The organism is Achromobacter dolens, from assembly GCF_902859745.1.
GTDB lineage: Bacteria > Pseudomonadota > Gammaproteobacteria > Burkholderiales > Burkholderiaceae_B > Achromobacter > Achromobacter dolens.
Map to the genome: position 1 here is coordinate 1 of NZ_CADIJW010000003.1, position 55,597 is coordinate 55,597.

A 55,597-nucleotide genomic window follows, 5' to 3' on the forward strand; every position below is an offset into this window, starting at 1 on the left:
AGCAGGCCCTGGCGGCCGCGCAGCGCGCCCTGGATGCCGACAGCGCCCGCGCCCAGTTGCTTGAAACCCAGGCCGCCGCGCGTGGCGCCGACCTGCAATCGCCCGAACGCGCGGCGCAGCGCCAGGCCCGCGCCGGCCGGCTGGCCGAGGCCCGCAGCGGCCACGACCTGCTCGAACAGCGCCTGCGTCAGGCGCAGGCCGCGCTGGAGGCGCTGCGTCCGGAACTGCTGGAGCAGGACGCGCAGCGCTACGAAAAGTCCGCCGCCATCGAACGCGACGCCCAGCACAAGCGCCACAGCGAGATCCAGCAGTTGCTGGGCAAGCTGGAGCAGGCCGGCGCGCAGGGCCTGGGCGAACGCCTGTCCGAAGCCGAGGCCGCCTGCGAACGCCTGCAGCGCCGCCGCGACGAATTCCAGCGCCGCGCCCAGGCGCTCGAATTGCTGTCCACCCTGCTGGCCGGCAAGCGCGACGCCGCCACCCAGCGCCTGCAGGCGCCGCTGGCGCGGCGCCTGGGCCACTACCTGGCGCTGCTGTTTCCCGAGTCCGCGCTGCGGCTGGACGAGGCGCTGTTGCCCGCGGCCCTGCAACGCGCGGGCGGCGAGGACCCGCTGGATGCGCTCAGCTTCGGTACGCGCGAGCAATTGGGCATCCTGGCGCGCTTCGCCTACGCCGACCTGCTGCGCGAGGCCGGACGGCCGACGCTGCTGTTGCTGGACGATGCGCTGGTGCACACCGACGACGAGCGGCGCGACCTGATGAAGCGTGCGCTGTTCGATGCCGCCACGCGCCACCAGATCCTGATGTTCACCTGCCACGGCGAGGCCTGGCGCGACCTGGGCGTCGAGCAGCGCCGCATCGGCGCCTGACGCCTTGGCGGTGGTGCGAGCCGCGTCCGCACGTGCAAACTGCCCCCGCACGTGCGGACCGGTGTGGTCAAGCGCGTCGCCGACTGCGTGCGGGCGCCCCGCAACTTGACGCTGGCGCGCGGCGCCGGTAGCCTACACGGGTTCATCACCGAACCCGACGCGCTTCACATGCCCGACTTCACGCCTTCCGCCGAATCCGCCTTCGCTGCCCGCGCAGCCGGCGCCGGCCTGCGCGCAAGCCGGCGGCAGGGCGTGTCGCCTCCCGTTGTTTCTCCTGTCGTCTCGACGGTCGTATCGCCGCCGTTGGCTTCGCCGCCGTGCGATGTCGTCGTCGGTGTCGCGGGCGCCTATCCGCCCGTGGCCGCCGTCGTCGGCTGACCGCCGCACACTTCCCGCTCCCGCCTTATCGCCTGGATCCGCCGCGCTGATGCGCCGACGCGTTTGCGTTCGCGCCCGCCCGCCGCGCGTCCACGCCTGATCCGTTCGCGCGCCGCAAGACGCGTGCACGCCGCGGGAGCCTGTTCCATACCCGACAGGTAGAAATCTTCATGTCTTTCAATCGCAATGCGTGGGCCGCCTACGGCTCCACTTCCTTGTTCGTGCTGCTGTGGAGCGGCGGCGCGATCTTCGCCAAATGGGGCCTGGCGCACGCCTCGGCCTTCGGTTTCCTGCTGTGGCGCTTCGTCCTGGCGCTGGTCGTCCTGCTGGCGCTCTGCGTTGGGCGCCGGCGCTGGCTGCCGGCGCCCGGCACGCGCGGCATCGTCGCGCTGACCGGGCTGCTGCTGATCGGCAGCTATTCCATCTGCTATCTGCTGGCGCTGGACCACGGCATCACGCCCGGCGTGCTGGCCACGCTGCTGGGGGCGCAACCCATCCTGACCCTGGCGCTGCTCGAGCGCCGCTTTCCGCCGCTGCGGCTGGCGGGGCTGCTGCTGGCCCTGTGCGGATTGGGCATGGTGATGTTCCAGAGCATCGGCATGGCGCGTTTCTCGCTCGCCGGCATGGCCTTCGCGTTCGCGGCGCTGCTCAGCATGACCGCCGGCTCCATCCTGCAAAAGCGCGTGCGCCAGGCGCCGACGGACGTGATGCCGCTGCAGTACGTGGCCAGCCTGGCGCTGTGCCTGCTGTTCGCGCCGTTCCAGCCGCTGCACGTGGATTGGAGCCCGGGATTCGTGCTGCCGCTGCTGTGGATGGGACTGGTGATCTCCGTCGGCGCGACGCTGCTGTTCTACCGCATGATCCAGTCCGGCAACCTGGTCAACGTCACCAGCCTGTTCTACCTGGTGCCGGCCGGCACCGCGGCGCTGGATTACCTGGTGCTGGGCAACCGCCTGTCGCTGCTGAGCCTGGGCGGCATGGCCGGGATCCTGCTGGGGCTGATGCTGGTGTTGCGCACGCCGGCGGCGCGCTCGGGGGGCTGATCGCGGTTTGCCGCCGCGTCGCGGGATGTTCGCCGCGCGGCGCACACCTCGGGGGCGCATCGCGCGCGCGCGGGCGGGGCGAGGGCGCGCTCCGGGACGTGGCCGTCCTGCCGCTTCGTCCGCGCTACGCGTGCGCGGCTTCTTCCTGGCCGGCCCAGTGGCCGCTGACCAGTTGCGCCGGGCGTTCGCGCGCCTGGACCCGGGCGCAGACCGCCCAGGCGTCCAGGCGCACGTTCAGGCCGGCATAGACGCCATGGCCGTCGCCCGCCTCGATCCGGCCGTCGGCCTGCACGCCTTCGCCGGCGCGGATCGAGCCGTCGGCGCGGATGTCTTCGCCCGCGATCAGTCCCCAGCCCGCGGCCAGGTGGCCGCCGCAGGCGATGCTGGCGCCGGCCTGGATGCCGCAGGCGGCATCGATGTCCTTGGCGGCCTGGACGCCGCCGCCGGCCTTGATGCCCTGGCCGCATTTGAGGGCGCCTTGCACCTGCACGTCCTGCCCGGCCCGCAAGTGGCCGGTCACGGCCAGGTCCTGGCCGGCGCAGATGTCCCACTTGGCGCGCAGGTTGCCGCGGCAGTCGAAGGCGGTGGCGACCTCGATGCCCCATTCGGCGGACACGTCGCCGCCCGCGCGCAGGTCGCCGGCGCTGGCGATGTTGGCGCCGGCCGTGATGTTTTCGCCGGCCACGATCGATTCCCCGGCGCGGATGCCGCCGCCGGTGATGATGCTGCGTCCGGCCCGCACCACGCTGTCGACGTTGATGCCCATGCGCACTTCCAGCGTGCCGGCGAAGACGATGGCGTGGGCGTCGAGCGTGTCCAGCTTCAACACCGCGTCGGTCGGCCCGAACTGGTCCAGCAGCCAGCAGGCGTCACCGACGCGCCCGTCGGCCACCAGGGCATCGAGGACCGCCTGATAGTCCCCCTGTCCGTTGTGGTCGCGCAGGAACCATTTGTAGCCGCCCGCGCAGGGGTTCTTGGCTTTGACGAATTTCTTGGTGAGTTGCATGGCGTTCGGTGGCAATCAAGGCGTGGCGCCGCCCGCCGGTCACAGTCGGCGCGCGGACGGAAAACGTGGCAAGACCGCCCGGCCATGCGGCAGGGCGGTCGCGCCGGCCGGCCTCGAACCGCGACGCGCGCGACAAGGGTACGGGCGTGCAGGCGGCCGGCGGCGGGCCGGTGACGGAAAGCGGGAAGGGGGATGCCGGCGATTAGCCGGGCTTGGAACGCGCGTAGGCGGAACGCGCGGCGACTTCCTGCGAGCTCAACAGGGTCGAGCGCAGGGCGCAAAGCACGCAAGCGGTGTCGGAAGGATGGGAGAAATCGATTCGCACGGGCGAAATGGTAGCAGAGCGCGGGCGCGTCATCTGCCCGGCGATCGCCGATGTGGCGTGGGACGGTCCGAATCTGGCGCCGCGCAGGGCGCGCATTGCGCCGGCGGCCTCGGAAAGGGCCCGCCGGCACGGCGTGGCGGCGGGCAGACGGACTGGCCGCCCGGGTCACGCGGCGATGCCGCGTGACAAGCCTCAGTTCGTCGACTGGATGTTGCGCTCCTTGGCGATGCGCTGGCGCAGCTCCAGTTCACGCTTGATCTGCGCGGCGTATTCGGCCGGCGTGTTGCCGTCGACCAGCGAGCCGCCGTCGGCCAGGCGCTGGATGATCTTCGGATCCTTCAGCGCCTTGACGGTGGCGTCGTGGATGCGGTCGATCACCGCCTGGGGCGTGCCGGCGGGCGCGACCAGGCCGTACCAGGCCATGTTGTCCATTTCCGGCAGGCCGCCTTCCGAGAAGGTCGGCACGTCCGGCAGGGCGGGCAGGCGCTTGGGCGCGGCCACGGCCAGGGCGCGCAGCTTGCCGGCCTGGATGTGCGGCATGGACGAGGGCAGGTTGTCGAACTGGGCGTTGACCTGGCCGGCGATCACGTCGTTGAGCGCCGGACCCGAGCCGCGGTACGGCACGTGCACCATGTCGGTCTTGGTCAGCGACTTGAACAGTTCGCCGTCCAGGTGGCCGATGCCGCCGGCGCCGGACGAGGCGTAGCTGTACTTGCCGGGGTTGGCCTTGAGCAGGGCGATGAACTCGGCCAGGTTCTTGGCCGGCACCGCCGGGTTCACCGTCAGCACATTGGGCACGTTCACCATATTGGTGATGGGCGCGAAGTCCTTGAGCGGGTTGTACGGGTTCTTGGGGTTGGTGGCCGGATTGGTGGCCATGGTGCTGACAGTGGCCACGCCCAGGGTATAGCCGTCCGGGGCGGAGCGGACCAGCGCGTCGGCGCCGATCGAGCCGCCGCCGCCGCCGCGGTTCTCCACCACCACCGCCTGGCCGAGTTCGCGGCCCAGGCCTTCGGCCACCACGCGGGCGACGATATCGGTGGTGCCGCCGGCCGCGAACGGCACGATCAGGCGGATGGGTTTGTTCGGGTAGGCGTCAGCGGCTTGCGCGGCGCCGCTGAGACAGAGGCCGGCGAGGGCGGTGGCCAGGACGGCCTTGGCTTGGGACAGCACGGTCAAGAGTCTTCTCCATATTATTGAATCCGAGCCGGCCGGCTACGATGGCCGGCGTCGGCGAAGCGCGCCGGGCTCGGATGCTGGCCTGGCCGACGCTTCGTGGGCGCCATTCCACACAGTTACGGGGAACCGGTCAATCCGTATTCCCCCTGCATCGCGTGTGGGTATTTTTACCCCGGAAGAAGCCCGCCAGAAGTGCGACGATGGCGCAAAAAATCGTATGCTGACAAGAACTTGAACGAAATCGGGGCCAGTCATCGATGCGTAATGATTGCGCAGCGATCATGTCGTCATCCCCCCGGTACGCGCATAAATCTCTGCATAACTTACAAGAATCTGATATTTTTCGGATGAGATTCTTGGCCGGTCTTGCAAGAAAACTATTGCGTTTGTTTCTGTCCGCGCCGTTCAATGGCGTAGGTTGACGTCCCCGCGGGGCAACGTGTAGTGCAGCGACGCACCGGGCCAGGGTTCCGTCCGTTTTTCAATCCCCGGTCTGTTTCGTCTCTCGCTGCTGCGCTGGCGGGAGGGGGCCCGGACATTCTCGGAACGCCATGTCGCTGATACTGATCCTCGCTCTGCCGTTCGCCGGCAGCCTGTGCGCCGCGCTGCTGCCTTCCAACGCCCGCAATGCCGAGGCCTGGTTGGCGGGCATCATCGCCCTGGCCTGCGCGGTTCTGGTCGCCAGTCTCTATCCGCAGGTCGCCGGCGGCGGCGTGGTCCGCGTCGACATTCCCTGGGCGCCCGCCCTGGGCCTGCAGTTCACCCTGCGCATGGACGGCTACGCCTGGCTGTTCGCCCTGATCGTCTCCGGCATGGGCGCGCTGGTGGTGCTGTACGCGCGCTACTACATGTCGCCGGAAGACCCGGTGCCGCGCTTCTTCTCCTTCTTCCAGGCCTTCATGGCCGCCATGCTGGGCGTGGTGCTGTCGGGCAACCTGATCCAGTTGGTCATGTTCTGGGAAATGACCAGCCTGGCCTCGTTCATGCTGATTGCGTACTGGCATCACCGCCTGGATGCCCGCCGCGGCGCCCGCATGGCGCTGACGGTGACCGGCGCCGGCGGGCTGTGCCTGCTGGCCGGGGTGCTGATCCTGGGCCACATCGTCGGCAGCTATGACATGGACCGTGTGCTGGCCGCCGGCGACCTGGTGCGCGCCGACCCGTGGTATCCCGCCGTGCTGGTGCTGGTGGCGCTGGGCGCGCTGACCAAGAGCGCCCAGTTTCCGTTCCATTTCTGGCTGCCCAACGCCATGGCCGCGCCCACGCCGGTGTCGGCCTATCTGCACTCGGCGACCATGGTGAAGGCCGGCGTGTTCCTGCTGGCGCGCTTCTGGCCGGTGCTGTCCGGCACCGACGAATGGTTCTGGATCATCGGCGGCGCCGGGCTGATCACGCTGGTGCTGGGCGGCTATGCGGCCATCTTCCAGCAGGACATGAAAGGGGTGCTGGCGTACTCGACCATCAGCCACCTCGGTCTGATCACCTTGCTGCTGGGGCTGAACAGCTCGCTGGCGCTGGTGGCGGCGGTGTTCCACATGGTCAACCACGCCACCTTCAAGGCCTCGCTGTTCATGGCGGCGGGCATTGTCGACCACGAGACCGGCACGCGCGACCTGAGCCGGCTGTCCGGACTGTACAAGGCCATGCCGATCACGGCCACGCTGGCCATGGTGGCGGCGGCCTCGATGGCCGGGGTGCCGCTGCTCAACGGCTTCATCTCCAAGGAAATGTTCTTCGCCGAGACCACCTTCGTCAGCGGCGACATGATCACGAAAGTGGGCCTGCCCCTGGCGGCCACGGTGGCGGGCGCCTTCAGCGTGGCCTATTCGCTGCGCTTCATCCTGCAGGTGTTCTTCGGCCCGCCGGCGACCGACCTGCCGCGCGCGCCGCACGAGCCGCCCGGCTGGATGCTGCTGCCCAGCGGCCTGCTGGTGCTGATGTGCCTGGTGGTGGGCATCCTGCCGGGCCTGACGCTCGGCCCGTTCCTGGCCACCGCCGCGCAGAGCATCCTGGGCGCCGACATGCCCGAATACAGCCTGGCCGTGTGGCACGGCGTCAACCTGCCGCTGGTGATGAGCTTCGTGGCCATGACCGCTGGCGTGATCCTCTACCTGGCGCTGCGCGCGCACCAGCGCGCCAATCCGGGCCGGGTGCCATTCATCTACCGCCTGGACGGCCGCCGTTCGTTCGAGGCGTTGCTGGACGGCTCCAGCGTGGCCGCCGCCTGGCTGCTGCGCTGGCTCGCGTCGTCACGCCTGCAGGTGCAGATGCTGCTGATCGTGCTGGGCACCTTGTTCGTGGCCTGGCTGCCGCTGCGCGCCGGCGGCTGGCTCGAGGGCACCGGCCGCGCGGCCGAGGTCGATCCGGCCTTCGCCCTGCTGTGGCTGGTGGGTTGCGTCTGCGCGGTGGCCGCGGCCTACCAGGCCAAGTATCACCGCCTGGCGTCGCTGGCGCTGGCCGGCGGCGCCGGCCTGGTGACCTGTCTCACGTTCGTCTGGTTCTCGGCGCCCGACCTGGCGCTGACGCAGTTGTCGGTCGAGGTGGTGACGCTGGTGCTGCTGCTTCTCGGCCTGCGCTGGCTGCCCCGCCGCATCGAGCAGGACGAGGACGAGGGGCTGGGGGCGACCCTGCGCGCCCGCGGCCGCCGCCTGCGCGACCTGCTGATGGCGACCGCCGCCGGCACCGGCATGGCGGCGCTGGCGTACGCGGTGCTGGTGCGGCCGCAGACCGACACGATCTCGTCATATTTCGTCGACCGCGCGCTGCCTGACGGCGGCGGCACCAACGTGGTCAACGTGATCCTGGTGGACTTCCGCGGCTTCGATACCTTTGGCGAAATCACGGTGTTGGGCATCGTGGCGCTGACGGTGTACGCGCTGCTGCGCCGCTTCCGCCCGGCCGCCGAAAGCGCCGACCTGCCGCGCCAGCAGATCGACCAGGACGGCCCGGTGCCGGCCACGCCGGACATCAAGACGATCGTGCCGACCGGCCCGATGATGGTGCCGACTGTGCTGGTGCGGCTGCTGCTGCCGACGGCGGCGCTGATCTCGGTGTATTTCCTGCTGCGCGGCCACAACCAGCCCGGCGGCGGTTTCGTCGGCGGGCTGATCTTCGCCACCGCGGTGATCCTGCAGTACATGGTGGGCGGCGTCTACTGGGTCGAATCGCGCAGCCGCCTGAACCCGCAGAACTGGATCGGCATCGGCCTGCTGTTCGCGGGCACGGCGGCGGTGTCGGCCTGGCTCGCCTACAAGCCGTTCCTGGCCGCGCTGGCCTGGGACATCGCCTTGCCGCTGGTGGGACACGTGCACCTGTCCAGCGTGCTGCTGTTCGACCTGGGCGTCTACATGCTGGTGGTCGGATCCACCGTGCTGGTGCTGGTGGCGCTGGCCCACCAATCGCTGCGCGCACAACGCAAGGCAGCCGCCGAAAGCCAGGCGGCCGCCGCACAAACGGGGGAAGCCTGATGGAATTGATTTATGCCGTCGCGATCGGCGTCCTGGCGGGCTCGGGGGTCTGGCTGCTGCTGCGGCCGCGCACCTTCCAGTTCATCATGGGCCTGTCGCTGGTCTCGTATGCGGTCAACCTGTTCATCTTCGGCATGGGCCGCCTGACCTCGGGCCGGCCGCCGGTGGTGGATCCGGCCATGGCCCATGATCCTTCCTGGTATGCCGATCCGCTGCCACAGGCCCTGGTGCTGACGGCCATCGTGATCGGCTTCGCCACCACCGCGCTGTTCCTGGTGGTGCTGCTGGCTTCGCGCGGCTTGACGGGCACCGACCACGTCGATGGACGGGAGTCCCAATCTTGAGTTTCTGGCTGCAACACCTTCCCGTCCTGCCCATCGTCACGCCGCTGCTGGCCGGCGCCGCGATGCTGCTGCTGGGCGACACCCGCCGCTACACGCGCGGCGCCATCGCCATGCTGTCGACCCTGGCCCAACTTGCCGCGGCCATCGCCTTGCTCGCGGTCGCCGGCGGCGCCGTGCCGGACGTCTGGCCGCATGGGGTCGGCGTCTACCTGGTGGGCGACTGGCCCGCGCCGTTCGGCATCGTGCTGGTGGTGGACCGCCTGGCGGCGGTCATGCTGACCCTGACCGCGGTACTGGGCCTGGCCTCGCTGACCTACGCGCTGGCCCGCTGGGACCGGGCCGGGGTGCATTTCCATTCCCTGTTCCAGTTCCTGCTGATGGGCCTGAACGGGGCTTTCCTGACCGGCGACCTGTTCAACCTGTTCGTGTTCTTCGAGGTGCTGCTGGCCGCTTCCTACGGCCTGCTGCTGCACGGCTCGGGCGTGGCGCGCGTCAGCGCCGGCCTGCAGTACATCGCGGTCAACCTGGTGGCCTCGTTCCTGCTGCTGATCAGCATCGCGCTGATCTACGGCGTGAGCGGCACGCTCAACATGGCCGACCTGGCGCTGCGCGCCGGCGACCTGACCGGTTCGGACCGCATGCTGTTCGAGGCCGGCGCCGCCATCCTGGGCGTGGCCTTCCTGGTGAAGGCGGGCGCCTGGCCGCTGAACTTCTGGCTGGTCAAGGGCTATGGCTCGGCCGGCGCGCCGATCGCCGCCATGTTCTCGATCATGACCAAGGTCGGCATCTACGCGCTGCTGCGCATCGGTTCGCTGCTGCTGCCGAGCGGCGCGCCCGCGGCGTTCAGCCTGGACTGGATGTTCGCGGCCGGCCTGGCCACGCTGCTGTTCGGCGGCCTGGGCCTGCTGGCCACGCAGCAGCTCGAGAAGATGGTGGGCTATTGCGTCATCGTCTCGGCCGGCACGCTGCTGACGGCGCTGGGCATGCCCGGCGTGACGCTGACCGGCCCAGCGCTGTTCTACCTAATCAGTTCGGTGCTGACCACGGGCGCGTTCTTCATGCTGGCCGAGCTCATCGAACGCACCCGCAGCTTCGGCGCCAACGTGCTGGCGGTGACGCTGGACGCTTTCGATCTGGACGACCCGACCTCGGTGAATCGTTCGGATGACGTGGTCGGCGTCGCCATTCCGGCGGCCATGGCCTTTCTTGGCCTGGCCTTCATCTGTTGCGCCTTGCTGGTGACCGGGTTGCCGCCGCTGTCGGGCTTCGTGGCCAAGTTTTCGCTGTTGTCGGCGGCGGTTTCAGCGGCCAACGAATCGGCGCCGCCGATGGACGCCTGGATCCTGGTGGCGGCCGTGCTGGTGTCCGGCCTGGCGGGCCTGATCGGCCTGGGCCGCACCGGCATCCGCGTGTTCTGGGCCAGCGACGACCGCAGCACGCCGCGCCTGCGGCTGATCGAAGCGGGGCCGGTGGCGGTTCTGCTGCTGCTGTGCGTGGGCCTGGCGGCGGGCGCGGGCCCGGTGTCGGCCTACCTGGACGACGCCGCGCGTTCGCTGGACCAGCCCAAGAGTTATATCGATGCCGTCATGTCCGCGCAGACGGTGCGCGCCACGCTGGGAGGAAACTGATGCGCCGCCTGTATTTCCTCTTCCTGCCGGTGTTCCTGTTCGTCCTGTGGCTGGTGCTCAATGAGAGCCTGTCGGCCGGCCAGATTGCGCTGGGCGTGGCGTTGGCCCTGTGGTTCACCTGGGCCGCTTCGCGCCTGCGGCCGCTGAAGGCGCGGCCGCGGCGCCTGTGGAAGGCGATTCCGCTGTTCCTGCACGTGACCGTGGACATCATCAAGTCCAACATCGCGGTGGCCAGGCTGATCCTGAATCCGCGGCGCAATGATTTCTCGCCCGGGTTCATCAAGATTCCGCTGACCATGCGCGATCCGCACGGCCTGGCGATGCTGGCCTGCATCGTCACCTACACGCCCGGCACTGTCTGGGTCGAACTGGGCGACGACCACCGCCTCAAGCTGCACGTGCTCGACCTGCAGAACGAGGAAGACTGGGTGCGCCTGGTGCAGGATCGCTACGAACGCCCCTTGATGGAGATCTTCGAATGAACGCCATACTTTACTGGGCGGCGTCCTTTGCCCTGGTGTGCTTCGCGCTGGGCATGGTGTTTGCCGCCATCCGCCTGCTGCGCGGCCCCACCGCGCAGGATCGCGTGCTGGCGCTGGACACGCTCTACATCAACGGCATGCTGACCATGCTGGTGTTCGGCATCCGCTCGGGCACATCGGTCTACTTCGATATCGCGCTGCTGATCGCGCTTTTCGGATTCGTGGGCTCGACAGCCATGGCCCGCTTCCTGCTGCGCGGCGAGGTGATCGAGCCATGATCGAGAACCTGCCCCTGTGGGCCAGCATCCCGGCCAGCGTGCTGCTGGTGCTGGGCGGCCTGCTGGCCCTGACCGGCTCGGCCGGCCTGCTGCGCTTTCGGACCTTCTACGCCCGCATCCATGCGCCGACGCTGGGCAACACGCTGGGTTGCGGCTGCGTGCTGGCGGCGTCGATCCTGGTGTTCTCGGCGCTATCGTCGCGGCCCGTGTTCCATGAGGTGATCATCACGCTGCTGCTGATCGTGTCGTCGCCGGTGACAGCGATGCTGCTGATGCGCGCGGCGGTTTACCGTAACCGTTTGACCAAGGCCGACGCCGATCTGGACGCGAGGTAGCGGGCAGGGCGGCGCCGGATACACGGGGACGTATCGGCGCTTTTTAGGGACGAATTGCGCCGGCGCAAGGAATATTGCGCCGCAGCAGCGGAAACTTCAGCTTACGATTGCACGTTGCTGGACATGTCCCCGTCGTGCCATCGTGGGATAGTTGTATCAAGCAGACGGTGCCGGCCCAGCCAGGCCCGCGCCGTTCGGGTTCAATCCTCTTTCTCCAAGGAGCTGGCCATGAATGTACGTCCCATGCACACCAAACGCCTTGCGGCATCCCTTTGCGCGGCTGGCCTGATGCTGGCCGCCGGAGCGGCGCAGGCGGCCGACCCGATCGGCCGCGCCGGCATCCAGGCGCAATACGAACAGGATGTGGCGGCTTGCAAGAACGGCAGCACCGGACAGGAGCGCTCCGCCTGCATGCGCGAGGCTGGCGCCGCCCGCCAGGAAGCCATGCGCAAGCAACTGAGCGATGGCACCACCGACCAGCACCAGCAGAACATGCTGGATCGCTGCAACCGCCTGCCCGCCGATTCGCGCCAGGACTGCATCACGCAGATGACCTCGCCGACCCAGGTGCGCGGCAGCGTCCAGGGTGGCGGCGTGCTGCGTGAAACCGTGATCCAGGTGCCGGCCGGCACCGCCGGCACGGTGCCGCCGCCTCCGCCGCCGGCCACCGCGCCCGGCATGGCGCCGGCTCCGGGCATGGCGCCGCCGCCGCCCGCGCCGATGCGCCAGTAACGACGCTGGGCGGGCCAGGGGAGGGCGCGGCGCGTCCTTTCCCCGCGGCCACGGGGCCCAGCCGCCGCCACAATCAGGCAAAATGGCGGCTGTCGCCCTTACTCACGCATATCCATGTCCGACGTCATCGCCCTGATTTTCGACTTCGACGACACGCTGGCCTCGGACAGCACGTCCGGTTTCCTGGACAGCATCGGGGTGGACACGGCGTCCTTCTGGAAAGACCAGGTCGATCCGCTGCTGTCCCACCAGGACTGGGACCCGGTCCCGGCCTATCTCTACCAGATGATCCAGCTCTCGCGCGAGGGCAAGCACGGCCTCATCACGCAGCAGCGGCTGCGCGACTGGGGCGCGCGCCTCGAACTGCACGACGGCGTGGCCACGCTGTTCCAGCGCCTGCGCGCCGCGGTGCGGGCGGCGCAGCCGCAGGTGCAGCTCGAGTTCTACCTGATCTCCAGCGGCATCGGCGACGTGGTGCGCTCCACGCCCATCGCGCACGAGTTCACCGAGATCTGGGCCTCCGAATTCACCTACGGCGCCGACGGCGGCATCGAGTTTCCGCGCCGCATCGTCAGCTTCACCGACAAGACGCGCTACCTGTTCCACATCCAGAAGGGCATCATCGGCCGCGATTTCCGCAACAAGCCGTTCGAGGTCAACCGCAAGGTGCCCGAGGACCGCCTGCGGGTGCCGTTCGACCAGATGGTGTTCGTCGGCGACGGCTACACCGACATCCCGTGCTTCTCGCTGATCCGGCGCGCCGGCGGCTACGCCTTCGGCGTCTGGGATCCGAAGCACCGCGACAAGCGCAGCCGCGCCTGGGGCTTCATCGAGGAAGGCCGGGTGTCGAACCTGAACCAGGCGCGCTACGACGAGAACGCCGAGCTCTACCAGTGGCTGGAAGAGGCCGTGACCAGCCTGGCCGGCCGCATCGCGCTCAAATCGCGGGTGTACCGTGGTTGAGCCGATCGCCATGGCGGCCGTGCCGCCCTGGACCGCGCAGGATGCCGAGTTCATGACGCTGGCGCTGGAACAGGCGCAGGCGGCCTATGACATCGGCGAGGTGCCGGTGGGCGCGCTGGTGGTCTCGGCCCAGGGCGACATCCTGGGGCGCGGCTACAACCGCACCATCATCGACCACGACCCCACCGCGCACGCCGAGATCGTCGCCTTGCGCGGCGCCGCGCGCGCGCTCGAAAACTACCGCCTGCCGGGCATCACCGTGTACGTCACGCTGGAGCCCTGCGTCATGTGCATCGGCGCCATGCTGCACGCGCGCCTGGCGCGGGTGGTGTTCGGCGCCTACGACCCCAAGACCGGCGCCTGCGGCAGCGTGCTGGACGTGGGCTCGGTGCCCAAACTCAATCATCACACTTCAGTCACCGGCGGCGTGCTGGCGGAACCCTGCGGCGAGCTGCTGCGCCGGTTCTTCCGCGAACGCCGCGCCAAGGAATCCATCGCATGAGCAACACCCGAGGCGCCAAGGCGCGCGCCGCCAAGGCGGCCGCCGCCCCGGCGCATGACCACGCCAGCCACGATCACGACCACGAATGCGACGAGGCCTGCGGCCACGATCACAGCCACGACCACGAGCCGGGCCACGTCCACGGCTTCCCGGACGCCCGCGGCATCTACCTGATCTCGCCGTCGTCGGCGGTGCGCGACCCGCAGACCGTCGAAGTGGCGCGCGAGCGCCTGGCCGCGCAGGGCTTCAAGACCGCGCTGGACCGCACCGCGCTGGCCGAGCATCAGCGCTTTGCCGGCACCGACGCGCAGCGCCTGGCCAGCCTGACGCGCGCCGCCAAGCAGAAACTGCCGATCGTCATGGTGACGCGCGGCGGCTATGGCATGGGCCGGCTGCTGCACGCGATCGACTGGAAGGCCATGGCCGACAGCGGCAAGCGCTTCGTCGGCATGAGCGACTTCACCGCGTTCAACCTGGCGCTGCTGGCGCAGACCGGCGCGGTCAGCTACACCGGCGCCACCGCCATCTACGACTTCGGCGGCAAGAAGGTCGACGACCTGACCGAAGCGCTGTTCGGCGAAGTGATGCGCGGCGAGCTGGAAATCCTCAGCTTCGAGACCCAGGACGCCGACCCGGTCGATTGCCGCGGCATCCTGTGGGGCGGCAACCTGGCGATGTTGACCTCGCTGGTGGGCACCCCCTACATGCCCAAGGTGCGCGGCGGCATCCTGTTCCTGGAAGACGTGGCCGAGCATCCGTACCGCATCGAGCGCATGCTGATCCAGTTGTGGCAGGCGGGCATCCTGGGCAGGCAGAAGGCCATCGTGCTGGGCCGCTTCTCGGACTACAAGCTGGCGCCGCACGACAAGGGCTACGACCTGCACGAAGTGGTGGCCTGGCTGCGCAAGACGGTCAAGGTGCCGGTGGTGACCGGCCTGCCGTACGGCCACGTGGCCACCAAGGCGACGCTGCCGATCGGCCAGAAGGTCGGCATCGCCACCGAAAAGGGCCTGGCCCACCTGGTGCTGGACGAACACCACCATTGAGGCCCCGGCCCGCCTGGTTTTTCCGACCGCCCGGCCCGCGCCGGGCGGTTTGCCATCCGGGCTTGGTACACTATCAGGTTTCGCCGCATGCCGGCGTTGTCGCGCCATCCTGGCGCCACATCCATTCTCCCGCTGCTAAAACACTGTGATATCCACCGCCAATCTCACCATCCAGTTCGGTCCCAAGCCCCTTTTCGAGAACGTCAGCGTCAAGTTCGGGGAAGGCAACCGCTACGGGCTGATCGGGGCCAACGGGTCCGGCAAGTCGACGTTCATGAAGATCATCGGCGGCGACCTGGAGTCGTCGGCCGGCAACGTCTCGCTGGAGCCGGGCGTGCGCCTGGGCAAGCTGCGCCAGGACCAGTTCGCTTTCGAGGACCTGCGCGTGCTGGACGTGGTGATGATGGGCCACACCGAGATGTGGGCCGCGATGTCCGAGCGCGACGCGATCTACGCCAATCCGGAAGCGTCGGAAGACGACTACATGCGCGCGGCCGACCTGGAGGCCAAGTTCGCCGAATATGACGGCTACACCGCCGAAGCCCGCGCCGGCGAGCTGCTGCTGGGCCTGGAAATCGCCGTGGACCAGCACAACCTGCCGATGCGCGAAGTGGCGCCGGGCTGGAAGCTGCGCGTGCTGCTGGCGCAGGCGCTGTTCTCGAACCCGGACGTGCTGCTGCTGGACGAACCGACCAACAACCTGGACATCAACACTATCCGCTGGCTGGAAAACGTGCTCAACAGCTACCAGAGCACGATGATCATCATCAGCCACGACCGCCACTTCCTGAACCAGGTCTGCACCCACATGGCCGACCTGGACTATGGCGAGATCCGCATCTACCCGGGCAACTACGACGACTACATGCTGGCCTCGACGCAGGCGCGCGAGCGCCTGGTGGCCAACAACGCCAAGGCCAAGGAACGCGTGGCCGAACTGCAGGACTTCGTGCGCCGCTTCGCCGCCAACAAGTCCAAGTCGCGCCAGGCCACCTCGCGCCTGAAGCAGATCGACCGCATCAAGGCCGAGCAGGTCGTGGTCAAGCCGTCGTCGCGCCAGAACCCGTACATCCGCTTCGAGCAGAACAAGGTCATGCACCGGCTGGCGGTCACGGTCGAGAATCTGTCCAAGTCCTACGACGCGCCCGTGATCCGCAACTTCTCGGCCATGGTCGACGCCGGCGAGAAGATCGCCATCATCGGCGCCAACGGCGTCGGCAAGACCACCTTGCTGCGTCTCTTGGCCACGGACCTGGCGCCCGACGCCGGCACGGTCAAGTGGTCGGATAACGCGGACCTCGGCTACATGGCCCAGGACGTGTCGGATCAGTTTCTGCAGACCGATATCAACCTGCTCGACTGGATGGGCGAGCATCGCCAGCCGGGCGACGACGACCAGTCGATCCGTTCGGTGCTGGGCCGCCTGCTGTTCTCGGCGGACGACCTGCCCAAGGCGCCCAAGGTGCTGTCCGGCGGCGAAAAGAACCGCATGACCTTCGGCCGCCTGATGCTGGGCCGTCACAACGTCATGCTGCTCGACGAGCCGACCAACCACCTGGACATGGAATCGATCGAATCGCTGCAGTTCGCGCTGGAAAAGTACGAAGGCACGCTGTTCTTCGTCTCGCACGACCGCGAATTCGTGTCGGGCCTGGCCACCCGCGTGATCGAAATCCTGCCCTCGGGCGAGATCGTCGACTACCGCGGCGGCTACGAAGACTACCTGTCCTCGCGCGGCATCGAAGCCTGACACCCGGGGCCTTGAGCCCCGCGCCCATGCGGCGGGCTGGCGTCCGTTCAGCCTGCCGCAATCCTGCTGGGCTATCATCTGGGTAAACCCTGGCCCGTTGCGCCAGGCTCCACCCCGTTCGACATGTCTCCCACACCGCATACCACGCCCGATGGCCAGCCCATCGGGACGGTCGCCTTGACCGCGCGCATCGTCGCGATCGCCTTTTTCACCTTCATCTGTTATCTCGCCATCGGCCTGCCGCTGGCGGTGTTGCCTGGCTACGTGCATGGCCAGCTCGGCTACGGCTCGGTGCTGGCGGGGCTGGCCATCAGCGTGCAGTACCTGGCGACGCTGCTGAGCCGCTCGCACGCCGGCCGCATGGCCGACACGGTCGGGCCCAAGCAGACCGTGGTCATCGGCATGGCGGCCTGCGCCGCCAGCGGCGTGTTCCTGCTGCTGGCCTATGCCTTTGAACGCAGCGCCTGGCTCAGCCTGGGCGCCATCATCGTCAGCCGGCTGGCGCTGGGCTTTGGCGAAAGCTGGGTCGGCACCGGTTCGGCCACCTGGGCGATTGCCCGGGTCGGTCCGCTGCACACGGCGCGGGTGATCTCCTGGAACGGCATCTGCACCTACGGCGGGCTGGCGCTGGGCGCGCCGCTGGGCGTCTACCTGGAAACCGAATGGAGCATGGGCGCGCTGGGCGGCGCGGTGCTGCTGCTGGGCCTGGCCGGCCTGGGGCTGGCGCTGGCGCGGGCCGCGGTGGCCATCGTCGGCGGGCATCGCATGGCCTTCAAGAGCGTGGTGCTGCGGGTGTTCCCGCACGGCATGGCGCTGGGGCTGGGCTCGGTCGGCTTCGGCACGCTGGCCGCCTTCGTGGCGCTGTACTACGCCAGCTTCTCGTGGGAGGGCGCGGCGCACGCGCTCAGCGCGTTCGGCTGCGCCTTTATCGGGGTGCGCCTGCTGTTCGCCGGCACCATCACGCGCTTTGGCGGCTTCAAGGTGGCGCAGGTGTCGTTCCTGGTGGAAGCGGCGGGCCTGGCGCTGCTGTGGCTGGCGCCCAATCCCGGCGCCGCGCTGGTGGGCGCGGCCCTGACCGGCTGCGGCTTCGCGCTGGTGTTCCCGGCCATCGGCGTCGAGGCCGTGGCGCGCGTGCCGGCCGGCAGCCGCGGCGCGGCATTGGGGGCCTATTCGGCCTTCCTGGACCTGGCGCTGGGCGCGACCGGTCCGGTGGCGGGTTATATCTCCGGCGGTTTCGGCTATCCGGCGATCTTCCTGTCGGCGGCGGTGGCGGTGCTGCTCGGCTTCCTGATCGCATTCGGACTGCAGCGCCACGCCAGCCGCGCGCAGGCGGCGGCCTGAGGTACTTTGTTCATAACCAAAAGTCTTAAGAACATGCGATATTGATCGTTTGGATTCATATAACGAATTGTTAGATTAGGCCCGTTCCCCACGCGCGCCACGATTCGTTCCATGAACCTGACTTTCGACCACGTCCACAAGCACTTCGGCGACCTGCCGGTCGTCGACGGCTTCACCAGCGAATTCAAGACCGGCGAGCTGGTCGCGCTGGTCGGCCCGTCGGGCTGCGGCAAGTCGACCCTGCTGCACCTGGCGGCCGGTCTGGAAAAGCCCACGCAAGGGCAGGTGCTGGCCGACGGCAAGGCCGTGACCGGCCCGCATCCCAGCCGCACGCTGGTGTTCCAGGAACATGCGCTGTATCCGTGGCTGACGCTGGAAGACAACGTGGCGCTGGCGCTGGAATTCCAGAAGACCCCGAAGAAGCGCGCCCGCGAGGCGGCGCGCGAATGGCTGGCGCGTGTCAGCCTGGCCGGCTTCGAGCACTATTACCCGCACCAGGTGTCCGGCGGCATGCGCCAGCGCGCGGCATTGGCCCGCGCCTTCATCGCGCAGCCGCAGACCATGCTGATGGACGAACCCTTCGGCGCGCTCGACGCGCTGACGCGCCTGGCGCTGCAGGACGTGCTGCGCCAGTTGATCGCGCAGGAAAAACCCACCGTGCTGCTGGTGACCCACGACGTCGATGAGGCGCTGTTCCTGGCCGACCGCATCGTGGTGTTCAGCCCGCGTCCGGCGCGCGTGCTGCGCGAATTCAACCTGGCGCACCGCGCCAAGAGCCACGACCTGTCCGACCTGGCCGCCGAGAAGCGCGAGATCCTGCGCCTGCTGGGCATCGCGGTCGACGGCGCGGCGGCGCATTCCGATCTGGCGTTGGCCGCCTGATCTCCTTCGATTTTCCGGTTCACGGGCGGCGCCAGCAGGCGTCGGCCATCCTCGATTCCCTGGAGCCTTTCCCATGAAATTCAAGCAATGGCTGTCCCTGCCGCTGGCCACGGCGCTCCTGGCCGCGGCGCCCGCCATGGCCGCCGAGAAATTCCGCGTCGGCTACCTGCGTGTGATGGACGACGCGCAGGCCATCGTGGCGCAGGAGGGCGGCTACTACAAGAAGGCCGGCCTGGATTCCGAGCTGATCGAGTTCAAGTCGGGCACCGACCTGATCAAGGCCATCGTCGGCGGCCAGTTGGACATCGGCGTGCTGGGCTTCACCAACGCCGTGGCCTGGGCCTCCAAGGGCGCGGACCTGAAAGTGGTGGGCGGCGCGCAGCAGGGCTACCACTCGCTGATCGTGCGCGACGATTCGGGCATCAAGGACATCGCCGGCCTGAAGGGCAAGACGCTGGCCTCGCAGGCCGAAGGCAGCACTGCCGACGTGGTGCTCAAGGGCGTGGTGCTCAAGCAGGGCAACCTGGGCGCGGACGACGTCAACGTGATGGGCGTGAGCCCGGCGGTGGCGGTGCAGTCGCTGGTGGGCAAGCGCGTCGACGCGGCCTTCCTGTTCGAACCCTACGACCGCATCGCGCAACTGGTGGCGCCGGTCAAGCAGATCTACGAAGTGGGCCAGGCCTGGCCGTTCCCGTGCATGGTGGTGATCACCTCGGGCGAGACGCTGGCCAAGCGCAAGGACGACGTCTGGAAGGCATTGGACGCGCAGAACCAGGCCATCGCGTTGCTGCAGAAGGAGCCGGCGCAGGCCTCCAAGCTGATCGCCTCCTACTTCATTGCCGAGCCGACGCTCAAGACGCTGACCCGTGGCGAGCTGCCGCGCGAGACGGTGATCGCCGAGGCCATCAGCACGCAGGTGTTCACGCCCAAGCTGACCGAGAAGGACACCAAGCGCATGCAGGAGATCGCCGACATCCTGCAGGCCCAGGGCTCGCTCAAGACGCGCGACGGCAAGCCGTATGACGTCTCCAGCATCGTCGACCTGTCCTGGCAAGAGGCTCGCAAGCTTTGAGCGCATCGACCCGTGTGACCGGCGCCCGCAAGCATCTGGCGGGCGTGCTGGGCGTCCTGTTCATCCTGGCGCTGTGGCAGGCGGCGGCGTTCGCCTTGCCCGATTTCCTGATGCCGGGCGTGCCGGCGGTGCTCGAACGCCTGTTCGAAGACCTCGGCAAGCAATCGTTCCACCAGAGCCTGATGGGCACGCTGGGCCGGCTGGGCGCGGGCTACGGCCTGGCGCTGGCGGCGGGCATCGGTTTCGGCCTGGTGGCGGCGGTGCTGTTCTTCTTTCGCGAAGTGCTGCGCAGCGCCATCGTCATCCTGCAGTCGATCCCGTCGATCGCCTGGGTGCCGCTGTTCCTGATCGTGATGGGTTTCGGCAGCACGCCGATCATCGTGGTGGTGGCGCTGTCGGCGTTCTTCCCGGCTGCCCTGAGCGTGATGAACGCCACCGAGTCGGTGCAGCGCGTGCACGTGTCGGCCGCCCGCGTCATGGGCGCCACGCCCTGGGGCCTGGTCAAGCGCGTGTACCTGCCGGCCGTCATGCCCGAGCTGATCACCGGCGCCCAACTGGCGTTCGGCAACGCGTGGCGCGCGCTGATATCGGCCGAGATGCTGATCGGCTTCGGCAAGGGCCTGGGCCGCTCGCTGGCCTATTCGGGCGAAATCGCCGACATGACCGGCGTCATGACCAACATTCTGGTCATCGCGGTGCTGGCCGCGCTGATCGACCAGTTCGTGCTCGAGAACCTCAAGCACCGGCTGCTGCGCTACCAGTACGTGTGAGACCCATGATGCGGCGCGGTCTGCGTTTCGTGGCCTGCCTGTTGGCCTTGCTGTCCGCCACCAGCGGCGCGGCGCCGCCCGACGGCCTGGCGGCCGCGCGCCAGCGTGGCGAACTGGTGGTGGGCGTGCCGTACCTGGCGCCCGCGCCGGCGGCCGGCGCCAAGATCCGCACGCCCGAAGGCCTGGATGTCGCCATGGCCGAGAAGCTGGCCCAGGACCTGGGCTTGCCGTTCAGCCTGCGGCAGGTGGCGGCGGCCGACGCGGCCCGGCTGCTGGCCGCGGGGGAAGTCGACGTGGTGCTGGCCGATCGCGTGTCGCCGGCCCAGGCGCTGCCCGGCGATCTGGCGGCGGTGGCCACCGGTTACGCCGCGCGTCCCAAGGCCGTGATCCGCAGCGATACCCGCATGCGCCAGGGCAGCGATGCCCGCGGCCGCAGCGTCTGCATGGCCGAAGCCGCCGTCGGCGCGCAGGCGCTGGCCCGCAGTTGGGGCGCGGTGGTGCGCACCTACCGCGTGCCGTCGGACGCACTGGTGGCGGTGCGCGAGGGCAGTTGCGACATCGGCCTGATCGATGACGCGGCGTGGGAGCCGCTGATGCGTTTCCCCGAATGGAAGAAGTTCTCGGCCACGCTCGGCGCCGAGGGGGCCAGCCAGGAGCGCGTGTGGCTGCTGCCGGCGGCCGACACGGCCACGCAGGCCTGGCTCGATGCGCGGATGCGCGAATGGGCGCGGGCCGGCGCCTGGAAGGCCCTGCCCGCCAAGTGGGCGCGCGACGTGGCCTTCGACGTCTACCTGGACCAGGAAGTCGCCGACTGCCACGGCTGAGGCCCGCGCGCCGGATCCGTCCGCCCTGGCCGTGCCAGCGCGGCGTGGGTCGCGCCCTTACAATGCCGGGCTATGACCACCACCTTGACCGCCGTCTGCTCGCACGAGGAAGACATCAAGAAAAGCCGCTTCGTCGCGCACGCCGCGCCCGTGTCCAGCATCGACGAGGCCATGGCGTTCTTCGCCGCGCACAGCGACCCTGAGGCCACCCACAATTGCTGGGCCTACCGCATCGGCCAGGAATACCGCTTCAATGACGATGGCGAGCCCGGCGGCACGGCCGGACGCCCGATCCTGCAGGCGATCGAAGGGCAGGGGATGGACCGCGTGGCGGTGCTGGTGGTGCGCTGGTTCGGCGGCGTCAAGCTGGGCGCCGGCGGACTGGTGCGGGCCTACGGCGGTTGCGCCGCCAACTGCCTGCGCAACGGCCCGCGCGCCGAGATCGTGGACCTGGCCACGGTGGCGTGCGCCTGCGGCTTCGCCGAGCTGCCGCTCTTGAAGTCGCGGCTGGCGCAGGCCGGCGCGGTGATCGTGCAGGAGGATTTCGGCGCCGACGGCGTGGCGTTGCGCTTCCAGGTGCCGCGCGGCGCCGTGGCCGACCTGGAGATGACGGCGGCCAACATCACGCGCGGCCGGTCGGCCTGGGAACAACTGGCGTAAAACGCACAAGGGCCCCGCAGGGCCCTTGTCCATCACGCGTCCTGGCTGTCCTGGGCGGCCGCGATTTCCTGGTGGACCTTTTCCATGTCCACTTCCTTGATCTTGGCAAGCAGCTCGTTGAGCTGGCCGCCCGACAGGGCGCCCGGCTGCGAGAACAGCAGCACTTTTTCGCGGAACACCATCAGCGTGGGGATCGAGCGGATGCCCAGCGCGCCGGCCAGTTCCTGTTCGACGTCGGTGTTGACCTTGGCAAAGGTGACGTCGGGATGCTCGTTGGCGGCCTGCTCGAAAACCGGCGCGAAGCCGCGGCAGGGGCCACACCAGGGCGCCCAGAAGTCCACGATCAGGGTGCCGTCCGGCGTGATGGCTTCCTGGAAGCTGTCTTTGGTGAGTTCAACAATACTCATTTTGGATCCTTGCCGCGGGCGCGGCGCAAAGTGTCGGTATCGGCGGCGCGGGGGCGGTCAGGCTCGCACCGGAGGTGGCGACGCGGTATTGCCAGTCCATAGTAGAGCGGGGACCGGCCGGGTCGCAATGGTTGGCGCCATGGTGAGCGCAGTCTGCGGCTGGGCAAGGCTGGCGGCGCGCGGCCGCCGGCCTCAGGCCGCGGTTGTCGTGGGCACGCCTTCGCCCTGTTTGAGGGCCGCAACGATCTCGAAGGAACGCAGGCGGTCGGCAATATCGTAAAAATCCGACACGATCATGACTTCGTCGGCTTCCGTCTCGGCCACCAGGGCCTCCAGGCGGCGCTTGACGGTCTCGGGGCCGCCAACGATCGCGGCGCCCAGTCTTTGATTGACCGCCTCGCGCTCCCATTCGTTCCACAGCCCGTCCATGCTGTCGACCGGCGGCTGCAGTTGCAGGCGGTTGCCGCGCACCAGCGACAGGAACTTGAGCTGCTGCGTGGTGGACAGGCGCTGCGCCTCTTCATCGGTGGGGGCGGCCACGACCGGCACGCCGATCATGGCGTAGGGGCGGGACAGGGTCTCGGACGGCTTGAACAGGTGACGGTACAGGCGCATGGCCGCCATGCCTTCCGGCGAGAAGTGGCCGGCGAAGGAGAACGGCAGGCCCAGTTCGGCCGCCAGCCGCGCGCTGAAATCGCTCGAACCCAGCAGCCAGATGGGGATGTCCAGGCCTTCGCCGGGAATCGCGCGCACCGGCTGGCCGGGACGCGAGGGCGCGAGAAACCCGCGCAGCTCCTCGACCAGCGCCGGGAATTCGAGGCCGCTGCGCGGGCCGCGGCGCAGCGCGTGCTGGGTGGCGCCATCGCTGCCGGGCGCGCGGCCCAGGCCCAGGTCGATGCGGCCGGGGTACAGGGTTTCCAGCGTACCGAACTGCTCGGCGATGATCAGCGGCGCATGGTTCGGCAGCATCACGCCGCCCGAGCCGACGCGCAGGGTCGAGGTGTGCCCGGCGATGTGGCCGATCAGCACCGCCGTGGCGCTGCTGGCCACGCCGTTGATGTTGTGGTGCTCGGCCAGCCAGAAGCGCTTGTAGCCCAGGCGCTCGACATGCTGCGCCACCGCCACGCTGTTGCGGAAGGCGTCGGCGGCGTCGCGGCCTTGCACGATCGGCGCCAGGTCCAGCACCGAGAAGGGGATGCGGGCGAGGGTGCTCATACGCGGGGCTCGCGGTGGCGGCGGGGACAGGAATGCGGGTGGGGGTGGGACAAGGTCGGCTCCATGGTCTTATATACATGGGGAGTGTATCGGCGAATTCAACCGCTCCCGCCAGCAACCATGCGGGCCGGCGGGTTGATAGCCGGGCTCAATGACGACGATTCGCCGGACGGCCCGGCACCCTGGCGGTGGTGCCGGTATGGTGGTCATTTCGACTCCGCAAGCATTGTTCCCATGGCCCCACGCCCGCCCCAAGACATGGCCCCGCGAATCGGGGATGATGCGGTTTTCTTCAATATCCGCGGGAGACACGCATGGGCGCCACCGGCAACAACCACCAGATCGACAACATCGAATTCAACGTCGCGGACATCGCGCGCAGCAAGCGCTTCTACGGCGAGGCCTTCGGCTGGTCGTTCACCGACTACGGGCCAACCTACACGGAATTCACCGATGGCCGGCTGAAGGGCGGCCTCACCACCGGCGAGCCGGTGCGCCCGGGCGGGCCGCTGGTGATCCTGTACGCCGACGACCTGGGCGACGCGCAGCGCCGCGTAACGGCGGCGGGCGGCCGCATCAGCCGCGAGGCCTTCGATTTCCCCGGCGGCCGCCGCTTCCACTTCACCGACCTGGACGGTTATGAGCTGGCGGTCTGGACAGCCACGGCCTGATGGCTGGCACGAGCGCCGGCAATGAAAAAACCGCCGCCTTCCGGACCGGAAGCGCGGCGGTTTTGCATGCATGCCTTGCCGGCGTTATTCCGGGAAGAACGCGTAGCGGATGACGAACAGGATCGCCACCAGCCAGGTGGCCGGATGCACGTCGCGCACGCGGCCGGTAGCGGTCTTGAGCACCACGTAGCTGATGAAGCCGAAGGCGATGCCGTTGGCGATGGAGTAGGTGAACGGCATCACCAGCGCCGTCAACGCGGCCGGGGTGGCTTCGCAGACGTCGTTCCAGTCGATGTCGATCAGTTCGCGCATCATCAGGCCGGCCACATAGATCAGGGCGGGCGCGGTGGCGTAGGCGGGCACGGCGCCGGCCAGCGGCGAGATGAACAGCGCGGCCAGGAACAGCAGGGCCACCACCAGCGCGGTCAGGCCGGTGCGGCCGCCGGCCTGCACGCCCGAGGCGCTTTCGACGTAGGCGGTGGTGCTGCTGGTGCCCAGCATCGAGCCGGCGACGATGGCGGTGCTGTCGGCGAACAGCGCGCGGCCCAGGCGGTTGGGACGCCCCTCCGGCATCAGGCCGGCGCGCTTGGCCACGCCCACCAGCGTGCCGGTGGCGTCGAACACTTCGACAAGCACGAACACCAGGATGACGTGCACGAAGCCGGTGTGCAGCGCGCCCAGGATGTCCATCTTGAACAGCGTCGGCGCCAGGCTCGGCGGCGCCGCGAACACGCCCTTGAATTCGTTGTAGCCCAGCGCCATCGACAGCACCGTGACCACCAGGATGCCGATCAGGATGGCGCCGCGCACGCGCAGCGCGTCCAGCGAGGCGATGATGAAAAAGCCCAGGATGGCAAACAGCGGTCCCGGAGTGGTCAGGTCGCCCAGCGTCACCTTGGTGGCCGGATGCGCCACCACGATGCCGGCGCTGGACAGCGCGATAATGGCCAGGAACAGGCCGATACCGGCGGCGATGGCGCTGCGCAGCGAATGCGGGATGCCCTTGACCAGCCAGACGCGGATGCCCGAGATGGTCAGGATCAGGAAGATCACGCCCGAGATGAACACGGCGCCCAGCGCCTGCTCCCAGGTGTAGCCCATGGTCTTGACCACGGTGAAGGCGAAGAAGGCGTTCAGCCCCATGCCCGGCGCCATGCCGATCGGCCAGTTGGCGATCAGCGCCATCACCAGCGAGCCCAGCGCGGCGGCCAGGCAGGTGGCGACGAACACGGCGTTGCGGTCCATGCCGGTGGACGACAGGATGTCCGGGTTCACGAAGATGATGTACGACATCGTCAGGAATGTCGTCAGGCCGGCCACGATCTCGGTTCTCGCGGTCGTGCCGTGTTCACGCAGGTTGAATAGCTTCTCCAGCATTCTTATCCCCAGGGTGCTTGCAGGCTCGGTTTGTCGGAAGGGGGCTTGGCCGCCCTCGGTCATTTTGTAAACGGGCGTATTTTCGCATCAGTTGTAAACTCTGCCGCCATGATTATTCTCGGCTTTGAAAGCTCCTGCGACGAAACGGGCGTCGCAGCCGTCTGTACGGAACGCGGCCTGCTCGCGCACGCGCTGCACACCCAGATCGCCATGCACCAGGAATACGGGGGCGTGGTGCCCGAACTCGCCTCGCGCGACCATATCCGGCGCGTGGTGCCGCTGACGCACCAGGTGCTGCAGGAGGCGGGCCTGGAAATGTCGGACATCGGGGCGGTGGCGTATACGGCCGGGCCCGGTCTGGCCGGCGCGCTGCTGGTGGGCGCCAGCGTGGCGCAGTCGTTCGCCTGGTCGCGCCATCTGCCCGCCATTGCCATTCATCACCTGGAAGGCCACCTGCTGTCGCCGATGCTGGCCGATCCCCGGCCCGACTTTCCGTTCGTGGCGCTGCTGGTGTCCGGCGGCCACACGCAATTGATGCGGGTGGACGGGGTGGGGCGCTACGAATTGCTGGGCGAAACCCTGGACGACGCCGCCGGCGAAGCCTTCGACAAGTCCGCCAAGCTGATGGGGCTGGGCTACCCGGGCGGCCCCGCGCTGGCGCGGCTGGCGGAGCAGGGCGATGCCGCGCGTTTCGACCTGCCGCGTCCCATGCTGCACAGCGGCGACCTGGATTTCAGCTTCAGCGGCCTGAAGACCGCCGTACTGACCCGGGTCAAGGCCGCCGAGCAGGACGGCGGGCTGGACGAACAGACCCGTGCCGACCTGGCCGCGGCGACCCAGGCCGCGATCGTCGAGGTGCTGGCCGCCAAGTCGATCCGCGCGCTCAAGCAGACCGGCCTGCGCCGGCTGGTGGTGGCCGGCGGGGTGGGGGCCAACCAGTTGCTGCGCGCCAGGCTGGCCGCCGCGCTCAAGCCCCTGAAGGCCCAGGCTTATTTTCCGCCGCTGTCGTTGTGCACCGACAACGGCGCCATGATCGCCTTCGCCGCGGCCGAGCGGGTCAAGGCGGGGCTGGTGACGCTGGACCCGGACGCGCACGGCTTCACCGTGCGGCCGCGCTGGGACCTGGCCGATATCGCCTGACCGGGACGGGCAATGAAAAAGGGGGCCGAGGCCCCCTTTTTCATTGCGCGCGCGGCGCCCGCGCCGGCCCGCGGATCACTTCTTCTTGCCGCCGCCGATGCGGCTTTCGGTGCCTTGCACCAGGCGCGCGATGTTGGCGCGGTGGCGGTAGAACAGCAGCACGCCAATGATGGCCAGGGCGATGCCCATGGCCGGCTGGGCGTACCACGCCAGGCCGGAGCCGAACACGTAATAGACCGGGGCGAAGAACGCCGCCACCAGCGAGGCCAGCGACGAGTAGCGGAAGAACACCGCGATGATCAGCCAGGTGGCCGCGGTGGCGACCGCCAGCCACGGCTGGATGGCCACCAGCACGCCGAGCGCGGTGGCCACGCCCTTGCCGCCCTTGAAGCCCAGGAAGATGGGATACAGATGGCCCAGGAAGGCCGCCACGGCCACCGCAGCCAGGGGGCCGGGGGCGATGCCAGGGGCCAGCCTGGCCGCCAGCCAGACGGCGAACCAGCCCTTGGCGGCGTCGCCCAGCAGCGTCAGCGCGGCGGCGGTCTTGTTGCCGGTGCGCAGCACGTTGGTGGCGCCGGGGTTCTTGGAGCCGTAGCTGCGGGGGTCCTGCAGTCCCATGAGTTTGCTGACCACCACGGCGAACGGCACGGAGCCGATCAGGTAGGCCAGCAGGATGAGGGCCGCGGTAAACGCCAGGGACGGTTCGGTGATCGCCATGTTGTAAGGAAGTCCGTTGTTATCTTGCAATTGTCTCGATGGCTGCGGATTCTACCCCGGTCGCCGGCCGACCCGCCTACGGGTTAGCGAGCGGACGATCGGAGACGGCTGGCGCCGGACATGCCGGCGCCTTCCGCGGACGGTACAATCCAGCCGGTCCACCCGCGTTTTATTTTCTTTCGGATGCACAATGCGAATTCTGGTTTCGAACGATGATGGTTATTCGGCCCCTGGCCTCGAAGCGCTGGTCAAGGCGCTGGAAGGCCTGGGCGATCTGACCGTCGTCGCGCCCGAGACCAACCACAGCGGCGCGTCCAATTCCCTGACGCTGAACCGCCCGCTGTCGGTGCGCACCGCCTCCAACGGCTTCATCGCCGTCAATGGCACGCCGTCCGATTGCGTCCACGTCGCCCTGACCGGGCTGATGGACGCGCGTCCCGACCTGGTGGTGTCCGGCATCAACAACGGCGCCAACATGGGCGACGACACGCTCTATTCGGGCACCGTGGCCGCCGCCAGCGAGGGCTACCTGTTCGGCATCCCGGCCATCGCCTTCTCGCTGGCCGAAAAGGGGTGGGAACACATCGACTCCGCCGCCCGCGCCGCGCGCCTGGTGGTCGAGCGCCACCTGGCGCAGCCACTGGCCGCGCCGGTGCTGCTGAACGTCAACATTCCCAGCCGCCGCTTCGACGACATGCATGGCTTCCAGGTCACCCGCCTGGGCAAGCGCCATCCGTCGCAGCCGGTGGTGCGCACAACCACCCCCTACGGCGACACGGTCTACTGGATCGGGCCGGTGGGGCAGGCCGCCGATGCTACGCCGGGCACCGACTTCCACGCGGTGGCGCAGGGCAGGGTGTCGGTCACGCCGCTGCGGCTGGACCTGACCCAGCACGGGCAGCTCGACGAAATCCGGACCTGGGCGGAGCCGCTATGCGCCGACGCATAAGCCAGCCGGACGTCTCCCAGGCCGTGCCCGGTCGGCCCAGTCCCGTCCGCTACGACTCCGGACGGCTCAGCCCCGGCGTTACGCCGGCCAACAGCAACACCCGCGTTTCGGCCGCCACGCTGCAAAGCCAGGCCAAGGCGCCGACGCCGACGGCCGGCGGCAATCTGGGGCTCAATTCCGATCGCCTGCGCCAGGCCATGGTGCAGCGCCTGCGCGGGCAGGGCGTCAGCGATGAGCGCGTGCTCAACGCCATGGCCGTGGTGCCGCGCCACTTGTTCGTCGACGAGGCGCTGGCCAGTCGGGCCTACGAGGATGCGGCGCTGCCCATCGGCCATTCTCAGACCATCTCGCAACCCTGGGTGGTGGCGCGCATGATCGCGGCCGTCTGCGAAGACCGCGCGCCGACCCGCGTGCTCGAAGTCGGCGCGGGTTGCGGCTACCAGGCCGCGGTGCTGGCGCAGTTCGTGCGCGAGGTCCATTCCATCGAGCGCATTCGCGGTCTCTATGAGCTGGCGCGCGAGCATCTGCGCGCCTTGCGGCTGACCACGCGAATCCGCTTGATCTACGGCGACGGCATGCTGGGCCTGCCCGGCGTGGCGCCGTTCGATGCTATCGTTGTGGCTGCCGCCGGCCTGACCATCCCGCAAGCGCTGCTCCAGCAACTGGCGCCGGGTGGACGCCTGATCGCCCCCGAAGGGGGCTCGAACCAGCGCCTGGTGCTGATCGAACGCACGGGCGCGGCCAGCTGGAAACGAACCGAATTAGAGGCCGTGCGCTTTGTGCCGCTGCGTGCCGGAATACAATCTTGAGCAAACAGGAGAAACGTATGCTCAACGGGCAGTTGCAACTGACCGATATGACCCTCGGCGTGTCCATGACCCGCCTGCGCCGCCCGCTTTTCGTGGCTGGCGTCCTCAGCCTGGCCATCCTGGCCGGCTGCGCATCCAAAGGCACGCGCGCCCCGGTCGTCGACCTGGCCGGCGGCCAGCCGTCCGCCGCCGCCCAGCCGGGCGGCAGTTATGTCGTGAAGCCGGGCGACACGCTCTACAAGATCGCGCGCGCCAACAATGTCGACGTCGAGAACATCAAGCGCTGGAACAACCTCACCGATCCCAACCAGATTTCGGTCGGGCAGGTGCTGAAGATGTCCGGTTCGTCGGGCGGCGGCGCGCAACCGGCGCCGATTGCCAGCAGCAAGCCGCAACCGCGTCCGCTGGACCAGCCCAACGACACCTCGGCCACCGCCACGGCGTCGCTGCCTCCGCCCACCCCGACTCCGGCCGAGACCAAGCCCGCCACGCGCGCGGCCGATGCCGGCGTGATCAACTGGGCCTGGCCGGCGAGCGGGCAGATCATGCAGGGCTTCAACAACAACAGCAAGGGCATCGATATCGCCGGCGCGCTGGGCGACCCGGTCACCGCCGCCGCGGATGGCAAGGTCATGTACAGCGGCAACGGCGTGCGCGGCCTGGGCAACCTGATCATCGTGAACCACCAGAACGGCTTCATCACGGCGTATGCGCACAACCGCACGCTGCTCGTGAAGACCGGCCAGGACGTCAAGCGCGGCGCCAAGATCGCCGAGATCGGCCAGAGCGACACCACCTCGCCGCGCCTGCACTTCGAGATCCGCCGCCAGGGCACGCCCGTGGATCCGATGCAGTACCTGCCCGCCAAATGACGCCCACCCTGGTATTCGACCTCGAGACCATTCCCGACGCGGAAGGCCTGCGCAAGCTCAACGGCTGGAGCGCCGACGTGCCCGATGCCGAAGTGGTCGAGCGCGCGCTCACCGCGCGCCGCGAGGCCGTGGGCCACGACTTTCTGCCGCTGCACCTGCACAAGGTGGCGGTGGTGGGCTGCGTGTTCCGCGACGACCAGGGCTTTCGCGTCAAGACGCTGGGCCAGCCCGACGATCCCGAAGCCGCTCTGCTGGCCGGCTTTTTCAAGACCATCGAGCGCTACACGCCCAAGCTGGTTAGCTGGAACGGCTCGGGCTTCGACCTGCCGGTGCTGCACTACCGCAGCCTGATCCAGGGCGTGCCCGCGCCGCGCTACTGGGACATGGGCGAGGAAGACCGCGATTTCAAGTTCAACAACTACATCTCGCGTTATCACTCGCGCCACACCGACCTGATGGACCTGCTGGCCAAGTACAACGGCCGCGCCAACGCGCCGCTGGACGAACTGGCCAAGCTGTGCGGCTTTCCGGGCAAGCTCGGCATGGATGGCAGCAAGGTCTGGGAGGCCTGGAGCCAGGGCCGTGCCGACGAGGTCCGCGCTTATTGCGAAACGGACGTGGTCAACACCTGGCTGGTGTATTGCCGCTTCCGCTTCCTGCGCGGCGAACTCGACCGCACGGCCTACGAGGCCGAGATCGCGCTGGTGCGCGACACGCTGACGGCCAGCGATGCGCCGCACTGGAAGGAGTACATGGCGGCCTGGGACGCCAGTTGAGCGGCGCGCGCGGTTGGCGCGGCATGCTCGACAGACGGGGCCCGCCGGGCCCCGTTTTCACGCCTGGCGCAGGCGCAATCGACTGAAACATAGCTTGCGGGGACGAAACCTGGATGAAACCGGGCGGATCGCACAATGGCCTCGCTTTCTTCACTTTCAGGAGACCTACATGTCCCGATTCGCACTCCGCTCCAACCTGGCTGCCCTGGCCATGGTCGCCGCCACCGGCGGCTTGCTGGCCGGTCCCGTCATGGCGGCGGCGCCCGCCGACGGTGGTCCCGCCGCGATGCATCAAGGCCCCCGTGATGGCGGCTTCCACAAGGGCATGCGCGACGGCCTGTGGATCCCGGGCCTGGGCCCCGTGTCCAAGGCGCAGCTCGATCAGCTCAAACTGGACGACAAGCAGCAGGCCCTGGTCAAGACCGCGCAGGACGGCCAGCGCAGCCTGCATGAAGCCATGCGCGCTTCCGGTGGCCAGCGCCACGATCTGCTCAAGGCGCAACTGGACAGCGGCAAGCTCGATCCGCGCGCATTGCTGGAGCAATCCGACAAGTCGCGCGACCAGTTCGGCACGCAGGCCAAGCAGGTCCGCGATCAATGGCTGGCCGTGTGGGACAGCCTGAACGACGCCCAGCGCACCCAGGTGACCCAGATGCTCAAGGACCGCCAGGCCAAGATGCAGGAGCGCCACGCGCGCATGGAAGGGCGCCACGGCAAGGGCCCGGGCAGCGCGCCGGGCGCCGTGCCGCCGCCGCCCGCTCCGGCCGCCAACTGAGGCGCTCCGGGCGGCGCCGCGCGACCCCGACCCGCTTTTGTGCGGGCCGGGGTTTTTTTCGTGCCCGGCGCCATCACGGGGCGCCAGCCCCATTTTGATGCGCCGCCGCCTGCATGCGCGGCGTGATGCACCGTCCTGGTGCGACCAGCATGCCCGTTCAGCGCGGCGCCAGCCCGTTGAGATGCAATTGAAACCTGGCACGGACCTTGCTTGATGGGGAAGGAGCCGGCATCCGCCGTTGCAGGACCGGCCCGATGGATGCGCCTTCGGCCTTCCTCCTCGTCAAATCCGATCAGGACATCGCACCATGAAGAAGACGTTGCTAGCCTTGCCCGTTGTGCTCGCCGCTTGTTTCATCGCAACGGCCCAGGCCGAACCCACCGACCTGGGCGGCGGTTTCTCGCTCAGCGGCAATGCCACCATCGCGAGCGACTATCGCTTCCGCGGCTACTCGCAGACCGATTTCCGGCCCGCGGCCCAACTCGGCATCGATCTGACCCACAGCTCCGGTTTCTACCTGGGCAACTGGAACTCCAACGTATCCAGTTTCGTCTTCACCGACGGCAACCTGGAAATGGACTTCTACGGCGGCTGGAAGGGCGACGTGGGCGGCGGCTTCACGCTCGACGCCGGCGTGCTGCACTACTACTATCCCGGCTCCAGCTCGCCCAAGGGCGGCAATTACAACAACACCGACCTGTACCTGGCCGCGACCTACGCCAACTACACCCTCAAGTATTCCTACACGCCCAGCGACTTCTTCAGCACGCCCGACAGCAAGGGCACCTGGTACCTGGACGGCACCGCCAACTTCGACCTGGGCGACGGCTGGGGACTGGTGGGCCATCTGGGTTACCAGAAGCTCAAGAACCAGGTCAACATGGACGGCGACTCCATCGGCCATTACGTCGACTACAAGCTCGGCGTGACCAAGGACCTGAAGGGCTGGGTGCTGGGCCTGGCCGCCGTCGGCGCCACCAAGGACAACTGGCTGCCGACCAAGTACGGCCATCCGTCGGGCCGCCTGGGCGCCGTGTTCTCGGTGTCGCGTTCGTTCTGATTCCCATCCGTGGCGGCGCCCTGACCGGCGCCGGCTTTTGGGGGGCTTGATGGAGACTGCCCGGCGGGCCGTCTCCGGCAAGTCCCCCTTTTTTTCGGGCGCGGGCGGGGCGCTGCCGAATCCTCTTACAATGCCGGGTTGCGTGAATTTTCTGGACTGCGTGAGATGTCTGACGTTTTGAGTATCGAATCCCTGGACCTGGAAGCCCGGGGCATCGCCCGCCGCGATGGCAAGGTCGTGTTCGTGGAAGGCGCCTTGCCCGGCGAGCGGGTCACGGCGACCACCGTGCGCCGCAAACCGTCCTATGAAATCGCGCGGGTCGACCAGGTGATGCGCCCCTCGTCGCAGCGCGTGGCGCCGCGCTGCCCGCATTTCGGCGTCTGTGGCGGCTGTGCCATGCAGCATCTCGAACCGTCCACGCAGGTGGCGATCAAGCAGCGTTCGCTCGAAGACACCTTCTGGCACGTCGGCAAGCTGCGTCCGGCCCGCATCCTGGCGCCGCTGCATGGCCCGACCTGGGGCTACCGCTACCGCGCCCGCCTGTCGGTGCGCGTGGTGCCCAAGAAGGGCGGGGTGCTGGTGGGCTTTCACGAGCGCAAGAGCAGCTACGTGGCCGACATGCGCGAATGCCATGTGCTGCCGCGCCACGTCAGCGACCTGCTGATGCCGCTGCGCGCCATGATCGCGTCGATGTCCGCGCCCGACCGCCTGCCGCAGGTGGAAGTGTCGCTGGGCGACGGCGTGACCGCGCTGGTGCTGCGCCACCTGCTGCCGCTGACCGACAACGACATCGCCGTGCTGCGCGCCTTCGCCGACAAGCACAACGTGCAATGGTGGCTGCAGCCTAAGGGCCCGGACACGGTGCATCCGCTGGTGCCCGAGCATCGCGACGCGCTGACCTACACCATGCCCGAATTCGGCCTGCGCATGCCGTACCGGCCGACCGACTTCACCCAGGTCAATCACGCCATCAACCGTTCCATGGTGTCGCGCGCGCTCACGCTGCTGGAAGTGCAGCCGACGGACCGCGTCGCCGACCTGTTCTGTGGCCTGGGCAACTTCACGCTGCCGCTGGCCACCCAGGGCCGCGAGGCCGTGGGCGTGGAGGGCAGCAAGGCGCTGACCGACCGCGCCCATGAGGCCGCCGCGCGCCACGGGCTGGGCGAGCGCACCAGTTTCGCCACCCTCAACCTGTTCGAGGTGGACGTCGAATGGCTGCGCGGCCTGGGCTTCTTCGACCGCATGCTGATCGATCCGCCGCGCGAAGGCGCGCAGGCCGTGGCGCAGGCGCTGTCGCAACTGAAGGCCGAGGAGCGCCCGCGTCGCATCGTCTACGTGTCCTGTAATCCCGCCACGCTGGCGCGCGACGCCGCCATCATGGTGCACGAGGGCGGCTACCTGCTCAAGAGCGCCGGCGTCATCAACATGTTCCCGCACACCGGGCACGTGGAGTCGATCGCGGTGTTCGAATCGCTGGATGCCGAGGGCGTGCGCGAAGTGCAGGAGCGCGCCCGCCAGCGCGCCTTGCAGCAGGCGGCCGATGCGGCCGCCGCGGAAGCGGAAAAGGCCGCCGCGGCCGCCGAGAAGGCCGCGTCCAAGCAGGCGGCCACCGAGGCCTACCACGCCCGCGTCGCGGCCGAGGGCGAGACGCCGGCGCAAAGCCAGGCGTGACCCGCCCCGGCGTCGGCCGGGCCGCATGCAAGAAGGGCAAGCCGGTTGGCTTGCCCTTTTTTCTTACTGGGAGCGTCCCAGGTTTTCCAGGATGGGGCAGTCGGGTCGATCATCCCCGTGGCAGTTGTGCGCCAGGTGCTTGAGCGTGGCGGCCATGTCGCGCAGCGCGCAGGCCTTGCGTTCCAGTTCGGCCACGTGTTCGAGCGCGATGCGCTTGACGTCGGCGCTGGCGCGGCTGCGGTCGCGCCACAACGCCAGCAGCTCGTTCATCTGTTCCACCGAGAAACCCAGGTCGCGCGCGCGCCGCACGAAGCGCAGCGTGTGCAGGTCGTGCTCGCTGTAGACCCGATAGCCCGAGTCCTTGCGCAGCGCCGGGCCGATCAGGCCGATGCTCTCGTAGTAGCGGATCATCTTGGCCGAGATGCCGGATTCCTGCGCGGCTTGTCCGATGTTCATATGCGGTCTCCTGGAAGAACGGCGCGTCAGTGCGCGGCGCGCGGGGGGCGGAATGTCTTCAGGCGCAGCGCGTTGCCCAGCACGAAGACGCTGGACAGCGCCATGGCGCCGGCCGCGAAGATCGGCGACAGCGACAGGCCGTAGGCCGGGTACAGCGCGCCGGCCGCCAGCGGGATTAGCGCGGCGTTATAGGCGAAGGCCCAGAACAGGTTCTGGCGGATGTTGGCCAGCGTGGCGCGGCTCAGCGCGATGGCGTTGGGCACGCCGTGCAGATCGTCGGCCATCAGCACTACGGATGCGGCCTCGATGGCGACGTCGGTGCCGGTGCCGATGGCGATGCCGGTGTCGGCCGCGGCCAGCGCCGGCGCGTCGTTGATGCCGTCGCCGACGAAGGCCAGCTTGCGGCCGCCGGCGCGCAGCGCGGCGATGGCCTCGACCTTGCCGTCGGGCAGCACCTCGGCGCGCACTTCGTCGATGCCCAACTGGCGCGCCACGGCCTGCGCCGTATGGCGGTTGTCGCCGGTGATCATGGCGGTCTTCAGGCCCTGTGCGTGCAGCGCGGCGATGGCGTCCACGGCCGACGGCTTGACCGGGTCGGTCACGGCCATCATGGCGGCCGCCTGGCCGTCGATGGCGACGTAGATCGGCGTCTTGCCCTCGTCGCCCCATTGTTCGGCGCGCTGGCCGAAGGCGCTGACGTCGATGCCGCGCTCGGCCATCAGGCGGTCGGCGCCGGCCAGCACGCGCTTGCCGGCCACGCTGGCTTCGACCCCGGCGCCGGTGATGGCGGCGAAGCCTTCCGCCGGCAACAGGTCGATCTGGCGTTCGGCGGCGGCCGCCACGATGGCCAGCGCGATCGGATGTTCGGAGCGCGCCTGCACCGAGGCGACCCATTGCAGCACGTCGCGGTCGGCGAAGCCGGCGGCCGGCGCAAGTTCGGTCAGGGTGGGCTTGCCCAGCGTCAGGGTGCCGGTCTTGTCGAAGGCCACCACCTGCACGTCGCGCAGCGTCTGCAGGGCGTCGCCCTGGCGGAACAGCACGCCCATTTCGGCGGCGCGGCCGGTGCCGACCATGATCGAGGTCGGCGTGGCCAGGCCCATGGCGCAGGGGCAGGCGATGATCAGCACCGCCACTGCGTTGACCAGCGCATGCGACAGCGCCGGCGTGGGGCCGAGGAAGAACCAGGCCAGGAAGGTCAGCAGCGCCATGCCCATGACGGCCGGCACGAACCAGGCGGTGACCTGGTCCACCAGCGCCTGGATCGGCAGGCGCGCGCCCTGGGCGGCCTCGACCATGCGGATGATGCGGGCCAGCATGGTGTCGGCGCCGGTGTGGGTGACGCGCAGCGTGAAGCTGCCGGATGTATTGAGCGTGCCGCCGGTCGCCTGCATGCCCGGCTGCTTTTCCACGGGCACCGGTTCGCCGGTCAGCATTGATTCATCGACGTACGAGCTGCCCTCGATGATCTCGCCGTCCAGCGGGATCTTTTCGCCAGGGCGCACCACCACGATGTCGCCCTTGCGCACCTGCTCGATGGCGATGTCTCGCGGCTGGCCGTCGCGCATGACGCGCGCGGTGCGCGGCTGCAGCCCGATCAGGCGCTTGATGGCGGCGCCGGTCTTGCCCTTGGCGCGCGCTTCCAGCGTGCGGCCCAGCAGGATCAGCGTGACGATGACGGCGGCGGCTTCGTAATAGACGTTGCGGGCGCTCTCCGGCAGCCAGGCGGGGGCGAAGGTGGCGACGACCGAATACCCCCAGGCCGCGCCGGCGCCCAGCGCGACCAGCGAGTTCATCTCGGGCGCGCGGCGCCACAAGGCCGCCAGCCCCTTGCTGAAGAAGTGGCGGCCGGGCCAGGCCAGCACCGCCGTGGTCAACACGAACTGAAGCAGCCAGCTATTTTGCTGGCCGATGTTCGCCAGCACCCAGTGGTGCATGGCGGGGATCAGGTGCGAGCCCATTTCCAGCGCGAACACCGGCAGCGTCAGCGCCAGGGCGGCGATGAAGGCGCGCTGCAGGCGCCGCGCCTCGGCGTCGCGCGCTTCGGACTGGCGTTCGGCGTGGTCGTCCTGGGCGGCGATCGGACGGGCCTCGTAGCCCATCTTGACCACGGCCGCGACCAGGGCATCGGGCTGGGCCGCGGCCGGATCATAGGCCACCAGGGCGCGTTCGGTGGCCAGGTTGACCTGGGCCTGGGCGACGCCCGGCACGCGGGTCAGGGCCTTTTCCACGCGCTTCACGCAGGACGCGCAGGTCATGCCTTCGATGGCAAGTTCAAGCTCGACGGAAGGGTTGGCAACGCTCATGGCTGTCTCGGTTGAGGTAGGAAGACCCCAGTTTCATCCTTCCCATGATGGGAAGGTCAAGGACTATTCTACGCTTGACCTTCCTATAATGGGAAGGTCTAAGCTGGGGTTGAGCTGGCACCGGAAGCGGTGCGGCAATCCCCCCTGATTCCTATGGAGAACACCATGAGCATCGAATTCCAAGTCCCCGACATGACCTGCGGCCATTGCGTCAAGACCATCACCGGCGCGGTGACGGCGGCGGCGCCGGGCGCCAGCGTGGCGGTGGACCTGCCCGCGCATCGCGTCACCGTCACGGGCACCGACCAGGCTGATAAGGTCGAGGCCGCGATCCGCGATGCCGGCTACGAGCCGCAGCGCGTGTGACGTGTGACGGCCGGCTGCCGTCGGGCGTATGATAGAAAAAACCTGACGGCGGCTATTTGATTATTGTTTTAAGCTATCAATCAATTAAATTAATTAAATTTGAATAATTGATAGCTGACGTTTATCATTCTTTCCATGGTGGTTGAACAAGACCCCGCTACCCCAAGGAGAGATTGCATGCTGCAAAACCGTGAAGGCCAACGTGTTCCCAACGTAACGTTCCCCGTCCGCGAGGGCAACACCTGGAAAAAGGTCACGACCGACGACCTGTTCAAGAATAAGACGGTCGTGGTCTTTTCGCTTCCCGGCGCTTTCACGCCGACCTGCTCGTCGACCCACCTGCCGCGCTACAACGAACTGGCTCCGGCCTTCGCCGCCGCCGGCGTCGACAGCATCGTCTGCGTGTCGGTCAACGACACCTTCGTCATGAACGAATGGGCCAAGGACCAGGAATCGTCCAACATCACACTGCTGCCCGACGGCAACGGTGAATTCACCGCCGGCATGGGCATGCTGGTCGACAAGAGCGACCTGGGCTTCGGCAAGCGCAGCTGGCGCTACTCCATGCTCGTCAAGGACGGCGTGGTGCAGAAGATGTTCATCGAGCCCGAGAAGGAAGGCGACCCGTTTGAAGTGTCGGACGCCGACACCATGCTGGCTCACTTCGCCCCGACGGCCAAGAAGCCCGACCAGGTGGTGGTGTTCTCCAAGCCCGGCTGCCCGTTCTGCGTGGAAGCCAAGGCGCTGCTCGAAGACAAGGGCTATGCCCCGATCGAGATCCCGCTGGAGAACAAGGTGCGCGGCCGCGTGATCGGCGCCGTGTCCGGCAAGGGCACCGCTCCGCAGGTGTTCATCAACGGTTCGCTGATCGGCGGCCTGGACGACCTGAAGGCGCACTTCGCCTGATGCTGGCGGGAAGGGGACGCTCTCCCTTTCCCGTGCCGCGGCCGCTCCCGCGAGGAGCGGTCCGGCGCGCCGGTTTCCCTTTTTCCGCATCTTCGCGCGGCCCCGGCGGGCGCCGCGGGACGGCGTTCGTCCCTGAGGGTGCGCAACAAGGCGGAATCCGCCTTTGACAACGTTTGCTGCACGCTACACCGGGGGATCCCACTCATGAAGACTCTGCATACCGATATCGCCGTCCTCGGCGCCGGCACCGCCGGCCTGGCCGCCTACCGCGCCGCAAAGGCCGCGGGCAAGCGCGCGCTGCTGATCGAAGGCGGTCCTTATGGCACCACCTGCGCCCGCGTCGGCTGCATGCCTTCCAAGCTGCTGATTGCCGCCGCCGAGGCCGCGTATCACGCCGCGCACACCGCGCCGTTCGGCGTGCACGTCGAGGGCGAGGTCACGGTCAACGGCGAAGAGGTGATGGACCGCGTCAAGCGCGAGCGCGACCGTTTCGTCGGCTTCGTGCTGGAGGGCGTGGAGAACATCCCGGCCGAAGACAAGATCCGCGGCTACGCCCGCTTCGAATCGGACACGGTGCTGCGGGTCGACGACCACACCGAGATCCATGCGTCCCGTGTGGTGATCGCGACCGGCTCGCGGCCGTCGGTGCCGCCGCCGTTCCGGGGGCTGGGCGACCGCCTGGTGCTCAACGACGATGTGTTCGCCTGGGATGACCTGCCGCGCCGCGTGGCGGTGTTCGGCCCCGGCGTGATCGGGTTGGAACTGGGCCAGGCGCTGGCACGGCTGGGCGTCGAGGTGCGCGTGTTCGGCGTCAGCGGCAGCCTGGGCGGCATCAGCGACCCGCAGGTGCGCCACAGCGCCCGCAAGATATTCCAGCAGGAGTTCTACCTGGACCCGGATGCGCGCGTGCTGGAAACCCAGCGCGTCGGCGACGAGGTCGAGGTGCGCTACGTGGCGCTGGACAACACCGAACGCACTGAACGCTTCGACTACGCGCTGGTGGCCACCGGCCGCCGCCCCAATGTGGACGGCCTGGGCCTGGAGAACACCTCGCTGCAGTTGAACGCGCAAGGGGTGCCGTTGTTCGACCGCGACACCATGCAGGCGGGCGATTCGGCGATCTTCATCGCCGGCGACGCCAACGCCGACGCGCCGCTGCTGCACGAGGCGGCCGACGAAGGCCGCATCGCCGGCGAGAACGCGGCGCGTTATCCGGAAGTGCGCCAGGGCCTGCGCCGCGCGCCGCTGGCGGTGGTGTTCTCGGATCCGCAGATCGCGTTGGCCGGGCAGGGCCATGCCCGCCTGACGCCGGGCACCTTCGTGACGGGCGAGGTCGATTTCGGCGACCAGGGTCGTTCGCGGGTGATGCTGAAGAACCGCGGCCTGCTGCACGTGTACGCCGATATCGCCACCGGCCGTTTCCTGGGCGCGGAAATGGTCGGCCCCAGCGCCGAGCACATCGGTCATCTGCTGGCCTGGGCCGTGCAACAGGAGCTGACCGTGGCGCGCATGCTGGAAATGCCGTTCTACCATCCGGTCATCGAGGAAGGCCTGCGCACCGCGCTGCGCGACGCGGCCGCCAAGCTGGCGCGGGCGCAGGAGGCGCTGCGCCAGGTGGAAGCGGAAGGCGCGGCCGCCTGAGAGCGAGCCATGCATGGAAGAGGCTGCCCCGCGGGGCAGCCTCTTCTTCGTCTTGAGCGGCCGTCCGGGCAGGCGCAGTTGGCGTGACTGGCGTGACTGGCGCTGGGGGCCGGGGGCTGGGGGCCGGGGAAGAGAGGGGGCCTCGCACGGACCGTGGATTTCTTGTCACGTCAGGAAATTTTATAGATAATCTATAAAAATTGACCAGGCCCCTGCCCATGAACATTCCCGTCATTTCGCTGGACGGCGCGCACTTGCACGCCGAGGACGTCGTTGCCATCGCGCGCGGCGGCGCCACCGTCGCCCTGGCCGACGCCGCCCGCCAGGCGCTGGACGCCACGCGCGGCTACATCGAATCGCACTGGCTCAACGACGCCGCGCCGCTGATGTACGCCTTCAATACCGGCGTGGGGGCGCTCAAGAGCCAGCGCATCGCGCCGGCGGAGATCGCCACATTCCAGGCCAGTCTGGTGCGTTCGCATTCGGCGGGCACGGGCGAGCCGATGCCGGACGAGGTGGTGCGGGCCATGATGGCGTTGCGCGTGAACGCCTTCGCCAGCAATCATTCCGGCGTGCGGGTCGCGATCATCGACCGGCTCATCGCCATGCTGAACCACGGCATCACGCCGGTGGTGCCGTCCAAGGGCAGCGTCGGCGCCAGCGGCGACCTGGCGCCCCTGGCCCTGATGAGCGGCGCCCTGATGGGCTTGCCGCAATCGCGCGTCACCTACCGGAACGAGGTGATGCCGGCCGCGCGCGCCTTCGAACAGGCCGGCATGGCCGCCACGATGGACGTGCAGGCCAAGGACGCGACCGCGCTGATCAACGGCGCGACGGCCTCGCTCGCCTACGCGGTGCTGGCCGCGCACGACGCGCGCGAGCTGCTGGGCGGCGCGACGTTGTCGATGGCCATGACGCTGGAGGCGCTGCGCGGCGAACTGTCGTGTTTCGAGGACCGCGTCATGCTGGCGCGTCCGCATCGCGGCCAGCGGCGGGTGGCCGCGGCGATTCGCCAGTTGGTGGCGGGCAGCCGGCGCTGCACCGAGCCGGCCCGACAGGTGCGCCTGCGCGGGACGCCCGGCCTGGATCCGGCGCAGGCGGGCACGCCGCACGCGCCGCCGCTGGCCCCGCGCATTCAGGACGTCTATTCGCTGCGCTGCGTGCCGCAGGTCTACGGACCGGTGCTGGACGCGCTGGACTACGTCGACGGCATCCTCGCGACCGAAATGAACAGCGCCACCGACAATCCGCTGATCTTCCCGGAAGACGCGGGCTACGCCATCGTCTCGGGCGGCCACTTCCATGGGCAATACATCGCCCAGGCCATGGATCTGCTGGCGCTGGCGGTGACCGACCTGTCGGCGATCTGCGACCGCCGCAGCGCGCGGTTGGTCGACCCGGCCTGCAATTTCGGCCTGCCGGCCAACCTGATCGCGCAGCGCCCCGGCATCAATACCGGCTTTTCGGTGGCACAGAGCATGGGTACGGGGCTGGTGCTGGAAAACATGGGCCTGTGCGGCCCGGCCAGCGCCACCAGCCTGCCCGCCAAGGGCAATACCGAGGACCACATCAGCAACTCGTGTTTCGCGGCGCGCCGCACGCGCACCGTGGTCCAGAACAGCCAGGCGGTGGTGGCTGTCGAGCTGCTGCTGGCCGCGCAGGCGCTGGATCTGGCCGAGCCCGATCTGGCCGCCTATCCGCTCGGCGCGGGCACGGCCGCGGCCTGGTCCGCGGTGCGGGCGGTGGTGCCGCCAATGCTTGGCGATGACCGCTGGGTCCATGACGACATCGCGCTATTGCGCGCCCGGGTCGCGGACGGCAGTCTGGCCGCCGCCACGCAATCCGCCTGCGGCCCGCTTTGGCAGGCGCGGGAGGCGGCATGACCCTGGCCCACGGCGCCTCCCGCGACGACGACGACACCTTGCCTGGACGCATCGCGCGCGCGCTGGTCGAGCGCATCATCACAGGCCAGTTGCGGCCCGGCGAGCGGGTGGGTCAGGACGCGCTGGCGGCGGAGTTCGGCGCCAGCCATGTGCCGGTGCGCGAGGCGTTCCGCCGTGTGGAGGCGCGCGGACTGCTGGTGAGCGAGCCGCGCAAGGGCGTGCGGGTCAGTTCGCTGGACGAGGCGTCGATCGTGGAGATCACGCGGATGCGCGGCGCGCTCGAATCGCTGGCGCTGCGCCATGCGATGGCGGCGATGAGCGCCGGCGACCTGGCGCGGGCGCAGGCCGCGATCGACGCGGGCGACCAGGCGCGCGACATGCGCGACTGGGAGGCGGCCAACCGCGCCTTCCACGAGGCGCTGTACCGGCCGTGCGCGATGCCGCGGCTATTGGCGACGATCGACATGCTGCATGAATCGCGCACGCGCTACATGCATGTGACGGCGTCGTGCGTCGCATGGGATCCGGGCTCGCAGCGCGAGCACCTGGAGCTGCTGGACGCCGTGCGCCATGGCGAGGTCGAGCGGGCCTGCCGGCTGCTCGAGGCGCATATCGCGGAGGCGGGCGAGATCCTGGTGCGCGGGCTGGAAATCTGGCGCCTGACGGTGGTCGGCGAATCCTGAGCGGGCCGCGCGCGCCCTGCATGAAAAAACCGGCCCCGCGTTGTGCAACGCGGGGCCGGTTTTTTCATGCGCTGCCGGGCGGCAATCAGTCGTCCGACTGCTTCTTCGGCACGGGGAACGGATTCTCGCGGTACTGCAGCGTGAAGCCGGCGCGCTCGTCCTGGCCGAGTTCGCGCGCCAGGTAGGGCATGGCCTGCTTGAGGGCGTCGTGCAGCGTCCACGGCGGGTTGATCAGGAACATGCCGCTGCCGTGCAGGCCGTAGCCGTCGATGGTGGCCTTCTTGACCGTCAACGTGGCGTGCAACCAGCTCTTGACCTTGAGGTTCTCGAAGTGGCGCGCCATTTCGCTGGCCTCGCGCCGCTGCACCAGCGGGTACCAGACGGCGATGGTGCCGGTGGCGAAGCGCTTGACGCATTCCTTGACGGTGATCAGCGTGCGGCGGTAGTCGTTCTTGTCCTCGTAGGACGGGTCGATCAGCACCATGCCGCGGCGCGTCGGCGGCGGCAGCAGGGCCTTGACGCCTTCGAAGCCGTCGTCGCCGTAGATGGTGGTCTGGCGCTGCGCGGTGCGGTCCATGTGTTCGAGGTTGCCGACCAGGGTGTCGATCTCGGTCGGGTGCATTTCGAACAGCCGCAGGCGGTCGGACGGACGCAGCGCGTCCAGCGTCAGCCAGGGCGAGCCGGGGTAGCGCTTGAGGCGGCCGTTGGTGTTGAAGGCGCGGATGCGGGCGACGTAGTCGGCCAGCAGGGGCGGCAGGTCGTCGCGTTCCCACAGGCGGCCGATGCCGTCGGCGAACTCCGAGGTCTTGGCAGCCCAGTCGCTGTCCAGGCTGTAGAGGCCGGCGCCGGCGTGGGTGTCGATGACCCAGTAGGGCGCGTCCTTGCGGTTGAAGTAGTCCAGGGTGTGAACCAGGATGGCGTGCTTGAGCACGTCGGCATGGTTGCCGGCGTGGAAGGCGTGGCGATAGCTGAACACGGGGCGGGGGCCTCAGGCGGCCGGCCGGATGGCGGCCAGTTCGTCGGTGAAGATGCCGTCGATGCCCCAATCCAGCAGCAGGCGGGCGCGCTCGGGGTCGTTGACGGTCCAGGCGGCGATGCGGTAGCCGGCGGCGTGCACGGCGTCGATCAGTTCGCGCGTGGCGTCCTTCTGGTTGATGTTCAGGGCGACACAGTCGTATTTGACCAGGCGGTCGAGCCAGTCGGCGGGCACCTTCTCGACCAGCAGGGCGCGCGGCAGTTCGGGCGCGGCGTCCTTGGCGGCCTGCAGGGCTTCCTCGGCGAAGGAGGACAGCAGCGGGGCCACGGCGGCGCCTTTCCAGAGTTCACGGGCGGCCAGGGCGACGGCGGCGCCAGTTTCGGCTTCGCGGCCGGGGCAGGGCTTGATCTCGACGTTGCTGGCGATGCCGTTGGCGACGGTGTAGCGGGCCACGGCGGCGAAGGTGGGCAGGGGTTCGCCGGCGTAGGCGGCGGAGTGCCAGCTCCCGAAGTCCAGTTGCGCCAGTTCGCTGAAGGTCTTGGCGGCGGCGGGACCGTGGCCGTTGGAGGTGCGGTCGACGTCGTCGTCATGCATCAGGACGAGGACGTTGTCGCGGCTGAGCTTGACGTCGTATTCGAACATGGTGAAGCCGTGTTCGGCGCCGACGCGCATGGCGGCGAGGGTGTTCTCCGGGGCCAGGCGGCCGCCGCCGCGGTGGGCGATGTGGCGGGAATAGGGCCAGGTGGGGAGGGATGCGGTCATTTCTTTGATGCTTTTGGGGTTCTTTGGGACAGGGTGGAAGGATACTCTGTTCTGGGGGTTCCTTTCCTGTCGTGCGGGGGCGGGTTCTTGCTTCGTGCCTGTGTCGCGGGTTCGGTTCTTTTGGCGCGGCTGCGGGGCCGTGGCGCGGGGCCGGGGCTACGAGGCTTGTCCGGCGCGTTCGCGCCGGACAGCGCGTGCTCATCCTCGTCGCCTGCGGCTCCTTCGGATTCCGCCGCGCGCGCCTCTACACGCCCCGGCCCCGCGCCACGGCCCCGCAGCCGCTCGCGGTGGGGAAAGTTCGGGGCGTCGCTGGGGTGGGCGGTGTGCTTGGGCTTCGTGGGAAGGATGGCGGCGCTTGAAGGATTTGCTGGCGCCCGTCCGACAAGGCCGCCCTGCGCGGCCTTGTCGGACATACGTGGTGGCTGCTCGCGCGGGCGCATCCTGGGGCGGGAGGTGGGATTTGCGGGCGGGGAGCCTGTTGCTTGGGGGCAGGGGCGGCCTTCGTCGGGTTGCGCCGCCGGAGGCGCCCGGCGCTTATTTCATCGGGGCCTTGTCCTGGGAGACGTCCATGATCATGCGGGCGGCCAGGTAGAGGCGGGGGACGATGGAGGGGATCTGGATGTATTCGGCGTCGTTGGAGTGGGCGCCGAAGCCGCTCAGGCCCATGCCTTCGATGACGGGGCCGCGGGCCTTGAGGGCGGCGAAGGCGGCGTCGGTGCCGCCGCCGCTGGCGCGGTCGATGACTTTCATGGGCAGGCCGAGTTCCTGGTAGATGGCGACGCCGTGGTTGGCGAGGGCGCGCGAGGCAGGGGTGGCTTCCAGCGGCGGGCGGCGCACTTCGAATTTGACGCTGACCTTGGCCTCGGGCAGCAGTTTCTTCTGGATGCGTTCCTGCAAGGTGCGTTCGAGGGCGTCGAAGTCGGCGACCTTGAGGGCGCGGGCGTCGGCCTGGGCGGTCGCCTGGCCGGGGATGACATTGCGGTTGGTGCCGGCCTGGGCCACGGTCCAGTTCAGTTTCAGGCCTTCCTCGGGCTTGGACAGGTCTTTCAGTTGCAGGATCTGGTGGGACAGCTCGGTCAGGGCGTTGACGCCGCCCTCGGGACGGGCGCCGGCGTGCGAGGTCTTGCCCTGCACGGTCAGGTACGCGGCGCCGATGCCGCTGGTGGCCAGGGTCAGGCGGCCCTCGGCGCCGCCGCCTTCGAAGGAGAAGACGGCGTCCTGGTCGGCGCCCAGGCGGGTGATGGTGGCGCGGGCGCCTGGCGAGCTGATTTCCTCGTCGCCGTTGATCAGCACGGTCAGGGTGCCGTAATCCTTGAAGTCCAGTTTTTGCAGCAGGGCCACGGTGTGCAGGATGATGGCGACGCCGTGCTTGTCATCGGCGATGCCCAGGCCATAGGCGCGGTCGCCGTCGATGCGGAAGGGCTGGTCCTTGAGCATGCCGTTGCGGTAGACGGTGTCCATGTGCGCGATCAGCATGATCTTTTTCTGGCCGCCGCCCTTGAATTCGGCGTGCACCATGGGGCCGACGCGCTCCGGCGTGTCGTCCAGGCGGAAGATGTCGGTGGGCTGGAGGATCTCGACGGTGCCGCCCAGCGCCTTCAAGCGTTCGCCGATGAGGGCGGCGATGCGTTCGACGCCTTCCACGTCCCTGCTGCCCGATTCGATGTTGACCAGGTCGCGCATGGTGTCGAGCATGCCTTGTTTCTGCTGCTCGGCGGCTTCATGCACGGCGGCGACGGGCGCGGCCAGCACGGCGAAGGAGGCGCTCCCCAGGAAGCCCAGGGCGAGCGCGGCACGCAGGACGAGCGGACGTGAGAGCGGGAACGGCATGGAAAGTCACCTCTGTGAGAAAGGAAGGAAGACGGCGGGCGTGGCGTGGCGGCCCGAAGGTCACGATACGAGGGGGGGACGGAAGGCGAAAACCGGGGTTTCCCGGGTTGACCCGGGCCGGCTTCCGTGGGGGTGGCAAGCCTCGTCGTCGAGCGCGCGGGGGCGCCGGGCGGGTCGATGTAAGCAGACGCTGCGGGACGAATGAGAAATGCTAAAATCCGCCCGCTGACCCGGTTTGACCGGTATGGGAATAGGGCGAATGAGATTCGCCTTTTTTTATGCGTTTTCGTGCGGCCCGGGCGGAAGTCTCCTCCCGAGTGCGGCAACAGGGATTCCATGTTCGAATTTATTCGCAGCCACCGGCGCTGGATGCAGTTCATCCTGCTGCTTCTGATTGTGCCTTCCTTCTTCCTCGTCGGGATTCAGGGCTATGAGAGCTTCATGCGCAAGGAGCCGGAACTGGCGACGGTCGCCGGCCAGCCCATTTCCCGCTCGGAGTTCGACCAGGCGCACCGCAACCAGCTTGAACAATATCGGCAGCGCCTGGGCGCGCAGTTCGACCCGGCCGTGATCGACACGCCGCAACTGCGCGAAGCGCTGCTGAACCAGCTCATCAACCAGCGCTTGCTGGCGAACGTGGCCGTGGACAACCGCTTCTCGGTGTCTGACGAAACGCTGCGCAATACCATTGCCGCGATCCCGGAAGTGCAGGACAACGGCCGCTTCTCGCCCGAGCGCTACCGCCAGGTGCTGGCGGCCCAGGGCATGTCGCCGACGTCGTTCGAAGCCGGCCTGCGCCGCGATCTGGCCGTGGCCCGCGTGCTCGAGCCGGTCGGCCAGTCGGCCAGCGCGCCTTCGGAAGTGGTGGCGTCGCTCGAAACCGCCCTGACGCAGCAGCGCACGGTGCAACTGCGCCGCTTCGCCGCCGCCGATTTCCGCTCGCAAGTGACGGTCACCCCGGCCGACATCCAGGCCTGGTACGACGCCAACAAGCAGCAATTGCAGATTCCCGAGCAGGTCCAGGTGCAGTACCTGGTGCTGAACGAAGCCGCCGCCACCGAGGGTGTGCAGGTCAAGGACGAGGACCTGGCCTCGTACTACGAGCAGAACAAGAACCGCTTCGGCCAGCCCGAGCGCCGCCGCGCCAGCCACATCATGATCGAAGTGCCGGCCGGCGCCTCGGACGATGCGCGCAAGGCCGCCCGCGCCAAGGCCGAGGCTCTGGCCACGCAGGCCGCCGCCGACCCGGCGCAATTCGCCGAGCTGGCCCGCAAGAATTCGCAGGACGCCGGTTCGGCCGCCAATGGCGGCGACCTGGGCTGGCTGGCGCCGGGCATGCTGTCCGGCCCGCTGGAAAAGGCGATCTTCAGCCAGTCCAAGGACCAGGTGTCGGGCGTGGTCGAAAGCCCGTCGGGCTTCCACGTCATCAAGGTCACCGAGATCCAGCCGGCCTCGATCAAGCCGCTGGCCGAGGTCAAGAGCCAGATCACCGCCGAAGTGCGCAAGCAACTGGCCGCCGTGCGTTTCTCGGAAATGGCCAGCCAACTGAACAAGCAGGTCTATGACCAGCGCGACAGCCTGCAGCCGGCCGCCGACGCGGTCGGCCTGAAGCTGCGCACCGCCTCGGGCGTGACGCGCGAAGGCCTGCTGCCCGCCGACCAAGCCGGCCCGGGCTCCGCCGTGGACAGCCCGGACGCGGCGTTGCTGGACAACCCGCGCGTGCGCCAGGTGCTGTTCTCGCCCGACGTGCTGCGTGAAAAGCAGAACTCCGGCGTGATCGAGCTGTCGCCGGACACCATGTTGGCGGTGCGCGTGGCCGCCGTGGAACCGGCCCACGTGCCGGCGCTGGAGAAGGTCAGCGATTCGATCCGCGCCAAGCTGCTGGACGAGCGTTCGGCCGAAGCCGCCAAGAAGGCCGGCGAAGCCGCGCTGGCGGCCGACCAGGCCAACCCGGCCGCCGCGCCGGAAGGCTTCGGCGGTCCGCTGGTGGTGTCGCGCCAGGATCCCAAGAACCTGCCGCGCTCGGTGCTGGACGCCGTGATGCGCCTGCCGGCCGCCAAGCTGCCGGCCTATACCGGCGTGCAGTCGGGCGCCGATTACACGCTGGTGCGCCTGGAGAAGGTCGAGGCCGGCACGGTCGAGGCCGCAGACAAGGAACGCCTGGCGCAGCAACTGGCGGGCGCCTGGGGCCAGGCCGAGAGCGAAGCGCTGGTGCGCATGCTGCGCGAGGAATACAAGGTGCAGGTGCTGCCGGCGGCCGCCGACGCCATCCGCGGCGGCGACGCCTCGCAGCAGGCGGCGGGCTGATCGGCCGCGCGGCAGGTCGCGGGCCGCTCAGGCCCGCGTCATTGCAGCAAGGGCCGCAGCGCCGGCCACACATTGTCCAGCAGTTGGGGCTGGGCGTCCTCGTTGGGATGGATGCCGTCGGCCTGGAACATCGCCCGGTTCGTTGCGATACCTTCCATCAGGAAGGGCACGAGCCGGGCGTTTTCGTCTTTGGCGACGGTGGGAAACACCTGGGCGAAGCGCTGGGTGTAGTCGCGGCCGTAGTTGGGCGGGATCTGCATGCCGACGATGACCACCTCGGCCTCGGCTTTACGCGCCGCCTGCGCCATGGCGCGCAGGTTCTGCTCCGTCATGTTCAGCGGCAGCCCGCGCAGGGCGTCGTTCGAGCCCAGCTCCAGCACCACCACCGCCGGCTCGTGCTGGCGCAGCAGCGCCGGCAGGCGGGCGACGCCGCCGCTGGTGGTGTCGCCGCTGATGCTGGCGTTGACCACCTTGTACTTCGGGTATTGTTCGGAAAGCCGCGCGGACAGCAGCGGCACCCAGCCGGTGCCGCGCTTGATGCCGTACTCGGCGGCCAGGCTGTCGCCCACCACCAGCACGGTGCGTTGCGCGGAACCCTGGGCTGCCGGGGCGGTCTGAGCGTGGGCGGGCGCCATCAGGGTGGCCGTGGCCAGCGTGGATATCAGTAGTGAACGGCGAATCAGGGGAATCAGGCGCATGGATAGCAAGAATTCGATCGAGGTGAAAGGGCTGGGCAAGCGGGTGGCCGATGCCGGCGGGACGCTGTCTATCCTGGAAGACATCGATTTTACGGTGGCGGCGGGCAGCGCCGTGGCCATCACCGGCAGCTCCGGGTCGGGCAAGTCCACCCTGTTGGGACTGCTGGCCGGGCTGGATGTTCCCAGCGCGGGCAGCGTGCGCCTGGCCGGGCAGGATCTGTTCGCCCTGGACGAGGACGGCCGCGCGCGCCTGCGGGCCAATCACGTGGGGTTCGTGTTCCAGTCATTCCAGTTGCTGCCGAACCTGACCGCGCTGGAAAACGTCATGCTGCCGCTGGAACTGGCGGGCCAGCCGGCGCGCGAGGCGGCCCAGGCCATGCTCGAGCGCGTCGGGCTGGGGGCGCGCCTGCATCATTATCCGCGCACCCTGTCCGGCGGCGAGCAACAGCGCGTGTCGCTGGCGCGCGCCTTCGTGGTGCAGCCCGACCTGCTGTTCGCCGATGAACCCACGGGCAGCCTGGACGCCGCCACCGGCGTCACCGTCATCGACCTGATGTTCGACCTGCACCGCGAGCACGGCACTACGCTGGTGCTGGTGACGCACGATCCCCAACTGGCGGCGCGTTGCGGCCGGCAGGTGGTGCTGGCGGCGGGACGCATGGCCGCGTAGGCGGGACGCGACCGGCCGCTGCGGCCCGCGCCAGCGGCGCAAGCCTGAAACGAAAACGCCACCCGAAGGTGGCGTTCTTGCTTGGCGCAAACCTCTGGCGCGGACCTTACTTGGCCTTGGCCACCGCCTGGTTCCAGGCGGCGACGACGGTTTCGTACTCCTTGGCGGCCGCGTCCTGGCTCACCGGGAAGATCTTGATGCTGTTGAAGTCGGGCAGGGTGGTCAGGCTGGCCACCGCGATGTCGCTGCGGGTCGGGCGGCGGAAGTTCTTCACCAGTTGCGCTTCCTGCGCCTCCTTGCTGAGCAGGCCGTCGTACAGCGCCTTGGCGGCCTCCAGGTTCTTGGCGCCCTTGATGATGAACATGCCTTCCGGCGCCAGGTAGCTGCCCTCGGTCGGGTAGACCAGCTTGATCTCCTTCTGGCCGCCGGCCACGTATTCCTGGGCGGCGTATTCCAGCGTCATGCCGACCGCGTACTCGCCGGCCGCCACGCCCTTGTAGGTGGTGCCGGACGAGGCCGTGACCACGGCGTTGGCGGCGATCTTGTCCAGGCCTTCCTGGCCGAACTGCTTATACAGGCCGTAGACCAGCATGTAGGCGGTGCCGCTCTTGGACGGATCGGTGATGGCGAACTTGCCTTTCCATTGCGGCTGCATCAGGTCGGACCAGGTGGCCGGCGCCGCCAGGCCTTTCAACTGGCGCTCGTTGACCATCAGCACCATGATGTGCACGTTGGTGCCGACCCACAGGTCGTCCGGGCCGCGGAACTCGGCCGGGATCTTGTCGATGTCGGCCGGACGGTAGGGCTGCAGGTGCTGGCGGTAGGCGCCCAGCGTGCCGAAGCCGCCGCTCCAGAACAGGTCGCCGCGCGGGTTCTGGGCCTCGGCCTCGATGCGCTTCATCATGGTGCCGGTGCCGCCGGTGACCGGCTGCACGTTCAGCTTGGGCGACTTCTTCTTGACGGCGTCGAGCGCGGTCTCGATGGTCTCGGTGTTGTTGGACGAGTACAGGACCACGTTCTGCGCCTGCGCGGCGCCCGCGGCCAGGGTGGCGGCCAGCAGGCCGGTTTGCAGGAAGTGTTTGAGGTGCATGGTTAGCCTTTGTGGATGCGGGTTATTTGCCGGAGAACAGCTTGATGCGGAATGCCTTGACCGACACGATGATGGGCAGCACGATCACCGTGACCAGCGCCGCGCCGTAGGCCGAGGCCATGCCCAGGCGGCCGCCGTCGACCTGGCGGAAGATGGCGATCGGCATGGTCTCCAGTCCGCCGCTGTAGGCCACGATCGAGGCCGACAGCTCGGAAATCGTGGTCAGCCACATCAGGATGGCGGCCGAGATGATGGAGGCCTTCATGGCCGGCAGGATCACCTTGAAGAAGGTCATCAGCGGCGATACGCCCAGGCTGATCGAGGCTTCCTCGATCGAGTCGGGTATGTTGAACAGCACCGACGAGGCGTTGCGCACCGCGAAGGGCAGGCGCCGCACCGCGTAGCACAGCACCATGATGCCGGAGGTGCCGGCCAGCACCAGCCAGCCGGTGTTGAAGGTCTGCACCAGCGCGATGCCCAGCACCGTGCCGGAGATGGTCAGCGGCAGCACCACGATGTAGTCCAGCACCTGGGTGAAGGCGCTGCGCTTCTTGATGGTGAGATAACTCACCAGCACCGCGAAGGCCACGCCCGTCACCGTGGCCAGCGAGGCGAACTTGAGCGAATTCAGGATCGGCTCGGGCGCGCCGTGCAGGGCGCGCTGCATGCTGGCCAGCGACCACGAGCCCCAGTGCATCACCGGCCCGCTGGTCTTGGTGAAGGCGGCGATGAACACCACGATCAGCGGCAGCAGCGACAGCAGGATCACCAGGCCGACGCCGCCGGTGTACAGGATGGCCTGCCATGAACGCACCCGCCGCGCCGCCGGCGCGCGGCCCTGGGTCATGGTGTAGACCTTGCGCTCGACCACGCGCTTCTGCACGAACAGCACGATGGCGACGATGGCGATCGACACCACCGACATGGCGCTCTGCAGCGTCGGGCTGCCGCCCATTTCGCTGACGAAGGTGTTGTAGGTCATCACCGACAGCAGCGGCACGCGGCTGCCCAGCAGCATCGCCAGCGCGAAGTTGCCCACCACCAGCGTGAACACCACCAGCGCGTTCACCAGGACCGCCGGCAGCAGCACCGGCACCAGCACCCGCAGTTGGGTCAGCAGCGGCGGCGTGCCCAGGCTCAGGCCGGCTTCCTCCAACTGGCCGTCGAAGCCGCGCAACGCGGCCAGCACGCCCAGGTAGATGTAGGTGTAGTAGACCAGTGTCATCGAGAACACCATGCCGGTCCAGCCGTAGAACGACGGCAGCGAGATGCCCGCGTCACCCAGCAGGTTGGTCAGGATGCCGTTGTTGCCCAGCACCAGCAGCCACGACTGGCCGACGATGATCTCGGGAATGACGATGGTCAGCACCGGCAGGATCGCCACCAGGTTCTTGAGCGGGAAGTCGTAGCGCGCCACCATGTAGGCGAACGGCACGCCCACCAGGATGGTGCAGGCGGTCACCACCAGCCCCAGCACCAGCGTGTTGCCGAAGGCCTCCAGGTATTGCGAGTCGGCCAGCAGGGCGCGGAACCCCTCCAGCGAGAAACCGCCGTCCTGGCCGGTGACGCTGTTGCTGAACAGCACCGCCAGCGGATACAGCACGAAGAACAGCAGCAGCGCCAGGCTGATTGCCGTCAGGATGCCCCAGGGCCACCATTTGATTTTCATGGCGTGGCGGTCCTCAGGCGTTGACGACGCGGCTGTCGGCGGGAATCAGCACCTGCACGGCCTCGCCGGGCTGGAACTGCGCCACCATGTTGCCCGCGTGCAGTTCCACGCGGATCTCCGAGCCGTCCTGCAGCGCGATGCGGTAGGCGGTCTTGAAGCCCAGGTACTGGCGCCGCAGCACCTTGCCGGGCAGCGTGTTGGGCACGTAGGGCGCCGGCGCCATCAGGGCCAGTTCCTCGGGGCGGGCGATCAGCACCGCGCGTTCGGCCAGCGTGTCGCTGCCGAGCGTGCCGTCGAAACCCAGGCCGCACAGCTCGTAGCGCACGTGGCCGGCCGGCGCGCCGGGCAGCCCGCCGCGCGCCGGCACCGGGATCACGTTGGCCGAACCGATGAAGTCGGCCACATAGGCGTTGACCGGCGTGCCGTACAGTTCCTCGGGCGTGCCCAGTTGGGCGATGCGGCCGTGGTCCATGATGGCGATGCGGTCGGACATGGCCAGGGCTTCTTCCTGGTCATGGGTGACGAACACGGTGGTGATGCCGGCCTCGCGCACCAGGTCGAGGATGACGTCGCGCATCTGCAGGCGCATCTTGGCGTCCAGGTTCGACAGCGGCTCGTCCATCAGCAACACGCGCGGCCGGATCACCAGGGCGCGCGCCAGCGCCACGCGCTGGCGCTGGCCGCCGCTCATTTGCGCCGGGTAGCGGTCGGCCAGCGCCGCCAGGCCGACCTTGTCTAGCGCCTCGTCGACGCGGCGCTTGATCTCGGCGCGGGCCACGCCGCGGGCGCGCAGGCCGTAGGCGACGTTGTCGAAGGCGGTCTTGTCGGGAAAGAGCGCGTAGTCCTGGAACACCATGCCGATGTCGCGGCGGTGCGCCGACACGTGCGTGACGTCGTCCTGGTCGAACAGCAGGCGGCCGCCGTCGGGCGCGTAGAAGCCGGCAATGCAGCGCAGCAGGGTGGTCTTGCCGCAGCCGCTGGGACCCAGCAGCGTGTAGAACCCGCCGTCGGGAATGTGCAGCGACAGGTCGCGCAGCACCTGCTGGCCGCCGAATGTCTTGATGATGCCGTCTACGGTGATCGATGCCATGAAAGGTTCCTGCCTGGGATTGGACGCATCATAGGAACCCGGCCGCGCTGCCACCAGCGGTGTTTTTTAAGGGCTGGCGTTAGTTTTTCTAAGAGGTCGGCGGCGCCGCAATCCCCTAGAATGCGGCTCATAGCCACGGCGCGGCCTCGCGCGGCGCCGGCAAAAAACAGACGACAAGGGAAATCGTGGGTATTAGCAGCAAAGCCTTGCGCCAGGGGCGCGCACGGGCGGACGGCGCCTGAGATGGCGGGCCCGAGCCTGCCGCCGCTGAAAGCTTTGCGGGTATTCGAGGCCGCGGCGCGCCTGCGCAGTTTCACGGCGGCGGCCGACGAACTGAGCATCACGCATAGCGCGGTCAGCCAGCAGATCCGCATCCTGGAAGACTACGTCGGCCAGCCGCTGTTCGCGCGCGAGGCCCGCGGCGTCACGCTGCTGCCGTGCGCGCAGGCGTATTTTCCCGAGGTCCAGGCCAGCCTGGAGCGCATCGCGGCAGCCACCGCCAAGCTGCGCTCGCCCGGCCATGGCGGCGTGCTGCGCGTCAGCGCCACGCCGTCGCTGACCATGAAATGGCTGATTCCCCGGCTGTCGGCGTTCCAGGCGCTGCATCCGGGCATCGACGTGCAGCTGACCACGCAGGGGCGCTCGTTCCTGGATCGCGGCGACGAGGCCGGCGGCGACGTGCTGATCCGCCATGGCTTCGTGGCGCACGCCGAAATGAGCTGCGTGCACTGCCTGGACGACTTCCACGTGCCGGTGGCGTCGCCGCGTTTCATCGAGCGCAACCGCCTGGCCACGCCGGCCGACTGTCTGGGGCACCCCTTGCTGAAGGTCGCGGGCGGCATGGACCACTGGCCGCGCTGGTTCGCGCTGGCCAGGGTGGACGTGCCGGCGCAACTGCCCGGGCCGGTGTTCGACCATCAATTCCTGTGCATGCAGGCCGCCATGAACGACCTGGGCATTGCCCTGGCGCCGTGGTGCCTGCTGCAGGACGACCTGCGCGCCGACCGGCTGCGGCCGCTGTTCCTGCAGCCACGCCTGCCCAACGCCGGCGTGCATGCGCTGTTCCGCCCGGACGCGCCGGCCGCGGCCGCGGCGCGCCATTTCATCGACTGGCTGGGCCGCGAGGCCGGTCATCCGCCACCCGAGCAATAGAAGGATTGCCCATGCAAGATTTCCAGAGCGACGCCGGCCTGCATTGGCGCGGTATCGAGCCGCCGCTGACACTGTCGGACTACAAGGTCATCGCCTTCGACATGGATTCGACGCTGATCGCCATCGAGACCCTGGATGAGATGGCCGACCTGATGGGGAAAAAGGCCGAGGTGGCCGCGCTGACCGAGGCGGCGATGCAGGGAGAGATCGTCGACTACAAGCAGAGCCTGCGGCAGCGCGTGGCGCTGCTGGCCGGCATGCCGGCGGCGGCGCTGGACGAGGTGTATGAACACCGCCTGGCGCTCAACCCGGGCGTGGAAACGCTGATCGCGGCTTGCAAGGCCGCCGGCCTGTTCTGCCTGCTGGTGACGGGCGGCTTCACCTGCTTCACCGACCGGCTGCGCGTGCGCCTGGGGCTGGACGACGTGCGCGCCAACGTGCTGGAGATCGTCGATGGCCGCCTGACTGGGCGGCTGCTGCCGCAAGCGTGGGGCGACCTGTGCGACGGCGAGGAAAAGCGCCGCAAGTTGCTGGAGGTGTGCGCGGCGCTGGGGGTCGGACCGGAGCGCGCCATCGCGGTGGGCGACGGCGCCAACGACCTGCCGATGCTGCGCACCGCCGGGCTGTCGGTGGCGTATCACGCCAAGCCGGCGGTGCGGCGCGAGGCCAGGGTGGCGATCGACCAGGGCGGGCTGGACCAGTTGTTGCGGCTGTTCAGCGCCGGCAAGGCGCAGGCGCGGCGCTGACGGGCCGCCACCGCGGCGCGAACGAGGCGCGAGGGGGCGTGAAAGAGGCGCGAGCGA

At 68.7% G+C, this 55,597-nt stretch carries 53 protein-coding genes; 38 read left to right on the forward strand and 15 right to left on the reverse strand.

The window, feature by feature from the left end; genetic code table 11:
* From HV783_RS03705 to HV783_RS03715, 3 genes are all read left to right on the forward strand, one after another.
* Positions 1-866 (forward strand): ATP-binding protein (locus tag HV783_RS03705; RefSeq protein ID WP_367646376.1); only part of this gene is annotated, 866 nt, incomplete at its 5' end.
* A 63-nt stretch (positions 867-929) separates the two neighbouring features.
* Positions 930-1,244 (forward strand): hypothetical protein, encoded by a 315-nt coding sequence (locus HV783_RS03710; RefSeq protein WP_175188723.1) that lies wholly within the window; start codon positions 930-932, stop codon positions 1,242-1,244.
* A 170-nt stretch (positions 1,245-1,414) separates the two neighbouring features.
* A complete protein-coding gene (locus tag HV783_RS03715) occupies positions 1,415-2,287 on the forward strand; it encodes a DMT family transporter (protein WP_175188724.1) in 873 nt (290 codons plus the stop codon).
* Between the two features lie 124 nt (positions 2,288-2,411).
* Here HV783_RS03715 and HV783_RS03720 read toward each other — a convergent pair whose 3' ends face one another.
* Complete coding sequence (locus HV783_RS03720; RefSeq protein WP_054502697.1) at positions 2,412-3,293, reverse strand: hypothetical protein; 882 nt, start codon at positions 3,291-3,293, stop codon at positions 2,412-2,414.
* A gap of 517 nt (positions 3,294-3,810) precedes the next feature.
* Positions 3,811-4,797, reverse strand: a complete 987-nt coding sequence (locus HV783_RS03725; protein ID WP_144655060.1) for a Bug family tripartite tricarboxylate transporter substrate binding protein — start codon at positions 4,795-4,797, stop codon at positions 3,811-3,813.
* Between the two features lie 551 nt (positions 4,798-5,348).
* Here HV783_RS03725 and HV783_RS03730 point away from each other — a divergent pair.
* From HV783_RS03730 to HV783_RS03810, 17 genes are all read left to right on the forward strand, one after another.
* Entirely contained in the window at positions 5,349-8,264 is a 2,916-nt protein-coding gene (locus tag HV783_RS03730) for a monovalent cation/H+ antiporter subunit A (protein WP_054502695.1), read from the forward strand.
* On the forward strand, positions 8,264-8,608 hold the full coding sequence (locus HV783_RS03735; RefSeq protein ID WP_006227452.1) for a Na+/H+ antiporter subunit C: 345 nt from the start codon (positions 8,264-8,266) through the stop codon (positions 8,606-8,608). The genes HV783_RS03730 and HV783_RS03735 overlap by 1 nt, the downstream gene beginning before the upstream one ends.
* On the forward strand, positions 8,605-10,236 hold the full coding sequence (locus HV783_RS03740) for a monovalent cation/H+ antiporter subunit D (protein WP_175188725.1): 1,632 nt from the start codon (positions 8,605-8,607) through the stop codon (positions 10,234-10,236). Before HV783_RS03735 ends, HV783_RS03740 begins: the two co-directional genes overlap by 4 nt.
* A complete protein-coding gene (locus HV783_RS03745; RefSeq protein ID WP_054502693.1) occupies positions 10,236-10,718 on the forward strand; it encodes a Na+/H+ antiporter subunit E in 483 nt (160 codons plus the stop codon). The genes HV783_RS03740 and HV783_RS03745 overlap by 1 nt, the downstream gene beginning before the upstream one ends.
* Positions 10,715-10,996: a K+/H+ antiporter subunit F gene (locus HV783_RS03750; protein ID WP_006394683.1), complete on the forward strand. Its 282-nt coding sequence runs from the start codon at positions 10,715-10,717 to the stop codon at positions 10,994-10,996. The genes HV783_RS03745 and HV783_RS03750 overlap by 4 nt, the downstream gene beginning before the upstream one ends.
* Positions 10,993-11,331 carry a monovalent cation/H(+) antiporter subunit G gene (mnhG, locus tag HV783_RS03755; RefSeq protein WP_054502692.1) on the forward strand — a complete coding sequence of 113 codons (339 nt, stop codon included), beginning with the start codon at positions 10,993-10,995 and terminating at the stop codon, positions 11,329-11,331. Before HV783_RS03750 ends, mnhG begins: the two co-directional genes overlap by 4 nt.
* A 228-nt stretch (positions 11,332-11,559) precedes the next feature.
* Complete coding sequence (locus HV783_RS03760) at positions 11,560-12,063, forward strand: hypothetical protein (protein ID WP_372413505.1); 504 nt, start codon at positions 11,560-11,562, stop codon at positions 12,061-12,063.
* 114 nt (positions 12,064-12,177) lie between these two features.
* Positions 12,178-13,026, forward strand: a complete 849-nt coding sequence (locus HV783_RS03765; RefSeq protein WP_054502690.1) for an HAD family hydrolase — start codon at positions 12,178-12,180, stop codon at positions 13,024-13,026.
* A 10-nt stretch (positions 13,027-13,036) separates the two neighbouring features.
* Complete coding sequence (gene tadA, locus HV783_RS03770; RefSeq protein WP_064527664.1) at positions 13,037-13,528, forward strand: tRNA adenosine(34) deaminase TadA; 492 nt, start codon at positions 13,037-13,039, stop codon at positions 13,526-13,528.
* Complete coding sequence (locus tag HV783_RS03775) at positions 13,525-14,574, forward strand: LD-carboxypeptidase (RefSeq protein WP_175142408.1); 1,050 nt, start codon at positions 13,525-13,527, stop codon at positions 14,572-14,574. Before tadA ends, HV783_RS03775 begins: the two co-directional genes overlap by 4 nt.
* Before the next feature lie 145 nt (positions 14,575-14,719).
* On the forward strand, positions 14,720-16,324 hold the full coding sequence (locus HV783_RS03780) for an ABC-F family ATPase (protein ID WP_054502686.1): 1,605 nt from the start codon (positions 14,720-14,722) through the stop codon (positions 16,322-16,324).
* A gap of 123 nt (positions 16,325-16,447) precedes the next feature.
* A complete protein-coding gene (locus HV783_RS03785) occupies positions 16,448-17,665 on the forward strand; it encodes an MFS transporter (RefSeq protein ID WP_054502685.1) in 1,218 nt (405 codons plus the stop codon).
* Between the two features lie 111 nt (positions 17,666-17,776).
* Positions 17,777-18,547: an ABC transporter ATP-binding protein gene (locus tag HV783_RS03790; RefSeq protein ID WP_054417510.1), complete on the forward strand. Its 771-nt coding sequence runs from the start codon at positions 17,777-17,779 to the stop codon at positions 18,545-18,547.
* Between the two features lie 73 nt (positions 18,548-18,620).
* Complete coding sequence (locus HV783_RS03795) at positions 18,621-19,619, forward strand: ABC transporter substrate-binding protein (protein ID WP_175188726.1); 999 nt, start codon at positions 18,621-18,623, stop codon at positions 19,617-19,619.
* Entirely contained in the window at positions 19,616-20,389 is a 774-nt protein-coding gene (locus tag HV783_RS03800) for an ABC transporter permease (protein WP_049073452.1), read from the forward strand. The genes HV783_RS03795 and HV783_RS03800 overlap by 4 nt, the downstream gene beginning before the upstream one ends.
* A 5-nt stretch (positions 20,390-20,394) precedes the next feature.
* Positions 20,395-21,213 (forward strand): transporter substrate-binding domain-containing protein, encoded by an 819-nt coding sequence (locus tag HV783_RS03805; RefSeq protein WP_175167379.1) that lies wholly within the window; start codon positions 20,395-20,397, stop codon positions 21,211-21,213.
* Between the two features lie 72 nt (positions 21,214-21,285).
* Complete coding sequence (locus HV783_RS03810) at positions 21,286-21,873, forward strand: IMPACT family protein (RefSeq protein ID WP_054502682.1); 588 nt, start codon at positions 21,286-21,288, stop codon at positions 21,871-21,873.
* 32 nt (positions 21,874-21,905) lie between these two features.
* Here HV783_RS03810 and HV783_RS03815 read toward each other — a convergent pair whose 3' ends face one another.
* On the reverse strand, positions 21,906-22,280 hold the full coding sequence (locus HV783_RS03815; RefSeq protein WP_049073455.1) for a thioredoxin family protein: 375 nt from the start codon (positions 22,278-22,280) through the stop codon (positions 21,906-21,908).
* A 192-nt stretch (positions 22,281-22,472) separates the two neighbouring features.
* Positions 22,473-23,495: an LLM class flavin-dependent oxidoreductase gene (locus HV783_RS03820; protein WP_054502681.1), complete on the reverse strand. Its 1,023-nt coding sequence runs from the start codon at positions 23,493-23,495 to the stop codon at positions 22,473-22,475.
* Between the two features lie 314 nt (positions 23,496-23,809).
* On the opposite strand from HV783_RS03820, the gene HV783_RS03825 reads away from it, so the two are divergent.
* Entirely contained in the window at positions 23,810-24,166 is a 357-nt protein-coding gene (locus HV783_RS03825; RefSeq protein ID WP_049073457.1) for a VOC family protein, read from the forward strand.
* A gap of 84 nt (positions 24,167-24,250) precedes the next feature.
* On the opposite strand, the gene HV783_RS03830 is transcribed toward HV783_RS03825, so the two are convergent.
* The gene (locus HV783_RS03830) at positions 24,251-25,543 is read right to left on the reverse strand and encodes an NCS2 family permease (RefSeq protein ID WP_175188727.1); all 1,293 of its coding nucleotides are present in this window, start codon (positions 25,541-25,543) and stop codon (positions 24,251-24,253) included.
* A gap of 108 nt (positions 25,544-25,651) precedes the next feature.
* Here HV783_RS03830 and tsaD point away from each other — a divergent pair, with 108 nt between their 5' ends.
* A complete protein-coding gene (gene tsaD / locus HV783_RS03835; protein ID WP_175188728.1) occupies positions 25,652-26,683 on the forward strand; it encodes a tRNA (adenosine(37)-N6)-threonylcarbamoyltransferase complex transferase subunit TsaD in 1,032 nt (343 codons plus the stop codon).
* 75 nt (positions 26,684-26,758) lie between these two features.
* On the opposite strand, the gene plsY is transcribed toward tsaD, so the two are convergent.
* Positions 26,759-27,400 carry a glycerol-3-phosphate 1-O-acyltransferase PlsY gene (gene plsY / locus HV783_RS03840; RefSeq protein WP_054502680.1) on the reverse strand — a complete coding sequence of 214 codons (642 nt, stop codon included), beginning with the start codon at positions 27,398-27,400 and terminating at the stop codon, positions 26,759-26,761.
* 190 nt (positions 27,401-27,590) lie between these two features.
* Here plsY and surE point away from each other — a divergent pair, with 190 nt between their 5' ends.
* From surE to rlmD, 7 genes are all read left to right on the forward strand, one after another.
* Positions 27,591-28,349 (forward strand): 5'/3'-nucleotidase SurE, encoded by a 759-nt coding sequence (gene surE / locus HV783_RS03845; protein ID WP_054502679.1) that lies wholly within the window; start codon positions 27,591-27,593, stop codon positions 28,347-28,349.
* Positions 28,334-29,158, forward strand: a complete 825-nt coding sequence (locus tag HV783_RS03850; RefSeq protein ID WP_054502678.1) for a protein-L-isoaspartate(D-aspartate) O-methyltransferase — start codon at positions 28,334-28,336, stop codon at positions 29,156-29,158. The genes surE and HV783_RS03850 overlap by 16 nt, the downstream gene beginning before the upstream one ends.
* Before the next feature lie 17 nt (positions 29,159-29,175).
* Positions 29,176-30,030 (forward strand): peptidoglycan DD-metalloendopeptidase family protein, encoded by an 855-nt coding sequence (locus HV783_RS03855; protein ID WP_054502677.1) that lies wholly within the window; start codon positions 29,176-29,178, stop codon positions 30,028-30,030.
* Positions 30,027-30,806: a 3'-5' exonuclease gene (locus tag HV783_RS03860; protein ID WP_054502676.1), complete on the forward strand. Its 780-nt coding sequence runs from the start codon at positions 30,027-30,029 to the stop codon at positions 30,804-30,806. Before HV783_RS03855 ends, HV783_RS03860 begins: the two co-directional genes overlap by 4 nt.
* A 169-nt stretch (positions 30,807-30,975) precedes the next feature.
* The gene (locus HV783_RS03865) at positions 30,976-31,581 is read left to right on the forward strand and encodes a hypothetical protein (protein WP_054502675.1); all 606 of its coding nucleotides are present in this window, start codon (positions 30,976-30,978) and stop codon (positions 31,579-31,581) included.
* A gap of 307 nt (positions 31,582-31,888) precedes the next feature.
* Entirely contained in the window at positions 31,889-32,641 is a 753-nt protein-coding gene (locus tag HV783_RS03870) for a TorF family putative porin (RefSeq protein ID WP_054502674.1), read from the forward strand.
* Positions 32,642-32,806: 165 nt separating this feature from the next.
* Positions 32,807-34,312: a 23S rRNA (uracil(1939)-C(5))-methyltransferase RlmD gene (rlmD, locus tag HV783_RS03875; RefSeq protein WP_064528712.1), complete on the forward strand. Its 1,506-nt coding sequence runs from the start codon at positions 32,807-32,809 to the stop codon at positions 34,310-34,312.
* A 63-nt stretch (positions 34,313-34,375) separates the two neighbouring features.
* Here rlmD and cueR read toward each other — a convergent pair whose 3' ends face one another.
* Both cueR and HV783_RS03885 read right to left on the reverse strand, forming a co-directional pair.
* On the reverse strand, positions 34,376-34,768 hold the full coding sequence (gene cueR / locus HV783_RS03880; protein ID WP_020927477.1) for a Cu(I)-responsive transcriptional regulator: 393 nt from the start codon (positions 34,766-34,768) through the stop codon (positions 34,376-34,378).
* Between the two features lie 26 nt (positions 34,769-34,794).
* Entirely contained in the window at positions 34,795-37,071 is a 2,277-nt protein-coding gene (locus HV783_RS03885; RefSeq protein WP_175167372.1) for a heavy metal translocating P-type ATPase, read from the reverse strand.
* A gap of 165 nt (positions 37,072-37,236) precedes the next feature.
* On the opposite strand from HV783_RS03885, the gene HV783_RS03890 reads away from it, so the two are divergent.
* From HV783_RS03890 to HV783_RS03910, 5 genes are all read left to right on the forward strand, one after another.
* Positions 37,237-37,437, forward strand: coding sequence for a heavy-metal-associated domain-containing protein (locus HV783_RS03890; protein ID WP_064528716.1), 201 nt, complete (start codon positions 37,237-37,239; stop codon positions 37,435-37,437).
* A gap of 177 nt (positions 37,438-37,614) precedes the next feature.
* On the forward strand, positions 37,615-38,343 hold the full coding sequence (locus tag HV783_RS03895) for a glutathione peroxidase (protein WP_175167371.1): 729 nt from the start codon (positions 37,615-37,617) through the stop codon (positions 38,341-38,343).
* A 204-nt stretch (positions 38,344-38,547) separates the two neighbouring features.
* Complete coding sequence (locus HV783_RS03900) at positions 38,548-39,984, forward strand: dihydrolipoyl dehydrogenase (RefSeq protein WP_144655052.1); 1,437 nt, start codon at positions 38,548-38,550, stop codon at positions 39,982-39,984.
* 218 nt (positions 39,985-40,202) lie between these two features.
* On the forward strand, positions 40,203-41,867 hold the full coding sequence (locus HV783_RS03905) for an HAL/PAL/TAL family ammonia-lyase (protein WP_175188729.1): 1,665 nt from the start codon (positions 40,203-40,205) through the stop codon (positions 41,865-41,867).
* A complete protein-coding gene (locus HV783_RS03910; RefSeq protein ID WP_116793577.1) occupies positions 41,864-42,550 on the forward strand; it encodes a GntR family transcriptional regulator in 687 nt (228 codons plus the stop codon). The genes HV783_RS03905 and HV783_RS03910 overlap by 4 nt, the downstream gene beginning before the upstream one ends.
* Before the next feature lie 85 nt (positions 42,551-42,635).
* Here HV783_RS03910 and HV783_RS03915 read toward each other — a convergent pair whose 3' ends face one another.
* The 3 genes from HV783_RS03915 to HV783_RS03925 form a co-directional block, all read right to left on the reverse strand.
* Positions 42,636-43,526: a 23S rRNA (adenine(2030)-N(6))-methyltransferase RlmJ gene (locus tag HV783_RS03915; protein WP_054502668.1), complete on the reverse strand. Its 891-nt coding sequence runs from the start codon at positions 43,524-43,526 to the stop codon at positions 42,636-42,638.
* 12 nt (positions 43,527-43,538) lie between these two features.
* On the reverse strand, positions 43,539-44,288 hold the full coding sequence (gene ugpQ / locus HV783_RS03920) for a glycerophosphodiester phosphodiesterase (RefSeq protein ID WP_006388171.1): 750 nt from the start codon (positions 44,286-44,288) through the stop codon (positions 43,539-43,541).
* 534 nt (positions 44,289-44,822) lie between these two features.
* Positions 44,823-46,118: a M20/M25/M40 family metallo-hydrolase gene (locus HV783_RS03925; protein ID WP_054502667.1), complete on the reverse strand. Its 1,296-nt coding sequence runs from the start codon at positions 46,116-46,118 to the stop codon at positions 44,823-44,825.
* A gap of 336 nt (positions 46,119-46,454) precedes the next feature.
* On the opposite strand from HV783_RS03925, the gene HV783_RS03930 reads away from it, so the two are divergent.
* Positions 46,455-48,425, forward strand: a complete 1,971-nt coding sequence (locus HV783_RS03930; RefSeq protein ID WP_054502666.1) for a SurA N-terminal domain-containing protein — start codon at positions 46,455-46,457, stop codon at positions 48,423-48,425.
* 38 nt (positions 48,426-48,463) lie between these two features.
* Here the strand turns inward: HV783_RS03930 and HV783_RS03935 are convergent, their stop codons facing one another.
* Positions 48,464-49,123 (reverse strand): arylesterase, encoded by a 660-nt coding sequence (locus tag HV783_RS03935; RefSeq protein ID WP_167517612.1) that lies wholly within the window; start codon positions 49,121-49,123, stop codon positions 48,464-48,466.
* On the opposite strand from HV783_RS03935, the gene HV783_RS03940 reads away from it, so the two are divergent.
* Positions 49,122-49,793, forward strand: a complete 672-nt coding sequence (locus tag HV783_RS03940; RefSeq protein WP_049073475.1) for an ABC transporter ATP-binding protein — start codon at positions 49,122-49,124, stop codon at positions 49,791-49,793. The two genes, HV783_RS03935 and HV783_RS03940, sit on opposite strands and share 2 nt — an antisense overlap.
* Positions 49,794-49,899: 106 nt before the next feature.
* Here the strand turns inward: HV783_RS03940 and HV783_RS03945 are convergent, their stop codons facing one another.
* Genes HV783_RS03945 through HV783_RS03955 form a run of 3 tightly spaced genes read right to left on the reverse strand, consistent with a single transcriptional unit; the run spans position 49,900 to position 53,642 of the window.
* Positions 49,900-50,883 (reverse strand): ABC transporter substrate-binding protein, encoded by a 984-nt coding sequence (locus tag HV783_RS03945; protein ID WP_175188730.1) that lies wholly within the window; start codon positions 50,881-50,883, stop codon positions 49,900-49,902.
* 22 nt (positions 50,884-50,905) lie between these two features.
* Complete coding sequence (locus HV783_RS03950) at positions 50,906-52,552, reverse strand: ABC transporter permease (protein WP_049073477.1); 1,647 nt, start codon at positions 52,550-52,552, stop codon at positions 50,906-50,908.
* 13 nt (positions 52,553-52,565) lie between these two features.
* Positions 52,566-53,642 carry an ABC transporter ATP-binding protein gene (locus tag HV783_RS03955; protein ID WP_054502663.1) on the reverse strand — a complete coding sequence of 359 codons (1,077 nt, stop codon included), beginning with the start codon at positions 53,640-53,642 and terminating at the stop codon, positions 52,566-52,568.
* A 243-nt stretch (positions 53,643-53,885) separates the two neighbouring features.
* Here HV783_RS03955 and HV783_RS03960 point away from each other — a divergent pair, with 243 nt between their 5' ends.
* Positions 53,886-54,794 carry a LysR substrate-binding domain-containing protein gene (locus HV783_RS03960; RefSeq protein ID WP_054502662.1) on the forward strand — a complete coding sequence of 303 codons (909 nt, stop codon included), beginning with the start codon at positions 53,886-53,888 and terminating at the stop codon, positions 54,792-54,794.
* 11 nt (positions 54,795-54,805) lie between these two features.
* Positions 54,806-55,540 carry a phosphoserine phosphatase SerB gene (serB, locus tag HV783_RS03965; protein ID WP_054502661.1) on the forward strand — a complete coding sequence of 245 codons (735 nt, stop codon included), beginning with the start codon at positions 54,806-54,808 and terminating at the stop codon, positions 55,538-55,540.
* The last annotated feature ends 57 nt before the right edge of the window (positions 55,541-55,597 follow it).

What these genes read in the sequence shown, in the direction of transcription:
- HV783_RS03830 (WP_175188727.1), bottom strand. Translation starts at nt 25,543, where the DNA reads ATGCTGGAGAAGCTATTCAACCTGCGTGAACACGGCACGACCGCGAGA.
- HV783_RS03805 (WP_175167379.1), top strand. Translation starts at nt 20,395, where the DNA reads ATGATGCGGCGCGGTCTGCGTTTCGTGGCCTGCCTGTTGGCCTTGCTG.
- HV783_RS03760 (WP_372413505.1), top strand. Translation starts at nt 11,560, where the DNA reads ATGAATGTACGTCCCATGCACACCAAACGCCTTGCGGCATCCCTTTGC.
- HV783_RS03865 (WP_054502675.1), top strand. Translation starts at nt 30,976, where the DNA reads ATGTCCCGATTCGCACTCCGCTCCAACCTGGCTGCCCTGGCCATGGTC.
- HV783_RS03795 (WP_175188726.1), top strand. Translation starts at nt 18,621, where the DNA reads ATGAAATTCAAGCAATGGCTGTCCCTGCCGCTGGCCACGGCGCTCCTG.
- HV783_RS03775 (WP_175142408.1), top strand. Translation starts at nt 13,525, where the DNA reads ATGAGCAACACCCGAGGCGCCAAGGCGCGCGCCGCCAAGGCGGCCGCC.
- HV783_RS03745 (WP_054502693.1), top strand. Translation starts at nt 10,236, where the DNA reads ATGCGCCGCCTGTATTTCCTCTTCCTGCCGGTGTTCCTGTTCGTCCTG.
- HV783_RS03855 (WP_054502677.1), top strand. Translation starts at nt 29,176, where the DNA reads ATGCTCAACGGGCAGTTGCAACTGACCGATATGACCCTCGGCGTGTCC.
- plsY (WP_054502680.1), bottom strand. Translation starts at nt 27,400, where the DNA reads ATGGCGATCACCGAACCGTCCCTGGCGTTTACCGCGGCCCTCATCCTG.
- HV783_RS03730 (WP_054502695.1), top strand. Translation starts at nt 5,349, where the DNA reads ATGTCGCTGATACTGATCCTCGCTCTGCCGTTCGCCGGCAGCCTGTGC.
- HV783_RS03885 (WP_175167372.1), bottom strand. Translation starts at nt 37,071, where the DNA reads ATGAGCGTTGCCAACCCTTCCGTCGAGCTTGAACTTGCCATCGAAGGC.
- HV783_RS03750 (WP_006394683.1), top strand. Translation starts at nt 10,715, where the DNA reads ATGAACGCCATACTTTACTGGGCGGCGTCCTTTGCCCTGGTGTGCTTC.
- HV783_RS03715 (WP_175188724.1), top strand. Translation starts at nt 1,415, where the DNA reads ATGTCTTTCAATCGCAATGCGTGGGCCGCCTACGGCTCCACTTCCTTG.
- HV783_RS03900 (WP_144655052.1), top strand. Translation starts at nt 38,548, where the DNA reads ATGAAGACTCTGCATACCGATATCGCCGTCCTCGGCGCCGGCACCGCC.
- HV783_RS03850 (WP_054502678.1), top strand. Translation starts at nt 28,334, where the DNA reads ATGCGCCGACGCATAAGCCAGCCGGACGTCTCCCAGGCCGTGCCCGGT.
- HV783_RS03825 (WP_049073457.1), top strand. Translation starts at nt 23,810, where the DNA reads ATGGGCGCCACCGGCAACAACCACCAGATCGACAACATCGAATTCAAC.
- HV783_RS03785 (WP_054502685.1), top strand. Translation starts at nt 16,448, where the DNA reads ATGTCTCCCACACCGCATACCACGCCCGATGGCCAGCCCATCGGGACG.
- HV783_RS03720 (WP_054502697.1), bottom strand. Translation starts at nt 3,293, where the DNA reads ATGCAACTCACCAAGAAATTCGTCAAAGCCAAGAACCCCTGCGCGGGC.
- rlmD (WP_064528712.1), top strand. Translation starts at nt 32,807, where the DNA reads ATGTCTGACGTTTTGAGTATCGAATCCCTGGACCTGGAAGCCCGGGGC.
- HV783_RS03810 (WP_054502682.1), top strand. Translation starts at nt 21,286, where the DNA reads ATGACCACCACCTTGACCGCCGTCTGCTCGCACGAGGAAGACATCAAG.
- HV783_RS03925 (WP_054502667.1), bottom strand. Translation starts at nt 46,118, where the DNA reads ATGCCGTTCCCGCTCTCACGTCCGCTCGTCCTGCGTGCCGCGCTCGCC.
- tadA (WP_064527664.1), top strand. Translation starts at nt 13,037, where the DNA reads ATGGCGGCCGTGCCGCCCTGGACCGCGCAGGATGCCGAGTTCATGACG.
- HV783_RS03765 (WP_054502690.1), top strand. Translation starts at nt 12,178, where the DNA reads ATGTCCGACGTCATCGCCCTGATTTTCGACTTCGACGACACGCTGGCC.
- HV783_RS03820 (WP_054502681.1), bottom strand. Translation starts at nt 23,495, where the DNA reads ATGAGCACCCTCGCCCGCATCCCCTTCTCGGTGCTGGACCTGGCGCCG.
- HV783_RS03960 (WP_054502662.1), top strand. Translation starts at nt 53,886, where the DNA reads ATGGCGGGCCCGAGCCTGCCGCCGCTGAAAGCTTTGCGGGTATTCGAG.
- HV783_RS03895 (WP_175167371.1), top strand. Translation starts at nt 37,615, where the DNA reads ATGCTGCAAAACCGTGAAGGCCAACGTGTTCCCAACGTAACGTTCCCC.
- HV783_RS03860 (WP_054502676.1), top strand. Translation starts at nt 30,027, where the DNA reads ATGACGCCCACCCTGGTATTCGACCTCGAGACCATTCCCGACGCGGAA.
- cueR (WP_020927477.1), bottom strand. Translation starts at nt 34,768, where the DNA reads ATGAACATCGGACAAGCCGCGCAGGAATCCGGCATCTCGGCCAAGATG.
- HV783_RS03910 (WP_116793577.1), top strand. Translation starts at nt 41,864, where the DNA reads ATGACCCTGGCCCACGGCGCCTCCCGCGACGACGACGACACCTTGCCT.
- ugpQ (WP_006388171.1), bottom strand. Translation starts at nt 44,288, where the DNA reads ATGACCGCATCCCTCCCCACCTGGCCCTATTCCCGCCACATCGCCCAC.
- HV783_RS03870 (WP_054502674.1), top strand. Translation starts at nt 31,889, where the DNA reads ATGAAGAAGACGTTGCTAGCCTTGCCCGTTGTGCTCGCCGCTTGTTTC.
- tsaD (WP_175188728.1), top strand. Translation starts at nt 25,652, where the DNA reads ATGATTATTCTCGGCTTTGAAAGCTCCTGCGACGAAACGGGCGTCGCA.
- HV783_RS03890 (WP_064528716.1), top strand. Translation starts at nt 37,237, where the DNA reads ATGAGCATCGAATTCCAAGTCCCCGACATGACCTGCGGCCATTGCGTC.
- HV783_RS03815 (WP_049073455.1), bottom strand. Translation starts at nt 22,280, where the DNA reads ATGAGTATTGTTGAACTCACCAAAGACAGCTTCCAGGAAGCCATCACG.
- HV783_RS03905 (WP_175188729.1), top strand. Translation starts at nt 40,203, where the DNA reads ATGAACATTCCCGTCATTTCGCTGGACGGCGCGCACTTGCACGCCGAG.
- HV783_RS03735 (WP_006227452.1), top strand. Translation starts at nt 8,264, where the DNA reads ATGGAATTGATTTATGCCGTCGCGATCGGCGTCCTGGCGGGCTCGGGG.
- HV783_RS03950 (WP_049073477.1), bottom strand. Translation starts at nt 52,552, where the DNA reads ATGAAAATCAAATGGTGGCCCTGGGGCATCCTGACGGCAATCAGCCTG.
- HV783_RS03955 (WP_054502663.1), bottom strand. Translation starts at nt 53,642, where the DNA reads ATGGCATCGATCACCGTAGACGGCATCATCAAGACATTCGGCGGCCAG.
- HV783_RS03935 (WP_167517612.1), bottom strand. Translation starts at nt 49,123, where the DNA reads ATGCGCCTGATTCCCCTGATTCGCCGTTCACTACTGATATCCACGCTG.
- surE (WP_054502679.1), top strand. Translation starts at nt 27,591, where the DNA reads ATGCGAATTCTGGTTTCGAACGATGATGGTTATTCGGCCCCTGGCCTC.
- serB (WP_054502661.1), top strand. Translation starts at nt 54,806, where the DNA reads ATGCAAGATTTCCAGAGCGACGCCGGCCTGCATTGGCGCGGTATCGAG.
- HV783_RS03945 (WP_175188730.1), bottom strand. Translation starts at nt 50,883, where the DNA reads ATGCACCTCAAACACTTCCTGCAAACCGGCCTGCTGGCCGCCACCCTG.
- mnhG (WP_054502692.1), top strand. Translation starts at nt 10,993, where the DNA reads ATGATCGAGAACCTGCCCCTGTGGGCCAGCATCCCGGCCAGCGTGCTG.
- HV783_RS03790 (WP_054417510.1), top strand. Translation starts at nt 17,777, where the DNA reads ATGAACCTGACTTTCGACCACGTCCACAAGCACTTCGGCGACCTGCCG.
- HV783_RS03940 (WP_049073475.1), top strand. Translation starts at nt 49,122, where the DNA reads ATGGATAGCAAGAATTCGATCGAGGTGAAAGGGCTGGGCAAGCGGGTG.
- HV783_RS03930 (WP_054502666.1), top strand. Translation starts at nt 46,455, where the DNA reads ATGTTCGAATTTATTCGCAGCCACCGGCGCTGGATGCAGTTCATCCTG.